Below are 56,101 nucleotides of genomic sequence, written 5' to 3'. Positions count from 1 at the left end.
GCTGCCTGTTTTTTGGGCAGTCGGCATGGCGCCTTCAGCTCTTCCAGCGCGCGCCAGCCCAGGCGCACCACAGCAGCCCGGCAAACGCCAGCGTGCCGCCCGCCGTGCCGATATGGCCGAGCGATCCATGCTGGATGACCTGGTTGCCCAGCAGCGCGCCGCCGCCAATGCCGATGTTGAAGATGCCCGAGAACATCGCCATACCCACGTCGGTGGCATCCGCAGCCTCGCGCAGCACCTGGGACTGCATGGCCAGGGCGAAGCAGATCATGGCGATGCCCCAGAACGAGACCACGGTGTAGAGCGCCAGCGCATGGGACGCCGCGGGCAGCAGCAGCCACAGGCTCAGCCCCAGCGCGGCGCACGCACCCAGCAGGAAGCCGCGCGGATGGCGCATGCCGAAGCGGCTGAAGAGCAGGCTGCCGATCAGCCCCATGCCGCCAAACAGCAGCAGCACCAGGGTGATGCTGTCGCTGCCCAGGCCCGCCACATGCTGCACGAAGGGCTCGATATAGCTGTAGCCCGTGAACTGCGCCGTGATCACCACCGCCAGCAGCACATACAGCCACATCAGCGAACGCCGGCGCAGCAGCAGCGGCACGCTGGAGAGCGTGCCGGCATTCTGGCTGGGCAGCAGGGGCAGCAACCGGAACAGGCTGAACATCGCGGCGGCGGCGACCGCACCGATGGCCAGGAAGGTGGTGCGCCAGCCCAGCAGCTCGCCCACCACGCGGCCCAGCGGAATGCCCAGCACCATCGCCACCGAGGTGCCGACGGCCAGCAGGCTCAACGCCTGCGCCTTCTTGCCCTGGGGCGCCAGGCGCACCGCGAGCGAGGCCGTGATCGCCCAGAAAACCGCATGCGCCAGCGCCACGCCCACGCGGCTGAGCAATAGCAATGCATAGCTGGTGGCAATGCCCGACAGAACGTGGCTCACGATGAACACCGCCAACACGCCCATCAGCAGGCGGCGGCGCTCGACATTGCGCGTCAGCAGCATGCACGGCAGCGAGGCCAGCGCGACGATCCAGGCATACACCGTGAGCATCAGCCCGACCTGCTCGACGCGCATGCCGAAGCTCGCGCCTATGCCGCTGAGCAGGCCTACCGGCACGAACTCGCTGGTGTTGAAGACAAAGGCCGCGATGGCCAGGGCGACCACCGCCAGCCAGGAGGTCGATTGTGGGGAATGGGAAGTGGACATGGGGAGCGCGCGGCGCGCGGTAAGGACGCAAAGGGCCGTGGGGACGACCTCACGGACGCCCCACGGCCCGCAGCATAGCGGCCCGGCTGTGCGCCACCCGCCGGCGCGGCAAGTGCCCTTGGCGCCCCTCCGGTCAACAGGTCCGGCCCGGGGCTGCGCGTTTCAGCCCAGCGACTTCACGCGCTGCAATTGCGCGACTGCCGACAGGCACGACTGCGCCACCTCCACGCCCTTCTTGACGAAATGCGCGCGGAAGAACTCGAGGTGATCGGCATGCTCGTGGAAATCGCGCGGCGTGAGCACCGCTGACAGCACCGGCACGTCGGTGTCGAGCTGCACGCGCATCAGGCCGTCGATCACGGCGCTGGAGACGAACTCGTGGCGGTAGATGCCGCCGTTCACCACCAGCGCGCAGCCGATGATGGCATCGAACTGGCCGGTCAGCGCCAGGCGTTTGGCCATCAGCGGGATCTCGAAGGCGCCGGGCACGTCGAAATGCGCGATCTGCGCTTCGGGCATGCCCTGGCTGGTCAGCTCGCCCACCAGTGCGTTGCGCGCCTGATGCACGACATCGGTGTGCCAGCTGGCGCAGATGACGGCCACGCGGATATTGCGCGCGACGGAACTCCAGGGGGCCTTGGCCACGGTGGAGGAAGTGGAGGAAACAATGGCAGTGGAAGTCTGATTCATGACAAGTAGTGACGTTGACAACATGAATCAGGGCGCGCGCGACGCTGCGCGGCCACAGGGCCGGAAACCGGGCGCACTGCGGCAGCGAAGGAATGCGCGATCTCTTTCATCCGGACTATGACCGTCGGCTCTGGCATCGCACCAGATCTGCTGACCCTGCGGCGGCGCGGGCTGCTGCAGGCGCTCGCGGGCTGCCAGGGCCCGAGCCGAGGATACCGCCGGTGGGGAATTGCACCCCGCCCTGAGAACGCTGGCCCCACGCGGGGACCGAGGTCGATTCTAGCGGTGCCCGGCATCCGGCGCGCGCAGCGGCTGCAATGCCATTTGAGATACATCCCGCAACAACCATGGCGTGCAGGCAAAGCTTTGTGCGACGGGGTGTTGGCCGTCAACCAAAGCCTGCAGCCACGCGTATAAAAGCCAGGCAGCGCGGTTGCAGCCGCTTCCTGGCCCCGGGCCATGCCCCCACGACGGAGACCCTATGCGCAATATTCCAATTCGCCTTCTGACCGCAGCGACGCTGACCACCCTGGTTGCAGGCTGTGTGGTTCCGCCCGAACCCTACTATGACGGACCGGGCCGGGTCTACGACAGCCCCGGCACGATCGTGTATGAGCAACCCACGACCATCTACCGCAGCGGCCCGGTCTACACCGTGCCCGACCGGCGCGACGAACGCGCCTGGCGCGAGCACCAGCTCCGGGAAATGGAGCGCATGCGCTGGGCGCGCGAACGCGAGCGCGACCGGGAACGCATGCAGCACGATCTGCGGCGCGCCCAGGAGGAGCGCCAACGCGACCAGCAGCGCGCCCAGGCCGAACGCATGCGCGATCAGCAACGCGCGCATGCCGAACGCGAACGCCAGCGCGACCAGGCCGAGCGCCAGCGGGACCAGCAGCGCGCCCAGGCCGAGCGTCAGCGCGATCAGCAGCGCGCCGAAGCCGAGCGCCAGCGCCAGCAGCAGCAGCGTGACCGTGGCGGGGACCGCCGCGGCGACGGCGGCCCGCGCGGTGATGATCGCCGTGGCGATGGTGGACCACGTGGCGAACGTTGATCCCAGGCGATGAAAGAAGCGCATCTGCCAGCCCGGCAATGCCATGCCCTGGGCCTGGCACTGGCCGCGCTGTGCGCATTGGCGGCGCCGGCCCAGGGCCAGGTGCTGCGCTGCACCGATGCGCGCACCGGGGCCGTCAGCTATACCGATGGCAGCTGTGAATCGGGCGGGAAGGTGGAGCAGGTGTTGCCCGCACGCAGCGCCGAGGCGCTGGCGCGCGAACGCGAGGAAGCCGCACAGGCCATTGCCCGCAAGGAGCAGCGTCTGCGCGAGGAGGCTGCCGCGGCGGCACTGAACCCGCCGCCGGCGCCCGCTGCCGCAGCGCCGGTGGAGCCGCCGCGCTGCGTCCAATCACGCCAGCAACTGCAGTCCCTGCTGGCGCGCCCCGGCCGCGATGCTTCGGCCTACAGCCAGCAACTGGCCGCCGCGCAGCAACAGGTGGAGCTAGATTGCCTGGGCGCGCAGGCCTACCGTGAACTGGAGCAGTCGCGTGCCCGCTCCGCCGTGCCCGCGGCGCCGCTCGTCGTGCTGCCGCCGCTGCGCCCGGTGCGGCCGCTGCCGCCGCCGATGCAGCCGCCGCGCCCGGAGATGCGCCATTGCAATGTGTTTCGCTGCTACGACCACCAGGGCAATGTCTACCCGCGCTAGCGCACCGGCAGTCCCTGCAGCCCCTGTGCCACATGCGGATAGCGCAGCGCCACGCGCAGCTCCTGCACGAGGCGCGTGGTGCGCAGCCGGCGCGACTCGCCCATGAAGCTCAGCAGCGTCACGGGCAGCTCGCCCTGGGCCTGGCTGCGCGAGACCCGCGCCGGGCGCGGCAGGCCATAGAGATCGGCGGCCAGGTCGAAATAATCCCCCATGCGCAGATCGCTGGCATCCGCCACGTTGTAGATGCGCTGCGCCCGGCCGCGCCACAGCGCCGCGATGCAGGCGCGCGCCAGGTCGTCGGCGTGGATGTGGTTGGTATAGACATCGTCCTCGGCGCGCAGCACCGGCGTGCCGCGCAGCAGGCGCGTGCGCGGCGTGCCGCCCGCGCGGTCCGGCGCATAGATGCCGGGAATGCGCAGGATGCTGGCGCGCAGGCCCTGGCGCCCGGCCCAGCGCAGCGTGCGCTCGGCATTGACGCGGCGCATGGCGCGCCCGGTGCGCGCCGCCGCCGGCCGGCTTTCGTCGACCCAGGCACCGCCGCAGTCGCCATAGACGCCGCTGGTCGAGCCATAGACCAGCGCCTGCGGCACAGTGCGCCGGCGCAGCGCCTGCACCAGCGCCGTGGTGCGCGGATCGAGCCACCACTGCGGCGCTTCCTCGGGCGTGGCCGGTGGCGGCGCCAGGTGCAGCACGCGCGTGCCCAGGCCGGCCAGGCGGCGCAGGCTGCGCGGGTCGTCCAGATCACCCAGCAGCGGTGTGATGCGCTGCGCGCGCAGCGCCACGCGGCGTTCGGGCGAGGAGGTCAGTGCCAGCAGCCGCACGCCGCGCACGGCACGCGCCACGCGCTGGCCGACATCGCCGCAGCCGACGATCAGCAGGCGCTGGCGGCGAAACCGCGCCGGACGCGCGCCTAGAGGGTTTTGGTTTGAAGGCAAAATTCACCCTGTTGTGCAGGCCGGCACAGCCATGCCGCCACGCCTGCAAAAGACCCAAGGATAACGACAACATGACCCTGATTGCAGCCCCCACCCACCAGATCACCGTACAGCCCAGCGGCCGCGCCTTTGCCAGCCAGGGCATTGAGACCATCCTGGCCGCGGCCATCCGCGCCGGCGTGGGCCTGCCCTACGGCTGCAAGGATGGCGCATGCGGCTCGTGCAAATGCAGGAAGCTCAGCGGCAGCGTGGTGCATGGCGAGCACCAGGCCAAGGCGCTGACGCCTGAGGAGGAAGCCGCGGGCTTCGTGCTCACCTGCTGCGCCACGCCTGCAAGCGACGTGGTGCTGGAGTCGCGCCAGGTCACCGACGAAAGCGCGTTCCCGGTCAAGAAGATGCCGGTGCGGGTGGCGGCGCTGGAGCAGCTCGCGCACGACGTCATGCGGGTGCGCCTGCAGCTGCCGGCGCTGGAGAAATTCCGCTACCACGCGGGCCAGTATGTCGAATTCATCCTGCGTGATGGCGCCCGCCGTGCCTATTCGATGGCCACGCCGCCGCACCTGCAGGAAAGCGCGCCAGGCATCGAGCTGCAGATCCGCCACATGCCCGGCGGCGTGTTCACCGAGCATGTGTTCGGCGGCATGAAGGAGCGCGAGATCCTGCGCATCGAGGGACCCTTCGGCAGCTTCCATCTGCGCGAGGACAGCGACAAGCCGATCATCCTGCTGGCTTCGGGCACCGGCTTCGCGCCGATCCAGGCGATGCTCCAGCACATGCAGCACAAGGGCATCACGCGCCCGACCACGCTGTACTGGGGCGGGCGCCGGCCGCAGGACCTGTACCTCGACGGCTGGCTGCGCGAACAGCTCGCGCAGATGCCCTTCCTGCGCTACGTGCCCGTCGTGTCGGATGCGCTGCCCGAGGATGCGTGGACCGGACGCACCGGCTACGTGCATCAGGCGGTGCTCGATGACGTTGCCGATCTGAGCGGCCACCAGGTCTATGCCTGCGGCGCACCCATCGTCGTGGATTCCGCGCGCGAGAGCTATATCCGCCAGGGCGGATTGCCAGAGGAGGAGTTCTATGCCGATGCCTTCACGTCGGAAGCCGACAAGCACGGCGCATGAAGCCTGATCCAGACCACGCCTGAGCGGCCTAAAAGATACAAAATTTACGATCTTGCACAGGAAATCTGCTTTGACGGGTTAGCCCTCAGGACAAAACGCAGCTTTTTTGCAAGAATCGACAGCCAATGAATCGCCGCAACAGCCTCCTATCGCTGCTCGCCGCCACCGCGGCCCTGGCAGCCCCCCTCGCCCAAGCCCAGGAACCCATCCGCCTGATCGTGCCCTACGCACCAGGCGGTCCGCTTGACATCACCTCGCGCGCGCTGGCCGAGCGCGTGCGCGACTCGCTGGGCGTGGTCATCATCGAGAACAAGGCCGGCGCCGGCGGCAACATCGGCGCCGATGCCATCGCCAAGGCCGCACCCGACGGTCTGACCATCGGCCTGGCGGCCACCGCCACGCATGCGGTCAACCCCTGGCTGTACTCGCGCATGCCCTTCGACGCGGCCAAGGACTTCGCCGGCATCACGCAGATGGTGCGCGTGCCCAATGTGCTGGTGGTGAACGCCGACTTCGCCGAGCGCCAGAAGATCGCCACCATCGCCGACCTGCTGGCCTATGCCAAGCGCAATCCCGGCAAGCTCAACTACGGCAGCGGCGGCAACGGCAGCGCGGGCCACCTGGCCGGCGAGATGCTCAAGCAGAAAGCCGGCATCTTCGCGCTGCACGTGCCCTACCGCGGCGCCAACCCGGCGCAGCTGGCGCTGCTGTCGGGCGAAGTCGACTTCAACATCGACAACCTGGCCGCGGCCGCGCCCAACATCCGCTCGGGCAAGCTCAAGGCCCTGGCCGTGACCTCGCTGGCGCCCTCCTCGCTGCTGCCCGGCGTGCCCGCGCTGTCGCAAACCTTCCCCGGCTTCTCCATCGACACCTGGTGGGGTCTGGTGGCACCGGCCGGCACGCCGCAGGCGGTGCTCGACAAGCTCCACAAGGCGTTCACCGATGCGCTCAAGGCACCGGAAACCAAGACCCGCTTCGAGCTGCTGATGGCCGAACCCGTGGCCTCGAGCCCGGCGCAGTTCGACCAGTTCATGGCGGCCGAGCGCAGGAAGTACCAACAGGTGGTGAAGGCTTCGGGGGCGAAGGTCGACTGACTTCTCGGGCTTCCATGAAGAAACCCCGCTGCAAATGGCTGTGGCGGGGTTTTTTATTGGGAGGTTGGCCTGGAGCGGAGGTGGCGGCGACTTGAGGCGGGGCCGTCCACCCTTCGACGGGCTCAGGGGGCCCCGCCTAGGGCGAACGGTTCAAATCCGCTCGTCGAGCTTGTCGAAGGGCGAACGGTTCAAACATCCGTTCGCCCTGAGCTTGTCGAAGGGTAACGGGCCTGTCCTCAAAACAGAGCCGCAGCCCCCGCCCACCCCGGCCCCTCGATCCTCTCGATCCGCTGATCTTCGACGGCCTCCAGTTGCGCCGACGTGACCCGATGCGGCGCAATCTCCGCCAACGGCAGCAACACAAACGCTCGCTCCCCCATCCGCGGATGCGGCAGCGTCAGGCGCTCGGTGGCCAGCGCAATATCGCCATAAATCAGCAGATCCAGATCCAGCGTGCGTGGCGCGTTGCGGTAGGGCCGCTCGCGCCCCGCGGCCTGCTCGATGGACTGCAGCGCATCGAGCAGCGCCAGCGGTTGCAGCCGCGTGGCGAGCTCCGCCACCGCGTTGAGATAGTCGGGCCCGCCCGCATTGATGGGCGCGCTGGCGTAGAGCCCGGAGACCTGCGCCAGCCGTGTACCAGGCAGTGCCGCAAGCGCCTGCACGGCGCCGGCCAGCGCCGCGCCGCGGTCGCCCAGGTTGGCGCCCAGACCGATCCAGGCCAGGACTTCGGGCGCTTCAGACCCCATGGCCGGCCTCAATACGGCGAAGCGTCATCGGTGGTGCCGCGGTGCAGGTCGATGCCGGCATCGCCTGCACTCTTGGGCTTGCGCCGGCGCCGGCGTTTCTTCGGCGCGGCGCCTTCGTCGGCCTCGGCCGGCGCGGCATGGGCCGAGGCAGCTTCCGCCGCTTCCGGCGCGGCAGCCGGGCCGGCCGCCTTCGCGCGGCGTGGCGCGGGCGCGGCCGCCTTCTGGCGCTGGCGCTGCTCCTCGCGCGCCTGCGCGATCAGGTCGTCGCGGCGCAGGTCGTCGGCCTGCTGGAATTCCTGCCACCAGTTCGCCAGCGCCTCCTCGACCTCGCCCACATCGGCGCGCAGGCGCAGGAAGTCGAAGCCCGCGCGAAAGCGCGCCTGCTCGACCAGGCCCAGCGGCGTGACGCCCGAGCGCTTCTCGAAGCGCGGCTGCATGACCCAGATCTCGCGCATGTCGGCGGCCAGCTTGCCGCGGCCCGAGACATCGCCGATGCGCTGCTGGAACACGTCGTCGATCGATTCCTGCAGCGCCGGGAAGGGATGGTAGCGCTGCTGCAGGCGCTGCTCCCAGCCCTGCTTGACGTCCTGCCACAGCACGCAGGCCAGCAGGAAGCTCGGCGCCACGGGCTTGCCTTCGCTGACACGGCGGTCGGTGTCGGCCAGCGCCGCCTTGACGAAGGGATGGTCCGCGCGCTCGACGACGACGTCCAGCAGCGGATAGATGCCGCGGTCCAGGCCCAGCTCGCGCAGGCGCGCGATCGAGGCCAGCGCATGGCCGGTCTGCAGCAGCTTGAGCATCTCGTCGAACAGCCGGCTTTGCGGCACTTCGGCCAGCAGGTGCTGGCTCGCGATCAGCGGCGCCGCGGTCTTGGGCTCGAGCTTGAAGCCCACGTCATGCAGCTTGGCGGCGAAGCGCACGGCACGGATGATGCGCACCGGGTCCTCGCGGTAGCGCGTGGCGGCATCGCCGATCATGCGCAGCACGCGCTTTTTCGCGTCCTGGATGCCCTTGTGGTAGTCGACGACGATCTGCGTGGCAGGGTCGTAGTACATGGCATTGATGGTGAAGTCGCGGCGCGTCGCGTCCTGGTCCTGCGGGCCCCAGACGTTGTCGCGCAGCACGCGGCCGCTGGCATCGACCGCATGCTTCATGCCCGCGAGCACCGCCTTGCTGGTGCGCTCGTTGCCCAGCACGCTCTCGGCCTGGCTGTTGTCGAGGAAGGCGCGGAAGGTCGAGACCTCGATGACCTCGTTCTCGCGCCCGCGGCCGTAGACCACGTGGACGATGCGAAAGCGCTTGCCGATGATGAACGCGCGCCGGAACAGGTTCTTGACCTGCTCGGGCGTGGCATCGGTGGCGACGTCGAAATCCTTGGGCCGCAGGCCCAGCAGCAGGTCGCGCACCGCGCCGCCCACGATATACGCCTCGAAGCCCGCATCCTGCAGCGTCTCGACCACGTCGAGGGCGCGCCGGTCGACGAGCTCGGGATCGATGCCATGCACCGAGGCGGGCACTTCCTCGCGCTTGCCAAAGCGCAGCTTCTGCGCACGCGCGCCGGCGCCGGGCTTGCCCAGCAGTTTGTCGATGATGGTTTTGATCATGGGTGTTCGTTAAACAGGTCCAGTATGCGCCAACCGCGCTCCAGGGCCAGGGCGCGCAGGCGCGCGTCGGGGTTGGTCGCGACCGGATGGTCGACTTTCTCCAGCAGGGGCACGTCGTTCATGGAGTCGCTGTAGAAGGTGGTCTCCACCGCGTCCCAGTCCAGGCCGCGCTGTGCCAGCCATTGCTGCATGCGCAGCACCTTGCCTTCGCGCATGGTCGGGTGGCCGTCGATGTCGCCGGTGATCCAGCCCGCGGCATCGCGCGCGAGCTGCACCGCCAGCAGTTCGCCCACGCCCAGCGCCTGCGCGATCGGGCGGGTGATGAACTCGTTGGTGGCGGTCACGATCACGATCTCGTCGCCGGCATCGCGGTGCGCCTGGATCAGCGCCAGCGCCGCCGGGTGGATCGCGGGCGTGATGACTTCCAGCATGAACCGTGCGTGCGCCTCCGCCGCAGCCTCGGCGCCGCGCGTGCGCACCGCCTCGGTGGCGAAGCGCACGTAGTCATGCACGTTCAGCGTTCCGGCCTGGTAATCGGCGTAGAAGGCATCGTTGCGGCGCCCGAATTCCACCGGATCGGTCCAGCCGATGCGGGTGGTGAAGACGCCCCACTCGTAGTCCGAGTCCAGGGGCAGCAGGGTGTGGTCCAGGTCGAACAGCGCCAGCCGCTTGCGGGCTTGGGGCGCGGGACTGGGCGCGGAAGGTGTTGGCATGGGGTTCCAGAAAATGAGGCCGGGCAGCAGCGGCTACTCGGTCTCCAACATCGTCTTGAGCAGTGGAATGGTGATGGCGCGCTTGTTGCGCAAGGCAAAGCCATCGAGCATGTCGAGCAACTGCATGAGGCTGCCCAGGTCGCGCGAGAAGCGCTTGAGCATGTAGTCCATCACGTCGTCGCCGAGGAACACGCCGCGCGAATCGGCCTCCTGGCGCAGCACCGCGCGGCGCGCGGGTTCGTCCAGCAGGTGCAGCTGGAACACATGGCCCCAGCCCAGGCGGCTGCGCAGGTCCTCGCGCAGCTTCAGGTCCGCCGGCGGCGTCTCGCCGGCCGCCAGCACCCAGCGCGGGATGCCTGTGGCGGGGCTGGTGGCATTGACGAACCAGTTGAAGGCGCGTGCCTGCTGCATCGGGGTGTACAGGTGCACATCGTCCATCAGCACCGCCGACCAGCGCTCGTCGAACTCAGGCGGATAACCGATGGTCGCATCCAGCCAGCCCACGATGGCCCCCTGCTCGCGCAGCGCTTCGCGCACCGATTTGAGCAGATGGGTCTTGCCCGAGCCCGATTCGCCCCACAGGTAGGTGGGCACCGGCGAGCGCGTCATGCCCGCGCGGCCCTCGCCGACCCACAGCCGCAGGTGCTGCAGCACCGCCGTGTTCGGGCCGGCAAAGAAGCGCGACAGCGAGGGACTCGTTGCCAGGCCGATATCCAGTGCCATCTGCTTCATGAACGGCATACGCGGCACGCCCTCCTACCTGGGACCAGGGGAGGCCGCGCGCAACAGGCTGGCAAGGGGAAGTTCGGCAACATCACAGACGACAGAGCAAAAGGCCCCTGGCGCAGTGCATGCGGCAGGGCTCGAAAGGCACTGCCGGGGCAGCGCCGCTGCAGATTTTAGTCTGCGCGCGCAACCAAAGCACGCAGCCGGGCTGCACAGACCCGGTGAAAAGCCCCTGAAACCCGGCCCAGGCCCCGCCGCGACCAGGGTCAAGGGCCGTAAAATCCCCCAGTTCCGCCCCTGCCGGGCCCACTGCACTGACCATCCATGAGCTCCTCTGCCACCCCCACTCCCATTTCCTACAAAGACGCTGGCGTCGACATCGTTGCCGGCGATGCCCTGGTCGAGCGCATCAAGCCGCTGGCCAAGAAAACCATGCGCGAAGGCGTCATGGCCGGCATTGGCGGTTTCGGCGCGCTGTTCGAGGTGCCCAAGCGCTACCAGGAACCCGTGCTGGTCTCGGGCACCGACGGCGTGGGCACCAAGCTGCGCCTGGCATTCGAGTGGAACATGCACGACACCGTGGGCATCGACCTGGTGGCCATGAGCGTCAACGACGTGCTGGTGCAGGGCGCCGAGCCGCTGTTCTTCCTGGACTACTTCGCCTGCGGCAAGCTGGACGTGGACACCGCCGCGGCCGTGGTCGGCGGCATCGCGCGCGGCTGCGAGCTCTCGGGCTGCGCGCTGATCGGCGGCGAAACCGCCGAAATGCCCGGCATGTACCCCGAAGGCGAATACGACCTCGCCGGCTTCGCGGTCGGCGCCGTCGAGAAGTCCAAGATCCTCACGGGCCAGAACGTGCAGGCCGGCGACGTGGTGCTGGGCCTGGCTTCGGCAGGCGTGCACTCCAACGGCTTCAGCCTCGTGCGCAAGTGCATCGAGCGCGCCGAAGCGGGCGGCACGCTGCCCGAAACGCTGGACGGCAAGCCCTTCAAGCAAGCGGTGATGGAGCCCACCCGCCTGTACGTCAAGAACGTGCTGCAGGCACTGGCCCTGCACCCGATCAAGGCGCTGGCCCACATCACCGGCGGCGGCCTGCTGGAAAATATCCCTCGCGTCCTGCCCGACGGCCTGGCCGCCCACCTCGACGCCGGCAGCTGGCCCCAGACCGAGCTGTTCGCCTGGCTGCAGGCCACGGCCGGCATCGATGCCGTGGAAATGAACCGCACCTTCAACAACGGCATCGGCATGGTCGTGGTGGTGCCCGCCGAGCAGGCCGAGGCCACGGCGGCCACCTTGCAGGGCCTGGGCGAAATGGTCTATACCATCGGACGTATCGCCGCGCGCGGTGACGGCGAACCCGTCGAAGTGCGCTGACCCAGCCTGACCCACCTGCGCCCAGATGTCCGATAACCTTCCTGTCCTCCGAGAAGAATTTTCCCAGACACCTTCGCGCAGCGTGATCAACGCCAGCTATCTGCTGATGGCCGGCACCCTGCTGCTGGTCATGTGGCAAGGCCTGTTGCCCGGCCTGCTGAGCGTCTGCGTGGGCTTCATGCTCACGCGCGCGCTGGCCCGGCTGCTGGCGCGTGCGCAGCGCCGCCGCGCCCCCGGCTACCTGCCGCACTGGGCGCAGGTGCTTGCGGCCACGCTGGTCGTGCTGGCGCCGCTGGCGCTGCTGAGCAGCGCCCTGCCCCATACCCGTGGCTACATCGTCGAGGCGCCGCAGCAGTACAAGGAACTGCTCGACTACCTGGCGCGCACCGTGCTCGAGCTGCGCCACAAGCTGCCGCCCGATATCGCCAGCCAGCTGCCCGACGGCGCGCGCGAGATCCAGGCCATGATCGCCTCCTACCTCGGCGCCAAGGCCGGGGTGCTGGCCCAGGCCGGCAGGGCCTGGCTGTCGGGGCTGCTGCATGCCTATGTCGGCCTGCTGATCGGCGCACTGGCCGCGGTGCGCCACATCCCGCTGCAGCGCCCGCCGCTGGTCGATGCGCTCTACCAGCGCATCATGCTGTTTGGCGAGGCCTTCGCGCAGATCGTTGCCGCCCAGTTCTGGATTGCGACCCTCAACGCCGTGTTGACGGCGATGTTCCTGCTGTTCGTGCTGCCCCACTGGGACCTGGCGCTGCCCTATACCCCGGCGCTGATCATGCTGACCTTCTTCGCCGGGCTGATCCCGATCGTCGGCAACCTGCTGTGCAACGCGGTCATCACGCTGGTCGGCCTGTCGGTGTCGCCGGTGGCCGCCGCCGCCTGCCTGGGCTTCCTGATCCTGATCCACAAGGCCGAGTACGTGATCAACGCCAAGGTCGTCGGCCGGCGCACGCACATGGGCGTGTGGGAGCTGCTGTCGGTGATGTTCGTGGCCGAGGCGGTGTTCGGCCCGGCGGGGCTGGTGGCGGCGCCGCTGTTCTATGCGTATCTGAAGAAAGAGCTCGAGGCGCGGCGGCTGGTGTAGGGGCCCTTTGTCTCACCGTTTTTCCAGAGCCGTCAAAGAGTAGCAGACACAATTAGACCAATGACCGTTTACCCTTCGACAGGCTCAGGGCGAACGGTTAAAACCTCCGTTCGTCCTGATCCTGAGCTTGTCGAAGGATCGAAGGATGGACGGCCAGTGCTCCAGTCTTGGCCCACTGGTACGGTATCGCCCCTACCCCCGCAACACCGCCAGCCGATTCGCAATCAACCCCGCATCGGGCCGGTCCCCCGCGTGCTCCAGGTAGGTTTCCCAGTCGGCCACCGCCTCGCGCGTGCGGCCCTGCTCGGCCAGCACCGCGCCGCGGTCGCGGTACTCGGCCCAGTCTTCGGGCAGCAGCACGATCAGCCGGTCGAGCGTGGCCGTGAGCAGCGCCCACTGGCTTTGCGCGAAGTAGATTTCCTTGAGATTGCGCAGCAGCCGCTCGAGGATGTCGCGCGGCGTGGCCGCCTGCAGGTGCAGGCCCAGGGGAATGCTGTCCTCGCGGCGCCCGCGCCCCAGGCCGAAGGGCTCGAGCCGCTGCGCCAGTTCCTGCGCGGAAAAGGAGGTGCCGGTCAGCGGATCCATGACCACCTGGCCCTCGGGCAGCCCCACCTTGAGCAGGAAATGGCCGGGAAAGGAAATGCCCGCGGCCTGCAGCCCCGCGGCCTGGGCCAGCTCCAGCCACACCAGCGCCAGGCTCACGGGAATGCCGCGCCGCGTGGCCAGCACCACCGGGATATAGCTGTTCTCGGGAGCGTAGTAGTTGTTGACGTTGCCGCCGAAGCCCATCTCGCCAAAGAAGAAATGGTTGACCACCTTGAGCCGCTGCAGCGGCGTGTGCACGCCCGCCAGGTGGCGCGTCAGGCGCATCTGCATCTGGTCGATATCGGCCAGCACGGCCTGGATGTCGAGCTCGGGGAATTCATCCTGCGCGATGCAGATCGCCGCCTCCATCAGCGGCAACTGCTCATCGCTTTGCACCAGGGTGGCAAAGTACTGCAGGGAAGAAGGCGCATCGAAACGCAGTGACATGCTGTCCTTGTACGACCAGGCGCCCAATGGCGCAAGTAGGATGGCGGCCCGTCCGGTTTTCAAACCGCGGGGGCTGCCTACCTTACAGCGAAAAACCGCGTAAGCAACTGCTACCGATGCAACAACTGCCGCAGCTTCAGGCCCGCCGCCCAGAGCGCGCCGAAATACACCAGCGCCGCAGCCACGATGGCCAGCGCCAGCCAGCCCATGCGCTGCAGGTCGTGCTGACGCAGGCCGGTCCAGTCCAGTGCCTGCGCGCTCCAGCCCAGCAAGCCGGACAGCAGCAGGCTGGCCGCCAGCACCTGCAGCAGCAGCCGGCCCCATCCGGGCCGCGGGCGGAAGGTGCCGCGGCGCAGCAGCACCACCAGCAGCCAGGCCGCGTTGACCAGCGCCGCCAGACCGATCGACAGCGCCAGCCCGGTATGCGCCAGCCAGGGCACGAGCGCCAGGTTCAGCAGCTGGGTGATCACCAACACCACCACCGCGATCATCACCGGCGTGCGGATGTCCTGGCTCGCGTAATACGCAGGCGCCAGCACCTTGATCGCCACCAGTCCCACGAGCCCGGCGCCGTAGCCGGCCAGCGCCAGCGCGATCTGGCCCACGTCGCGCTCCGTCAGCGCGCCGCGGTGGAACAGCGTGGCCACCAGCGGCTCGGCAAACACCAGCAGCGCCACGGCGCAGGGCACGGCCAGCACCAGCACCAGGCGCAGGCCCCAGTCCAGCATGGCCGAATAGCGCTCGCCATCCGCCGCCGCCCTGGCCGCGGCGAGCTGCGGGGTGAGCACCACGCCCAGCGCCACTCCCAGCAGCGCCGTGGGGAACTCCATCAGCCGGTCGGCATAGAACAGCCAGGACACGCTGCCCGGCGCCAGATAGGAGGCGATCTGCGTGTTGATCATCAGCGAGACCTGCGCCACGCCCACGCCCAGCAGCGCCGGCGCCATCAGCGACAGGATGCGGCGCACGCCCGCGTCCTGCCAGGCGGCGCGCACCGCGCTCCAGCGCAGGCCGATGCGCGGCAGCAGGCCCAGCCGGCGCAGCGCCGGCAGCTGCACGCCCAGCTGCAGCACGCCGCCGAGCATCACGCCGGCCGCCATCGCATAGATCGGCTCGATACCGCGCGCGGCGAACCAGGGCGCGCCGACCAGCGCCGCGCCGATCATGCTGAGGTTGAGCAGCACCGGCGTGGCCGCGGGCACCACGAAGCGCTTCCAGGTGTTGAGCACGCCGGCCGACAGCGCCACCAGCGACATGAAGCCGATATAGGGGAACATCCAGCGCGTCATCAGCACGGCGGCGTCATAACTGGCGCCCTGCTGCTGCAGCCCGCTGGCCAGCAGCCAGACCAGCAGCGGCGCCCCCAGCACGCCCAGCACGCAGGTCAGCACCAGTGCCCAGGTCAGTACCGTTGCCACGTTGGCGATGAGCTGGCGCGTCGCCTCCTCGCCCTCCTTCTCCTTGGTCGCGGCCAGCACCGGCACGAAGGCCTGGCTGAACGCCCCCTCGGCAAACAGCCGCCGGAACAGGTTGGGTATGCGGAAGGCGACGTTGAAGGCGTCGGTCAGCGCGTTGGCGCCGAACATGGAGGCCATGAGCAGGTCGCGCAGCAGCCCGGTGATCCGGGAAGCCAGCGTGAGCAGCGAGACGGTGGAGGCGGCTTTGAGCAATGACACCCAAGCAGTGTATGCGCTGCAAGGGCTTGGCGCCGTGCATCCGCGCACAACAGATGCTACAATCTTCGGCTTCGCTGACATCATCCTCAGACACTCAAGGAATTTGAATCATGGCATCTGCTAAACCCAAGAAAAAGAACCCCCGCCTGGCATCGGGCCGCAAGCGCGCCCGCCAGAACGTGGTCCTGAACGCTGCGAACACTTCGCTGCGCTCGAAGTACCGCACCGCCGTCAAGAACGTCGAAAAGGCCGTTCTGGCCGGCGACAAGACCAAGGCATCGGAACTGTTTGCCAAGGCACAGTCCGTGCTGGATACCATTGCCGACAAGGGTATCTTCCACAAGAACAAGGCAGCTCGCGACAAGAGCCGCCTGTCCGCCAAGGTCAAGGCCCTGGCACTGGCCGCTTAAAGCTCATTTAAGCAATCGCACGGATGGCGCAAGCCATCTGCCGTTTGTAACGGGTGCGCTGTCTGCGAACGATGAAACCGCCTTCGGGCGGTTTTTTCGTTGTAAGTCATGAATGGTGCTTCTTGCTTGAGGACAGGCCGTCCATCCTTCGACGGGCTCAGGACGAACGGTTTCAATGGTTGTTGCTTGAGGACAGGCCGTCCATGGTTCGATGGGGCCGCCCAGGCAAGCTCGCCACGAACGGTAAAGACGAAACCCGCCCAAATACCCCACCACCGTTCGCCCTGAGCCTGTCGAAGGGCGTTTTAGGGCACGGCTCACGCATAGCACTGCACTGCGCCGCTTACAAAAAAGCCGGCGCAAGGCCGGCTCGGTCGGGATGCAAAAGCAGCGTGCACTAGGCACCGCCGGCCGAGCCCTTTGGCGGCACATCCGGCAACAAACAAGCCTCCGCGATCTGCAGATCATTGTCCTTGGCGAAGTTGATCACGAAATCCCAGGCCATGGGCTCGTGCTCGCGCAGGTCGGCGTGCAGCACCACGCACTTGGTGCCGTTGAGCGTGGTGGGAATGCACCAGGGCGAATAGCTCAGATGGCTGCCGGGACGTGCCCCCCCAGGGCGGAACTGGCTCATGACGCCGGCCAGGCGTTCGGCCCAGTCGCTGGGCCTGAAGGTTTTTCCGTCCCGGGTCAGACCCTGGATGAACAGTTCTTGTGAGTTGGGGGAGACCATCGATATCGTTGTGCAAAGTGATGCGACCCGGGCGGGATCGCCGCCGGCAGGTCAATGGAAGATTCTAACTCTTATACAAGAGTTAGCCCAGGCTACCGGACACTCCATGGGCCCATCGCACGGCTGTAGTGCATATTCCTCAATTTTCATCCTGCCGCGTCCAACTAAAATTGTAGTTCGCTCAACCCGGGCCATGGATGCAATGTCCATGCCGCCCCCGCTTTCTTGGGAGATTTTTGCAATGACCGATTTCATTGAGGCTGCCTCGCCCCACGTGATGAACACCTATGGCCGCGTCCCGATCGCTCTGGAGCGAGGCCAGGGCTGCCGCGTCTGGGACGTGAATGGCAAGGAGTACCTCGATGCGCTCGGCGGCATTGCCGTGAACACGCTGGGCCACAACCACCCGCGGCTGGTGCCGGCGCTGCAGGAGCAGCTCACGCGGCTGATCCACACCTCGAACTACTACCATGTGCCCGGCCAGGAAACCCTCGCCAGGCTGCTGGTCGAACGCTCGTCGATGACCAACGTGTTCTTCTGCAGCACCGGCCTCGAAGCCAACGAAGCCGCGATCAAGATCGCGCGCAAGTACGGTGTCGACAAGGGCATTGCCCGCCCCGAGATCGTGGTCTATGACCATGCCTTCCACGGCCGCTCGATCGCCACCATGACCGCCACCGGCAACGCCAAGGTGCGCGACGGCTTCGGCCCGCTGCTCGACGGCTTCATCCGCGTGGCGCCCAACGACTATGAGGCGCTGCTGGCGGCCACCGAAGGCAATGACAACATCACGGCCGTGATGATGGAGCCGATCCAGGGTGAAGGCGGCCTGCACCCGATGCGCGCCGAATACCTGCAGCAGGTGCGCGCGCTGTGCGACGCGCGCGGCTGGCTGCTGATGCTCGACGAAGTGCAGGCCGGCATGGGCCGCACGGGCAAGTGGTTCGCCCACCAGTGGGCCGGCATCGTGCCCGACGTCATGACGCTGGCCAAGGGCCTGGGCTCGGGCGTGCCGGTCGGCGCCGTCGTGGCGCACGGCAAGGCCGCCGAGGTGCTCAAGCCCGGCAACCATGGCTCCACCTTTGGCGGCAACCCGTTGGCCATGCGCGCGGGCATCGAGACCATCCGCATCATGGAGGAAGACGGCCTGCTCGAGCAGGCGAGCCGCGTCGGCGAGCATCTCAAGGCCGCGCTGCGCGAGAAGCTCGGCCGCCTCGAGGGCGTGGTCGACATCCGCGGCCAGGGTCTGATGATCGGCATCGAGCTGTCCAAGCCCTGCGGCCAGCTGATCGGCCAGGCGGCAGAAGCCGGCCTGCTGCTGAGCGTGACCGCCGACACCGTGATCCGCCTGGTGCCGCCGCTGATCCTGACGACGCAGGAAGCGGACGAGATCGTGGACCGGTTGCTGCCGCTGGTGCAGGCCGTGCTCGCGGCCTGAACGGAAGGACTTTATGAAGCATTACCTGCAATTCAGCGATTTCACCGCCGAGGAATACGCCTACCTGTTCGAGCGCGCGGCGCTGATCAAGAAGAAATTCAAGGCTTACGAGAAGCACCACACGCTGGGCGACCGCACGCTGGCGATGATCTTCGAGAAGGCCAGCACGCGCACCCGCGTGAGCTTCGAGGCCGGCATGTACCAGCTCGGCGGCTCGGTGGTCCACCTGACCTCGACGGACAGCCAGCTGGGCCGCTCCGAGCCCATCGAGGACAGCGCGCGCGTCATCAGCCGCATGACCGACCTGGTGATGATCCGCACCTTCGGCCAGGAGCGCATCGAGCGCTTTGCCGAATACTCGCGCGTGCCGGTCATCAACGGGCTGACCAACGAATTCCACCCCTGCCAGATCCTGGCCGACATCTTCACCTTCATCGAGCACCGCGGCTCGATCCAGGGCAGGGTCGTGGCCTGGGTCGGCGACGGCAACAACATGGCCAACACCTGGCTGCAGGCCGCCGACCTGCTGGGCTTCAAGGTCCATCTGAGCACGCCCGGCGGCTATGAAGTGGACGAGCGCCTGGCCTTCAACGGCAAGGCCGCGAATCCCGGCAGCTATGCGGTCTTCAAGGACCCGCTCGAGGCCTGCGCCGGCGCCGACCTGGTCACGACCGATGTCTGGACCAGCATGGGCTTCGAGGCCGAGAACGAAGCGCGCAAGAAGGCCTTTGCCGACTGGTGCGTGGACGCCGAGATGATGGCCGCGGCGCGCCCCGACGCGCTGTTCATGCACTGCCTGCCGGCGCACCGCGGCGAGGAGGTCGAGGCCGAGGTCATCGACGGTCCGCAATCCGTGGTCTGGGAAGAAGCGGAGAATCGGATGCATGTGCAAAAAGCCTTGATGGAGTATCTGCTACTCGGCAAGCAGGTGGACTAGAGCGGCGTAGGCCGTCATCCTTCGACGGGCCCGGTGCGAACGGTTCCAACGTTCGCACCGGGCCCGTCGCACTGCATTTGGCGATGCGTATTTGCGCCTTGCCGCAGGCATCCTTTTTCCCCTGCCGCCAACGCGTGCAGAAAGATTCCGCCATGCCCTCCTTTGAAGAGATACAGCAACGCGAGACCGGGCTGCAGCAGCACCTGAGCGGCGCGCAGATCGTGATGATCGCGATTGGCGGCGCCATCGGCACGGGGCTGTTCATGGGCAGCGCGTTTGCCATCGGCTTCGCCGGCCCGAGCGTGCTGCTGAGCTATGCGATCGGCGCGCTGATCGCGCTGCTGCTGATGGGCTGCCTGGCCGAGATGACCGTGGCCCACCCCATCTCGGGCTCGTTCGGTGCCTATGCCGAGCACTACATCGCGCCCTGGGCCGGCTTTCTCGTGCGCTATGCCTACTGGGCCGCGGTGGTGCTGGCCGTGGGCATGGAGGTCACGGCCGTCGGGCTCTACATGGGCTACTGGTTTCCCGAATCGCCGCGCTGGCTCTGGGTGGCGGTCTTCTCGGCGGCGCTGATCGCGGTGAACGCCTCGAGCGTCAAGGCCTTCGGCCAGGTCGAGTACGTCTTCTCGATGGTCAAGATCGTGGCCATCGTCGCCTTCATCCTGATCGGCGCCTATGTGGTGTTCGGCGCGCAGCGCCCGGACATCGGCTTTCACCACTACACCGCGCAGGGCGGCTTCTTTCCCAACGGCCTGTGGGGCTGCTGGGTCGGCGTGATCGTCGCGATCTTCAGCTACCTGAGCCTGGAGGCGATTGCCGTGGCCGCGGGCGAGGCGCGCGATCCGCAGCAGGCGATCACCAGCGCCTTCCGCACGACGGTGCTGCGGCTGGTGCTGTTCTATCTGCTGACGCTGGCGCTGATGCTGGCCATCGTGCCCTGGCACCAGGCCGGCACCGACCGCAGCCCCTTCGTGCAGGTGATGGAGATCATCGGCATACCCGGCGCCGCGCATGTGCTCAATTTCGTGGTGCTGGTGGCGGCGCTGTCGGCGATGAACAGCCAGCTGTATGTGACCTCTCGCATGATGTTCAGCCTCTCGCGCGGCGGCTATGCGCCCAAGGCGCTGGGCCGCCTCAACGCGCGCGGCGTGCCCACGCGCGCCATTGCCGTGTCGTGCATGGGCATAGCCGTGGCCATGGTGCTCAATGTCTGGCAGCCCCAGAAGTCGCTGGTCTGGATGATGAGCATCGCGATGTTCGGCGCGATGTTCACCTGGTTCATGGTGTTCGTCACGCACCTGTTCTTCCGCGCGCGCTGGAAGGCCGAGGGCAGCCGCCCGCTGGCCTTTCGCATGTGGGGTTTCCCGGCGCTGACGCTGCTGGGCGCGGCGTTGATGCTGGGCGTGCTGGTCACGACCTATTTCACCGAGGAATTCCATCTCACGCTGCTGACCGGGGTGCCCTTCCTGGGCTTGCTGCTGCTGATCTACGCTTTCTGGTTTCGGCGCCGCGCAAGGCCTGGCCGCTGACAGACGGCGCGGGCCAGGGGGTTAGAGTCGTCAGCCATGACACAGCTTCTCTGGGACATCTCCCCGCCAATCCACGGCGCCAGCCCGGTGTTCCCCGGCGACACGCGCTACAGCCAGCAATGGTGCGCGACCATCACGCCGGATTGCCCGGTCAATGTCAGCGCCATCACCATGTCGCCGCATATCGGTGCGCATGCCGATGCGCCGCTGCACTACGACCCCGAGGGCGCGGCGATCGGCGCGGTCGATCTCGAACCCTTTCTCGGCCCATGCCGCGTGATCCACGCCATTGCGCGCGGGCCGCTGCTGCGCTGGCAGGACCTCGCGCATGCGATCACGCCCGATCTGCCGCCGCGGGTGCTGGTGCGCACCTATGAACGCGCACCCGCGGGCTGGGACGAGGATCTCGCCGCCTACGCGCCCGAAACCATCGAGCGCCTGGCCGATCTGGGCGTGCAGCTGATAGGCATCGACACCGCCAGCATCGATCCGGCCAGCAGCAAGGCGCTGGAGAGCCACCAGGCGATCCGCCGGCGCGGCCTGCGCGTGCTGGAGAACCTGGTGCTCGATACCGTGCCCGAGGGCGACTACGAGCTGATTGCGCTGCCGCTCAAGCTGACCCAGGCCGATGCTTCCCCCGTACGCGCAGTCCTGAGAGCCCTCCCATGACACCGACCCTGCAAGACTGCCGCGAGCGCGATGCCCTGGAGCCGCTGCGCCCGCTGCGCGACCTGTTCGCGCTGCCCGAAGGCCGCATCTACCTCGATGGCAATTCTCTGGGCGCGACGCCCAAGGCCACGGCCGCGCGCATGGCCGACGTGGTGCAGCGCGAATGGTCGCAGGAGCTGATCGCCTCGTGGAACCAGGCTGGTTGGGTCGATCTGCCGCAGCGCCTGGGCAACCAGTTCGCGCCCTGGCTGGGCGCGCGCCAGGGCGAGCTGGTGTTCACCGACACCACCTCGATCAACCTGTTCAAGGTGCTCAGCGCCGCGGCGCGCATTGCGGCCGAGGACGGCCCGGCGCGCAGGAAACTGCTGACCGAGCGCAGCAACTTTCCGACCGACCTGTATATCGCCGAGTCGGTCTGCGCGCAGCATGGGCTGGAGCTGGTGCTGCTCGAGCCGGAGCAAATCCTTGGCGCGCTCGATGACGAAACCGCCATCGTGCTGCTGACCCATGTGAACTACCGCACCGGCGCCATGCACGACATGGAAGGGCTCACGGCCGCTGCCCATGCGCGCGGCATTGTCTGCGTCTGGGACCTGTGCCACAGCGCGGGCGCGGTGCCCATCGACCTGCATGGGGCCGACGCCGATTTCGCCGTCGGCTGCGGCTACAAATACCTCAACGGCGGCCCGGGCGCGCCGGCCTTTGTCTGGGCCCATCCGCGCGTCGTGAACCGCTGCGCGCAGCCGCTGGCGGGCTGGTTCGGGCATGCGGCGCCCTTCCGGTTTACGCCCGGCTACGCCCCGGCCGAGGGCATTGACCGCTATCTGTGTGGCACTCCGCCTATCCTCGGCTTGTCGGCGCTGCAATGCGGGCTCGATGTGTTCAGCGCGGCCGAGCTGCTTGGCGGCATGGCGGCGCTGCGCGCCAAGTCGCTGGCGCTGACCGATCTGTTCATCGCGCTGGTCGAGCAGCGCTGCGCGGGCCATGGCTTGACGCTGGTGACGCCACGCGCGCATGACAGGCGCGGCTCGCAGGTCTGCTTCGCGCGCGATGGCGGCGGCGCCTGCGCCGTGGTCCAGGCGCTGATCGCACGCGGCGTGATCGGCGACTTCCGCGAGGGCGACGGCGGCCTGCACCAGGACATCCTGCGCTTTGGCTTCACGCCGCTGTATGTGGGTTTCGAGGAGGTCTGGCACGCGGTGGAGCAGCTGCGCCAGGTGCTGGAAAGCGGCGAATGGCGCGAAGCCCGTTTCCATCAGCGCCCGAAAGTCACCTGATTCAGGCGTTCATCGCCAGCATCGCCCACAGATGCGCCGCCACCAGCGCGCGCCAGGGCGCAAACGGCGCCAGCCAGGCTTGCGCACGCCGCTGGTCCACATCGGCCTGCAGCAACTGCGCAATGCCGCGGCGCACCGCCACGTCGCCATGCAGCGAGCCATCGAGCCAGCCGAAGCCGCGCAGCAGCGCATAGCTCACGGTCCACGGGCCGATGCCCTTGATGGCCAGCAGCGCGGCGTGGATCTCGGCCGCGGGCGGTTGCGGCAAAAGCGCCCAGGCGTCCAGCGGCAAGGCGCCGGATTGCACCGCCTCGGACACCGCCAGCAGGCTCTGGGCCTTGGATTGCGACAGCCCCGCCGCGCGCAGCCGCTCGCTGCCCAGCGCCAGCAGCTGCGCGGCTTGCGGATGACAGTACAGCCCGCTTTCATGGCGCAGGCCGGCGGCGAGAATCACCCGCCGGCGCAGCGAAAGCGCTGCCGCCACGCTGATCTGCTGGCCCATGATGGCCCAGGCCAGCGCCTCGAAGGGCGTGGCCGTGACCGGAACGCGCAGACCCGGCTGCCGCGCGATCAAGGGCCCGAGCTGTGGATGCGCGGCCCACCGCGCCTCGAAAGCCGCCACATCCTGCGCCAGGCCCAGCATGCGCTGCACCAGGGGCAGCACTTCCTGCGCGGCCGGCGTCCGTTGCCCTGGCGCCACCTGCCATTGCACCTGCGCCGCACCCGGCGTGAAGTCCATCTGCAGGCAGGCCGGCTGCCCGCGCCAGAGCAGGCCCTTGCACAGCGACGCCGGTCCGACCCGCTCGGCCAGCGCCTCGCGGTCACGTGCATGGAAGGCCAGGAAGTCCTGGGAGCGGAAATCCGTCGGCAAAGGCAGATGCCAACCCGTAGGCGTGGCGCAGGCAGGCGGCATGGATCGGTTCCAGAAAAGCAATGCCGGCCGCAAAGGCCGGTGGGTCCTTGGAGCCATTGTGCAGCAGGCACGCACCGCGCTCGGCCACAGCCACGCAGGGGCATGGGCAAACCGCCTGCGGCGCGGCCGGATTCCCGGCGTCGCCCACCCCGAAGAAATGGGCAGCACATTGACGCGGCACGGCGTGCTACGCCCGGGAAAAATCCGCTGTGCTGTAAGTCAATGGCGCGCTGATGACGGGTACCGGCACCTGAGTGGACGTGTACGTCGAGGGATTGTCGAACCGCAGCGTGACCGTCGCGTTCAATCTGGCTTTCTCGTTCATGTACACGAGGTCCCCGTTGATGATCAATGGCGCGGAATCTGCACTGTTCTGGTAGCGGTAATTCATGGTTACTTCTACAGACCCATTGGGCAGCGTATTGATGTCGAAGGACTGCGTTCCCTGCGACACCATCACCCCGGTTCCTGCCGGCCCCAGCGACTCGCGCTCGAGGTATTGCAGCATGGGTACGGCCATGCCCTGGTGCGCAAACCGGCTGATCCATTCGGCCGCCACGGGATTGTTGCCGCAGGCTTGCACGAAAGCGCTGCACGCCTGCTCCAGAGTGGACTGCTGGCCGTCCTGATGCACCGGAACGTTATCCTTCTTGCCGTAAGCGGGGTAGACAGTGCCATTGATGGCAATACCATTGCGGTTCCAGTCCTTCACGGCAGTGATGTTCACACCTGCGGGAATCGTGTGCTTGCCCTGGACGCCGGCCGGAGGAACGTAGGGCGCGAGCACGCCCTGCGCACTGCGCAAGCCGGGCTCCAACGTCACGAAATCCTTGTGCGCCGCCTCCAGATGGGCCCGCGGTGGATTCAGATCGATATGCGTTTCTGCGCCCCGGCGCTCGATGCCCAGATGGTCCGACTGTGCCCCCAGCTCCGACTTGACGGTGATGATGGCTGCCTGCGCCTGGACAAGGCTGTCGAGCAGTCTCAGGTGCTCATCGGACAGCTCGGGCAGCGCGCCGATGGTTTTCTTGAGCTGGGCCAGGGTCTCCTCCAGATGGGGGAATCCCTTTTCTTTCGACAGCTCTTTATGGGCGTCCGCACTCGCACCCGTCGACAACCCGAGCTTTTCTGCGCTCTTTATCACCTGCATGAATGGTTCGTGCACTGGCGTCTTCAAAAGGCCCTTGTGGACATGCTCCTTGCGGTTCACGCCCATGGCCCCCTCGAACCGGGTCTGGATGAAGCTCAGCGCATGCGCGATCTTGCGCCCCAGGGCCCGCCATCCGCTGGCAAGGCCCTGGCCCTGGTCGTCCACCCGCTGCGCACTGGTGGACACCTCGGGATATCCCGTGTGCTCGAACTTGAGGAACATTTCCTCCTTGCCGGGCGCGCCCTTCAGCTTGTCGAACAGCATGGCACCGTTCTGACCCGGCAGCCGCCGGTCATAGTCCTCGATGCCGCGCTGCTCCGGCCGCGAACCGATCATGCCGTCACTTGCCGAGCGCTCATGGAAATGGCTGGAGATGCGCGAATAGGCAAGCGGGCTGGATTGCAGGAATTTGTAGATCGCGTTGTTGGGGTCATTGAAGACGAAGGCCCCTTTGACCGTCAGGTTGCTAACCTCCTTGCCATTGACCATGGCGGCCGAACCCGTGGCCTGCTGGTTCACATCCTGCTGCGCTGCGCAGGCCGCTATATACCAGGAGATGCCGCGCGCCGTCTCCATGTTGGGCGTCAGCACCACGGGCGGATTCACCGTATTCACCACGACCTCCCCCAGCTGCCGCGCAAGCGCTGTAGCGGGCTGCTGGAGGGCATTCGCGGCGTGCTCGCCCAAGGCCACGTAGCCAGCGATCTCCTTGGGAGTCAGGTCCGTTCCAGCCGCTTTTGCATGGGCTTGCAGTTTCTCGAGGACTGCAGCGTTCGTCGCCAGGCCGCCAGGCTGGGGCGCATACAGCGATGACTTGGAGGGCAAAGGCTGCGGCTGCGCTGCGGCCCGCGTGAGGATTGCCTGCCTGGCCTGCGGCGTCTGCGGTACCTGCAACTGCACGCCCACGACTGCCGCCTGCACTGCGCGCGGCAACTGTTGAGAGGCTGCGGGCTGGGGTGGCGAACCGGAATCGCCCACACCGATCTGGTGCCCTTGCAATGCGCCCGTGCCGACCTTCGTCTCATGCACATTGCCGCGTTCGGCAACGGATGCCTTGTCAGCCCCGGTGGGCGTCTGGCGCAGGTTCGCTGCGAGAGGACTGCCGCTGGGCGCGCGGGTAATGGCATTCATGGTCGTCGTTCCTGACGCTGCTCACACCCGCATGGCGAACATCATCGAGGGCATTTGCATCGGCGCCTCCGGTGCCGCACCCTCGTCCGCCTCGAGATACTCCCTCCACGCCAGGCCCAGCTTGGCGAAATCCGCCAGCAAGACCGCCAGCATTTGCGCATCCAGCTTCTGCAAGGGCAGACGCAGGCACCAGGTCACCGTATCCCCCTCGGGCGAAAGACCCAGCGTGCCCCCGCCCGTGCCCACCCATAGATGGTTGGCTTGCAGCAGCGTGCGCGCCACCTGCGCGAACCGTGGCTGCGGCAGTTCGCCCAGCACCGTGCACAGCAACACATCGGGCGCCTCTTCCTCACCGCTTTGCTGCACAAAGATGCTCAGCGCATCGATGCGCAGTTCCTGCTCGGCCAGCAGGCTTGGCGGATCCACACCGATGTGCTGGGCCAGATCCGTCAAAAGATTTTGGTAGGGATGGGTCATGGAGCGCCAGTGGCAGGAGCGACAAAGGTCAGGGCACACCTTGAGTAACGGCGGTGGCATAGTGGTTCCCTCGAGTCGCGGCCTGCCTCGGAGCACGCAGCGGGCGCTATCCGAGAGCGCATGTCAACTCACAGATGAGCCCAGCGCCTGGCAGGGGCTCCGGGTCAGGCGTGGGGCAAATCCGGGCCATCCGGCGGTGGGGCGGCACGGCGCTCGATCCCCGGATAGACCGGCTGCGTACCCTGCGGCCCCAGAGCGGCGGCAAGTGCCGCCTGGGTCTGGACGAGATGGTCGAGAAGGCTCAGATGCGGGGCGCAGTGCTCGGGCAGCGTGAGAATTTCCTTCTTGAGCCAGGCCAGCGTGGTATCGATGTAAGGCAGGCCTTCGATCTGCAACTGCTTTTCATGGGCATCGAGGCTCATGCCGGTGGCCAACCCGAGGTTTTGCGCGGTCCGCACCACCAGCATGAACGATTCATGCACCGGGGACTGCCGAACGCTCTGGCAAACCCTATCCGCCGCCAGTCCGCGGACATTCCCTTCAATGGGCAGGACAAGCTCGGCAAGAGCTGGCGGGTAGGGGCGCGCCATGGAGCAACGATTCCTTCCTTTGAAAAGAGCCAAGCCTGAGGTGAGTAACCTGGCCCACCCCAGGGTTCCCATGCGTTGCGGTACAACCGCGGATGGCAGCGATCCGGCACCCATGCCGCGCGCCGGCGCCGGCACGCGCCTATGATGGATCTGCCCACTGCCTGCCGCGCCGCCATGAGCTTCCAGTCCCCCCCGTCCGACCCTGAGTCCAGCGTGCAGCAGGAGCACGCCCGGCTCGACTTCAGCCAGCGCATGAGCTATGGCGACTATCTGCAGCTCGACCAGTTGCTCTCGGCGCAAAAGCCGCTGTCGCCGAACCACGACGAGATGCTGTTCATAGTCCAGCATCAGACCAGCGAACTGTGGATGAAACTGATGCTGCACGAGCTGCACGCCGCCATCGCGCATGTCGCGGGCGACGAGCTGCCCAAGGCATTCAAGATGCTGGCGCGCGTGTCGCGGATCATGGAGCAGCTGGTCCACGCCTGGGATGTGCTGGCCACGATGACACCCCCGGAGTACAGCGCCATCCGCCCCTATCTCGCGCAGTCGAGCGGCTTCCAGAGCTACCAGTACCGCCGCATCGAGTTCGCGCTGGGCAACAAGAATGCCGCAATGCTCGGACCCCATGCCCATCGGCCCGATCTGCTGGCGATGGTCGATGCCGCGCTGCGCGCCCCCTCGCTGTACGACGAAGCGCTGCGCCTGCTGGCGCGCCGCGGCCTTGCCGTGCCCGAAAGCCATTGCACGCGCGACTGGAGCCAACCCTACCGCGCCGATCCTGGCGTGGAGCAGGCCTGGCTCACGGTCTACCGCGATCCCGCGACCCATTGGGACCTGTACCAGCTGGGCGAGGAACTCACCGACCTCGAGGCCGCGTTCAGGCTCTGGCGCTTCCGCCATGTGAGCACCGTGGAGCGCGTCATCGGTTTCAAGCGCGGCACGGGCGGCACCAGCGGCGTGGGCTATCTGCGCAGGATGCTGGACGTGGTGCTGTTTCCCGAGATCTGGAGCCTGCGCTCGGCGCTGTAGGCGCGCGATTCGGGGTTACCCCGAGCCCGAGGCGACAGCGGATGCCGCCGGTTGCGGCTAGGCTCGAGGCATGAGGACCACCCCGAACCCGACGCCCGCGCGCGACGCGTGCAGCAGCGCCGCCCCCGCACTTTCCAGGCACACGGCATGGGCCATGCTGCTCGTGCTGCTCAGCGGCTTTGCCCTGAGCCAGGCCTATCGCACCGTCACGGCAATGATTGCCGCTGCACTGCAGTCCGACTTCGGCCTGTCGCCCTCTTCGCTGGGCCTGTTCGCCAGCCTGTTTGCGCTGACTTTCGGCGCCGTGCAGCTGTTCATGGGCGTGGGCATCGACCTCTATGGCCTGCGCCGCACGGTGCTGATGACCGCGCCGCTGAGCATCCTGGGCGCAGCCCTCTCCGCCTGGTCGCCCGGCTATGGCTGGCTGCTGGCCGGCCAGGCGCTGATCGGGCTGGGCTGCGCGCCGGCCTTTCTGGCGTGCACGGTGTTCATCGCGCGCCATTTCCCGGCCGCGCAATTCGCCGCCGTGTCCGGCATCGGCATGGGGCTGGGCGGCATCGGCATGCTGTTCACCGGCTCGCCGCTGGCCTGGCTGGTCGAGCAGCATGGCTGGCGCGCGGCCTTCGCGGCACTGGGGCTGCTGTCGCTGCTGTCCTGGCTGCTGATCGCCTGGAAGGTGCACGAGCCGGTGCAGAGCGCACGCCCCGGCCCGCGCCAGAGCCCGCTGGCGGCCACGCGCGAATTCGGCGCGCTGCTGGCCCAGCCGCACAGCTGGGGCATCCTGGCCATGGGGCTCGTGACCTACGCCTCGTTCCTGACGCTGCGCGGGCTCTGGCTCGGCCCGCTGCTGATGGAGCGCCACGGCTGGACGCTGGTGGCCAGCGGCCACCTGGCGCTGACGGTGTCCCTGATCTCGCTGGTCAGCCCCGGCCTGTTCGGGCGCATGGACCCGGGGCCGCTGCGGCGCCGACGGCTGCTCGTGGGCGCGGTGTCCGCGGTGGCGCTGATGTTCGCGGCGCTCGGGCTGCTGCATGCCGCCTGGCTCAATGTCGCGCTGATCATCCTGATCGTCATCGTTTCGGGCTGCTCGATACTGCAGTACGCCCATGTGCGCTCCTCCTACCCCCCTGAGGCCACGGGACGCGCGATGGCGCTGCTGACCATGGCGATGTTCCTGGGGGCGGCTTTGATGCAGTGGCTCACCGGGGTGTTCGCGGCGGTGGCTGTGCGGTATGGGGTTGATCCATTCGGGGCGGTGATGGTGGGGATTGCAGGGATGCTTTGCCTGGGGGCGGCGGCTTTTCAGACATTGCCGCAGTCTGAGAGCTTGAAGCAGGGCTGAAGAATTTGCGTGCTTGGTGCTTTGGGGCTTGGTGCTTACTGCATGCTCCTGCCCTCGGCACAGGCGTGCTGCTGAATCCGTCAAAGTGAGCCGGCTGCCGGGCCGGGACCCGGCCTCTGCCGAAAGCTCCTACAGCGAACTTGCCCTGGACCCATCCCCCTGATAAAGCCAAGGCAGATCCATGATCCGCGCCCCCAGCAACTTCAATGCGGTATCCCGGCCCCAACGCACGGGTCCGGTGGCATGGAAGATCCTTCCATTACGCCGCGACCGGGCCTGCACCCGCGCATTGCGCTGCCACCGGTTGAGCGCATAACGCCTCAATCGCAGTTCCATCTCGAGATCATGCATGGACAGCGCCCGCTGCAGCTCGGCCGCATCCTCGATCGCCATGCCTGCGCCCTGCGCAAGATAGGGCCGCATGGGATGGGCCGCGTCGCCCAGCAGCGCCACCAGCCCACGGGCCATTTCGCCCGCGGAGCGCAGCGGCGGACGGTCTGCCAGGGGCCACAGGCGCCATTCGGCGCCCACGTCGGTAACGCCGTGCACCAAGTCCTGCAACGCGCTGCAGGTGCCGGCCAGCGCAGATTCCAGGTCCGCGGCGTTGGCCGCGTGGTCCCAGCGTTCCATGTCCGCGGGCGCCGGGCCCTGGACGATCACCACCAGGTTCTGCAGTTCGCCGCGGCGCACCGGATACTGGACCACATGCAGCCGGGGGCCGAGCCACGCCGTCACTTCGCTGGTGCGCAGCTGCTGCGGCAGATCGGCCTGGCGCACCATGGCGCGGTAGGCCAGATGGCCGGTCGGGCGCGGTGGACCGTCGCCCAGCAGCTGCGTGCGCAGGCGGCTGTGCACGCCGTCGGCGCAGACCAGCGCGTCGCCTTCGACCAGCTTGCCATCGGCGCCACGCAAGGTCACCACCCCGTCGGACTCGCGCAAGCTCTCCATGGCCTGCCCCAGGTTCAGATGCACGTCGGCATGGCGGCGCAGTGCCTCCAGCAGCAATTGATGCAGATCGGCACGGTGGATCGTCAAGTAGGCGGCGCCATAGCGCTGCACCGCGGCGCTGCCCAGCGGCAGGCGTGCCAGCGCGTGGCCGCCGAGCGCGCTGCGCGCCTGCAGGGCCTCGGGAACCGCCGCCACCGATTGCAGGCTCCCTTGCAACCCCCAGGCCTGCAACCCGCGCACCACGTTCGGCCCCAGCTGTATGCCGGCGCCGACTTCCCTGAATTCCCGCGCGCGTTCAAACAGCCGCACATCGCAACCAGCGCATGTCGCCCCAATACCCGCAGCCAATCCGCCAATTCCGCCGCCGGCAATCAACACCTGCTTTTTCATGCCTGCATTGTGCCCGTGCTTTTGCATAAAGCACGGTGCCGGGTCCGGCGTGTAGGACCCATCCAGGCTTTTATGTGCGCGGTGCTTCGAATCGATGCGATTTCGTGCCGGTTTTGCCGCTATTGACGTAGGGACCATGCACCGTGCGCAAGTTCGATAATATCGAACAGATCGCAGACCAAGGTTGTACGGCCAAAATCCATTCAGTTAGATAGTAACTTTTACATCTTGATGCCGAAAATTAAAAAGGCCTGCAATGCAGGCCCTTGGTTAATTGCAAGCAATTAAATGGCGAACTTCTCGCGCTCTTCGTTCTGAATCCACTTGGGTGCCTTGCCACGGCCGGTCCAGGTCTGGCCGGTATTGGGATCGCGGTACTTGGGAGCAACCTTGGCACCAGTGCCCGTACTGCGGGCGGCACGCGCAGGAGGGAAAACGTCTTCAGCCGTCATTTCATATTCGGCGACCAGCGAGCGGACGCGCGAGATGGCTTCGGACAACTCGCGGCTGCGCGCCTCATGAATCTGCTGTTCCAGCGCTTCTTTTTGCTTGAGCAATTCTTTGTAGGAATTCATGGTATCAGGGTCTTCAGAAGAAGTAAAAAGTGATTGGATATTATAGAAAAATAAAAAACCACTCCAGCATACGTACTTCCCTCATCATTTAACCGGTGATTTTCAACCCGATCACTCGGATTCCTTCAGTTTCTCTGCCAGTACCTTGTCAATGCGCTTGCCATCCAGATCGACGATTTCAAAGATCCAGCCTGCACAGGCGATTCTTTCGCCAACTGCAGGCAAGCGCCCGGTTTCAGCCAGCAAAAGACCGGCAATGGTGTTATAGCGGCCCCGCTCCTCTTCAGGAAGGTCGCGTATATCCAGCCGCGCCTTGAGTTCCGAGATGGGCATGACGCCGTCCAGCAGCCAGGAGCCATCTTCGCGCGGCGTGGCCCAGGCATCCGCATGGGCGCCGGGCTTGAGTTCACCGGTAATGGCTTCGAGCAGATCGCGCGGTGTCATGATGCCCTGCACCACGCCGTATTCATCGACGACGAACACCATGCGCCCCGAACGGGCGCGCAACTGGTCGAGCAATTCCATTCCAGTGAGGGTTTCGGGCAGAAACGCTGCGGGCAAGGCATGCATGCCCAAATTGCCTTGCGCACCCGCACCCAGCGCCAACATGCGCGCCACACTGATGACGCCCACCACCTCATCGAGCGATCCGCGGCATACCGGATACCAGGAATGGCTGCCCTTTTCCTGGCCATCGGCCGAAAGACGCAAACCTTCGGCCACCGACAAATCGGCATCGAGCCATTGCACGTCCGAGCGCGGCACCATCAGCGAAGTCAAGGAGCGGTCATCGAGACGGAATACGTTCTGCACCATCTGGTGCTCGTGAAATTCAATGACGCCGGCATCGCGGCCTTCTTCCAGGCTGGCGACGATTTCCTCCTCGGTCACCGCGCGGCTGGCCGAATCATTGATGCGCAGCAGCGTCAATACGGTCTGCGTCGATGCCGAGAGCAGGCGCACGAAAGGCTTGGCAATGCTGGCCACCCATGTCATGGGGCGCGCAATCAGCCGCGCCACGGTTTCCGGATATAGCTGGCCGATGCGCTTGGGCACGAGTTCGCCGAAAACAATGGTGATGAAGGTGATTACCGCCACCACGATGGCCGTGGCGGTCACGCCCGATGCGCCTTCGGGCATGCCTATATTGCGCAGCCAATGGGCCAGGTCATCGCTGAATGCGGCTTCGCCGATGATGCCGTTGAGCATGCCGATGGAGGTAATGCCCACCTGCACCGACGACAGGAACTGGGTTGGATTTTCCAGCAGCACCAAAGCCGCTTCCGCCCCTTTGTCGCCGTCTTCGGCCATGCCTGCAAGGCGGGCCCTGCGGCTCGATGCCAGCGCCAATTCCGACATCGCAAACACACCATTGAGCAGGGTCAAGAGCGCAATCAGCAGAAAATCCATGAATCTATAAACAGAAAGAACATCATGTCAATGTACTGTATCGGCGACATCCAGGGTTGCGACGAAGCCCTTGGCCGCCTGATCGAGGAAGTGGATTTCTCGCCCAGCCGCGATACCCTCTATCTGCTGGGCGATCTGGTCAACCGCGGCCCGCAATCACTGCAGGTGCTGCGCCGCTGCATCGCGCTGGGCGATGCGGTGCGCCCGCTGCTGGGCAACCATGACCTGCACCTGCTGGCCGCCGCCCATGGGGTGCGCCCGCCGGGCAAGCGCGACACCCTGCAAGGCATCCTCCAGGCCCCGGACCGCGCCGCGCTGCTGGACTGGCTGCGCCGCCAGCCGCTGGCGCGCCTGCACACCACGGCCGCCGGCGAGCGGCTGCTGATGGTGCATGCGGGCGTGCTGCCGGCATGGGATGTGGACCAGACCCTGGCGCTGGCCAGCGAGGTCGAGGCGGCGTTGCGCAGCGACGACCTGCCCTCCTTCCTCGCGACGATGTACGGCAATGCCCCCGCGGCCTGGAGCGATGGCCTGGAGGGCGCCGACCGCCTGCGCGTCATCGTCAATGCGCTCACGCGCATGCGCTTTTGCACGCCCGAAGGGCGCATGGATTTCGACAGCAGCGACAGCGCCAGCGAGGCATCCGCGGGCCTGCTGCCCTGGTACGACCTGCAGGGGCGGCGTACCGCAGACACGCCGATTGCCTTCGGCCATTGGTCCACGCAGGGGCTGGTGGCACGGCACGACCTGATCGGGCTGGACACCGGTTGCGTCTGGGGCGGGTGCCTGAGCGCGATGCGCTTTGGCGATTCTCTGGCCGAGCGCGAACTCATCCAGGTGCATTGCGAGCAGCAACAGCCGACCAAATAGACAAGCATAAAAAAACCGGGCCAGGGCCCGGTGCAAAGAGAAGCTGGTTGAAACGCGGGCTGGATCAGGCCAGCGTGTAGGCGGTCTTCACGGTCGTGTAGAACTCCTGCGCATAGCGGCCCTGCTCGCGCGGGCCGTAGCTCGAGCCCTTGCGGCCGCCGAAGGGCACGTGGTAGTCGACCCCCGCCGTGGGCAGGTTGACCATGACCATGCCGGCTTGGCTGTGGCGCTTGAAATGCGTGGCGTGCTTGAGGCTGGTGGTGGCAATGCCGGCGGCCAGGCCGAAGGGCGTGTCGTTGGCCACGGCCAGCGCCTCTTCATAGTCGCGCACGCGGATCACGCTGGCCACGGGGCCGAACACTTCCTCGCGGTTGATGCGCATGCCGGCCGTCGAATCCACGAACAGCGCCGGCTGCATGAAATAGCCGTCCTTGGCGCTGCCGGTGTGGCAGGCGATGCGCGCGCCGCCGGCGGCCAGCACCGCGCCTTCGGCCTTGGCGATCTCCACATAGCTCAGATCCTGCTCGAGCTGCGCCTGGCTGACCACAGGGCCGATGTCGGTGCCCGCGGCGCGCGCATCGCCGACCTTGATCTTTGCCATGCGCGCCTGCAGCGCCTCGATGAAAGCCGGGTAGATCTTGTCCGTGACGATCAGGCGGCTCGAGGCCGTGCAGCGCTGGCCGGTGGAGTAGAAGCAGCTTTGCGCCGACAGCTCGACGGCCTGGTTCAGATCGGCGTCATCGAGCACCACCTGCGGGTTCTTGCCGCCCATCTCGAGCTGCACCTTCTTGCCGCTGGCCACGCAGGCCGCGGCAATGCCCTTGCCCACGCCCACCGAGCCGGTGAAGCTGATGGCCGCCACATCCTCGTGGTTGACCAGCGCCTCGCCGATCACGCGCCCGCGCCCCATGACCAGGTTGAACACGCCGGCGGGGATGCCGCTGCGGTGGATGATGTCGGCCAGCGCCCAGGCGCTGCCCGGCACCAGGTCGGCGGGCTTGAGCACCACGCAGTTGCCGAAGGCCAGGGCCGGCGCGATCTTCCAGGCGGGAATGGCAATGGGGAAGTTCCAGGGCGTGATCAGGCCGACGACACCGATGGGCTCGCGCGTGATCTCGACGCCGATGCCCGGGCGCACCGAAGGCAGCGTCTCGCCGGCCAGGCGCAGGCATTCGCCGGCAAAGAACTTGAAGATCTGGCCCGCGCGGCCGACTTCGCCGATGGCTTCGGGGCGGGTCTTGCCTTCCTCGCGTGCCAGCAGGTCGCCCAGCTCTTCCTTGCGCGCCAGGATCTCGTTGCCGATCTTGTCGAGCGCATCATGGCGCGCCTGGATGCCCGAGGTGCTCCAGGCCGGGAAGGCGGCGGCGGCGGCGGCCACTGCGGCATTGACGTCGGAGGCATCGCCCTGGGCGTACTCGCCCACCACGTCGGACAGGTCGCTGGGGTTGGTGTTGGGGCTGTAGCTCTTGCCGGCAGTCCACTGGCCGTTGATGAGATTGTCGAATTGGGTCATTTCTAAGGTTCCTCGAAAAAAAGGGATTCATGCCGCGCCATGGGCTTCGACATACAAGGCGTACAGCGAATGGCTGCTGGCCATATAGAGGCGGTTGCGCTTGGGGCCGCCGAATTCCAGATTGGCGCAGCGCTCGGGCAGGCGGATGAAGCCGATCGGCTTGCCCTGAGGGTTGAAGACTTTCACGCCGTCCATCTCCTCGGACTTGCCCAGCGGCAGATGGGCGCGCATGCCGCCGCCGATGTCGCTCGCCTCGGGGCTGAAGGCGCCGCTGAAGCCCCATCCGCACCACAGATTGCCATCGCGGTCGACGCGCAGGCCATCGAACGCGCCCGGGCCATCGGCATCGATCAGCCGGGTCTTGTTCGACAGGCTGGTGCCATCGGCCGAAACGTCGAAGCTCCATACGCCGCGGTTGGGATTGCCCTTCCACTCGACCACATACAGCTTCTTCTCGTCGGGAGAGAACGCCAGGCCGTTGGGGTTGACCAGATCGGTCACCACGGCGCTGATCTGGCCGTCCCTGCCGATGCGGTAGACATAGGTGCCGGCCTGCTCGGGCGTGGCGCGCGCGCCTTCCCATTCGCCATTGATGCCGAACAGCGGATCGGTGAACCAGATGCTGTCGTCCGACTTCACCACCACGTCATTGGGCGCATTCAGGCGCTTGCCCTGGTAGCTGTCGGCCAGCACCGTGGTGCTGCCGTCGCGCTCGGTGCGCACCACGCGGCGCGTCACCGAATGCTCGCAGGTGATCAGCCGGCCCTGGCGGTCGCGCGCGTTGCCGTTGGCGTAGTTGGCATTTTCCTTGTGCACGGAAAACCGGCCGGTCTTCTCCTCGTACTTCATCAGCCGGTTGTTGGGGATGTCGCTCAGGATCAGCGTGCCGGTTTCCGGGAAGTACGCCGGGCCCTCGGCCCAGCGCATGCCCGTGCCGAGCTGCTCGACGGTGCTGCTGTAGATGCGGTACTTGGCAAAGCTCGGATCGAGAATGAAGACCGACGGATCGGGGTAGCGCTGCTGCGGCACGAAGCCGAAGGACTGGGCTCCTGCGGCGGCGCCCCAGGCACCCAGGGCGGTGGCGCTGAAGGTTTTCAACAGCTTGCGGCGGTTCATGGCAATCTCCTGAGGTCTAGTGAAATGGCGCGGGCGCAGCGCACCGGCACTGCAGTCGCCGCGGGACAGGCGCTCAGCGCGCCGCGGACCAGGGCACTTCCACCGCCGGGCGGCCGGTGGCAATGAATTGCTGCAGATTTTCCAGCACCAGATCGGCCATCGCGCGGCGGGTCTCGTGCGTGCCGCTGGCCACATGCGGCGCCAGCACGGCGTTTTCCAGCGCCAGCAGATCGGCGTGCGGCCGGGGTTCGTCCTCGAACACATCCAGGCCCGCGCCCGCGATGCGGCCGCTTTGCAGCGCTTCGACCAGCGCCGCCTCGTCGACCACGCTGCCGCGCGCCACATTGACCAGGAAGCCCTGCGGGCCCAGCGCATCGAGCACTTCATCGTTTACCAGATGGCGCGTGTTTTCGCCACCGGCCGCGGTGATGACCAGGAAGTCGCTCCAGCGCGCGAGCTCCAGCAGCGATTCCTGGTACAGATGGGGCGAGCCTTCGACCGGGCGGCGATTGTGATACGCGACTTCCATGTCGAAGCCCGCGCCGCGGCGCGCCACGGCGCTGCCGATGCGGCCCATGCCGAAGATGCCCAGGCGCTTGCCCGATACACGGGTGGTGATGCCGAAGCGCCGCTGGCTCCATTCGCCGCGGCGCACGAAACGGTCCGCGGCGCTGAGCCCGCGCGCGCTGTCCAGCAGCAGCGCCCAGGCCATGTCGGCCACGCAGTCGTCGAGCACGCCGGGCGTGTAGCCCACGCGCGCGCCGCGGCGCAGCAGCGCGTCCTTGTCCAGCGCATCGAAGCCCACGCCAAAACTGCTGACGAACTTCAGGTTCGGCAGCGCATCGACCACGCGCGCCGGCAGGCCCATGGCGGCCGTCGTCACCAGGTACTCGAACTGCGCGCCCTGCTCCGCGAGGAAGCGCCCGGGATCGGCTTGCTCGGAGAGGATCTGCACTTCATAGGCCTGCGCCAGATCGGCATCGAGCTGGGGCAGCGGCATCTTGCCGTACTGGAGAACGCGGGGTCGGGAAGATGCCATGCCGAAAAATCCTGGGAATCTGGATGAAAAAAGAGCCGGGCGCCCGCAGGAGCTTCCTGCAGGCGTTCCGGCCACCGGGGCCATTTCAGCCCCGTCGGGAAGAGCTTACTGCTCGACCTTCTTGATCAGCGCGGCCAGCGCTTCGATCTCGTCGGCCTTGAGTTCGGGCAGCGGTGCGCGCACCGGGCCTGCATCGTGGCCGACGATCTTCGCACCCGCCTTGACGATCGACACCGCGTAGCCGGCGCTGCGGTTGCGGATCTCCAGGTAGGGCATGAAGAAGGACTTGAGCAGCTCGTGCTGCGTGGCGTGGTCGTCGGTGCGCACCGCTTCATAGAAGCGGATGGCGGTCTTGGGGATGAAGTTGAACACGGCCGACGAGTACACCGGAGTGCCCAGCGCCTTGTAGGCTGCCGCGTAGACTTCGGCCGTGGGCAGGCCGCCCAGATAGGCCAGGCGGTCGCCCATGGTCAGGTACATGGAGGACATGGCTTCGATGTCGCCCACGCCGTCCTTGAAACCCACCAGGTTCGGGTTGCGCTCGCACAGCTTGGCCACGGTTTCGGGCGTGAAACGGCTCTGGCCGCGGTTGTAGATGATCACGCCGAACTTGACGCTCTTGCACACCGCCTCGACGTGGGCGGCCAGGCCTTCCTGGCTGGCTTCGGTCAGGTAATGGGGCAGCAGCAGGATGCCATGGGCGCCGGCCCGCTCGGCTTCCTGGGCGCACTGGATCGCAAAACGCGTCGGGCCGCCGGCGCCGGCAATGATCGGCACCTTGCCCTTGCAGGTATCCACCGCGGTCTTGATGATCTGGGGATACTCGTCAGCCGTCAGCGAGAAGAACTCACCGGTGCCGCCGGCCGCGAACAGCGCGCTGGCGCCGTAGGGCGCGAGCCATTCGAGGCGCTCGGCATAGCCTTTGGGGTTGAAGTCGCCCTGGCTGTCGAAGTCGGTCACAGGGAACGACAACAGACCGGAACTCATCACGCTTTTGACTTCTTGGGGGCTCATGGCAATCCTTAGGGAGAAAACAGTATCGAAAGAAATGGACGTCAGTCCAGCTGCAGATTGGAGGTCTGCACCACGGTGCGCCAGCGCGCGCGCTCGGCGTTGAAGAACTTGTCGGTTTCGGCGGGCGTCATCGTCACCAGCTCGGCGCCCTGGGCCGTGAGGCGGGCACGCACGTCGGGCGAGCGGATGGCGCTCACCAGCGCCTTGTTCACGCGCTGGACGATGGCCTCGGGCGTCTTCGCCGGCACCACCACGCCCTGCCAGGTGCCCGAGGCAAAGCCCTTGGCGCCCTGCTCGGCCAGCGTCGGCACGTCGGCGATCAGCGGCATGCGCGTTTCCTTGGAGATGCCCAGCAGCTTGAGCTTGCCGCTCTGCACGTGCGGGTAGGTGGCCAGCATGCCGTTCATCAGCACCTGGGTCTGGCCGGCCACGGTGTCCTGCACCGACTGCACGCCGCCCTTGTAGGGCACGTAGACCCACTTGGCACCCGTGACGCGGGCCAGCTCGACACCGGCCAGGTGGGGCGCGCTGCCGGTGGCCGTGACGGCGAAATTCAGATCTTCCTTCTTCGACAGCTCGACCAGTTCCTTCAGGTTGCTGGCCTTCACGCCGGGGTGCACCACCAGCATGTGGGGCGAATAGGCCAGCATGGCCGCGCCGCGCAGGTCCTTGGAGGGATCGAAACTCAGCTTGGTGTAGACGGAGGGCGAGATGGCCAGCGCACCCAGGTCGGCCAGCATCCAGGTGTAGCCGTCGGGCTGGGCACGGGCCACGAATTCCGCGCCCAGGTTGCCGTTGGCGCCGGGCTTGTTCTCGATCACGACGGTCTGCTTGAGCTCCTGCGAGATCAGCTGGCCGATGGAGCGGGCAATGATGTCGGAGCTGCCACCTGGAGGGTAGGGAACCACCAGGCGGATGGGTTTGCTGGGCCAGGCATCATTCGCCAACGCGGGGGCGGAAACCAGGGTGGCGCCAGCCAGGGCCAGCGCGGTGCACAGAAAACGTGAGCGGGAAAGCATTTGAAGTGTCTCCGTATAGTGATCAGTCATCATACAACTAGACCTGTCAAAAATCACTTGCAAATTTCTAGGGGTAAACGCGAGGTCGATGGGGCCCTGCCCCGGGCGCGGCAAATGTTCCTGCTATGCCGACGTGGCGGACCCGGAAGGCAGGCTCAGACGCTGCGCCAGGCGCAGGCGTTCGCGCGAGTTGGTCAGGTGCAGGCGCATGGCGGCACGCGCGGAATCCGCGTCCTGGCGCTCGATCGCCGCATAGATCTCCTCGTGCTCGCGGTTGACGCGGCGCAGGTAGTCCGGGTCGCGCGCCGGCGCGTGGATCGAGGCGATGCGGTTGCGCGGGATCAGCATGGTGCCGAAATGCTGCAGGATTTCCTGGAAGTAGCGGTTGCCCGTGGCCTGCGCAATGCTCAGATGGAATGCCAGGTCCTGGCTCACGGTCTCGTTGCCGAGCGCGAAATGGTGCTCGAAGGCCTGCAGCGCCTCGCGCATGGTCTGCAGGTGCCGTGCCTCGCGGCGCAGCGCCGCCAGGCCGGCGGCTTCGGTCTCCAGGCTGATGCGCAGCTCCAGCACGGCCAGCACATCCACCGACTCGCTGAGCTCGTGCGCATCGAGCAGCAGGCCCGGGCCAGGACGCGTGGGCAGCACGAAGGTGCCGATGCCGTGGCGTGTCTCGACCAGGCCCGCGGCCTGCAGCTTGGACAGCGCCTCGCGCACCACGGTGCGGCTGACGTCGTAGCTGCGCACCAGTTCCGATTCGGTCGGCAGCTTGTCTCCCTCGTGCAAGAGGCCCTGGCGGATCTTTTGATCGAATTCTTCCGACAACAGATTGGCCAGGCTGCGGCTGCCGCGGCTGGCCTTGCTGCGCAGTGCAGGCCCGTCCGCGGGCAACAAAGATGCGGCGGATTGGGGTAATTCCGATGTCGGCGTACTCATGGTCTGATGATAATGGTTTTAGGTTGTACGACAACATATCACTTATAAGCGCATTGTGTGAGATGGTTTTCCTGCCCTCCAGGGCGGAATTCAGCGATACGCAATGGGCCCTGCGGCGGTTGGCTGCCTTGATCCGGCGCCCCGCCCTGTCCCGATGGAAGATGGAAAGCAGACGATGAGCAGTCCCCTCTATATCCGCATGCATGCGGCCGACAATGTTGCCATCGTGGCCAACGATGGCGGCCTGCCCGCCGGTACGGAATTCGCCGATGGCCTGCGCCTGGTGCAGAACGTCCCGCAGGGCCACAAGGTCGCACTGGAAGACCTGGCGCAAGGCGATGCCGTGCGGCGCTACAACGTGGTCATCGGCTATGCGCTGCAGGCGCTGCCGCGCGGCAGCTGGGTGAACGAGCGCGTGCTGCGCATGCCCGGCGCGCCAGAGCTCGAGGGCCTGCCCATGGCCACCGTGAAGCCGCCCGCGCTGGCACCGCTCGAAGGCTATACCTTCGAGGGCTACTGCAATGCCGACGGCTCGGTGGGCACGCGCAACATCCTGGCTATCACCACCACCGTCCAATGCGTGGCTGGCGTCGTCGACACCGCGGTGCAGCGCATCAAGCAGGAACTGCTGCCGCGCTATCCCAACGTCGACGACGTCGTGGGCCTGGAGCACGCCTACGGCTGCGGCGTGGCCATCGACGCGCCGGATGCGATCATTCCCATCCGCACGCTGCGCAACATCAGCCGCAACCCCAACTTCGGCAACGAGGTCATGGTCGTGAGCCTGGGCTGCGAGAAGCTGCAGCCCGAGCGCCTGCTGCCGCCCGAGGCCCCACTGCTGCCGATGCAGCGGCTGGCCGGCGCCCCTGCCCTGCCCGCATCCGATGCCCCGCTCGACGTGGTCTGCCTGCAGGCCGAGGAGCATGTGGGCTTCATGAGCATGATCGACTCCATCGTGCGCCAGGCCGACGTGCACCTGCAGCGCCTGAACCAGCGCCGCCGCGAGACCGTGCCGGTCAGCGAGCTGGTGGTTGGTGTGCAGTGCGGCGGCAGCGATGCCTTCAGCGGTGTCACGGCCAACCCGGCGGTGGGCTTCGCCACCGACCTGCTGGTGCGCGCCGGCGCCAGCGTCATGTTCTCCGAAGTCACCGAAGTGCGCGATGGCATCGACCAGCTGACCTCGCGCGCCAGCACGCCCGAAGTCGCGCAGGCCATGATCGACCAGATGGCCTGGTACGACAGCTACCTCGCGCGCGGCCGCGCCGACCGCAGCGCCAACACTACGCCGGGCAACAAGAAGGGCGGGCTGTCCAACATCGTCGAGAAGGCCATGGGCTCGATCGTCAAGTCGGGTTCCGCACCGATCACCGGCGTGCTGGCCCCGGGCGAGAAGCTGCAGCAAAAGGGCCTGACCTACGCCGCCACGCCGGCCTCCGACTTCATCTGCGGCACGCTGCAGCTGGCGGCCGGCATGAACCTGCACGTCTTCACCACCGGGCGCGGCACGCCCTACGGCCTGGCCGCGTGCCCCGTGATCAAGGTGGCGACGCGCAGCGATCTGGCGCGCCGCTGGCACGACCTGATGGATGTGAACGCCGGGCGCATCGCCGACGGCGAGGCGACGATCGAGGAGACGGGCTGGGAGCTGTTCCGCCTGATGCTCGAGGTGGCCAGCGGCCGCCGCAAGACCTGGGCCGAGCAGTGGAAGCTGCACAACGCGCTGGTTCTTTTCAATCCCGCGCCTGTGACCTGAATACCGGAAGTTTTCAAACCCCGCACGCCTGGATTCACAGGCGGCATTCATTACCCAGGAGACAAGAAACATGCAACGCCGACAACTACTCAAGGCCGCGGTCGCACCCGTGGCCCTCGCCTGCCTGCCCGCTGCGGTGCTGGCGCAGAGCAACTGGCCCAAAGGCAAGGTCATCACGTACATGGTGCCCTTTGCCGCCGGCGGCACCACCGACCAGCTGGGCCGTCTGATCGCCCAGCAACTGGGACCCGCGCTGGGCACGACGGTGGTCGTTGACAACAAGGCCGGCGCCGGCGGCAGCGTGGGCTCGGAGCTCGCGGCGCGCGCCCAGCCCGATGGCTTCACCATCCTGGGCGGCACGATCAGCTCGCATGCGATCAACATCAGCCTCTATCCGAAGCTGGGCTATGACCCGACCAAGTCCTTCACGCCGATCACGCTGATCGGCACCAACCCGCTGGTACTGGTCGTGCCGGCCAACAGCCCCTACAAGTCGCTCAAGGACGTGATCGAGGCCTCGCAGGCGAAGAACGGCGGCCTGTCCTCGGCCTCGGCCGGCGCGGGCACCTCGCAGCATCTGGCGCTGGAGATGCTGGCCTGGAAGTCGGGCGTCAAGTTCACCCACGTGCCCTACAAGGGCAGCGGCCCGGCGATCCAGGACGTGATGGGCGGCCAGGTCGACATGATGTTCGACACCACCGTGGTGGCCGCGCCCCACATCACCAGCGGCAAGCTGCGCGCGCTGGCCGTGACCTCCAGGCAGCGCCTCGATTCGCTCAAGGACGTGCCCACCGTGGCGGAGTCCGGCCTCAAGGGCCTGGGCGATTTCGAGGTCACCTCCTGGCAGGCGATCTTCGCGCCCACGGGCACGCCCGACGCAATCGTGCAGCGCCTGCACCAGGAAATCGCCAAGGTCCTGGCCACGCCCGACATGCAGGGCCGCCTGAAGACCATGGGCATGGAGCCATCCACCCTGTCCACGGCTCAGGTCGCGGCCTTCCAGAAGGCGGAAGTGGCGAAGTGGGCCACGGTGATCAAAGAAGCAAATGTGAAGGTGGATGGTTGAACATCTCACACAAACGAAAAAAGCGCCGCAAGGCGCTTTTTTTATCCGTTCGTGGTGAGCTTGCCTGGGCGGGCCCGTCGAACCATGGACGGCCTGTTCTCAGAACTGAGCACAGGCCCTTCATCCTTCGACAAGCTCAGGACGAACGGATCGGAAACATCAAGACTGCGCCATCTCCGGCGCCCGGAACAGCGCTGCCAGCTTGCGCTTGGGCTTGATCGAAGGCGTGCGCGCGGCGGGCTGGCGGGCGTCGTCCCAGGTGGCGGCGGCGTTGGCCTTGGGCTCGTAGGGGCGGTCGAAGAAGGGATCGGCCGCTGGACGCGGCGCGGGACGCGCGGAGCGCGGCGACGGCGCGAAGCGGCCCACGACGCCGCGCGCCGCATCGTCGCCCTCGCCGCGCCAGGCGCGGCGGCCGTCGTTCATGCGGCCGCGCGGGCGTGCGTCGTCGAGCTGCAGTGCCTCGACGTCGATCTTCTTCTTGATCAGCTTCTCGATCTCGCCGACCTGGCGTGCGTCGCGCGAGGACACCAGCGTGACCGCCAGGCCCGAGGCGCCGGCGCGGCCGGTGCGGCCGATGCGGTGCACGTAGTCCTCGGCGTTGAAGGGCACGTCGTAGTTAAACACGGCCGGCACGTCCTTGATATCCAGGCCGCGCGCCGCGACGTCGGTGCACACCAGCAGGTCGACGGCGCCCGCCTTGAAGGCCTCGAGCGCCTTCAGGCGTTCGTCCTGGCTCTTGTCGCCATGCAGCGCGGTGGCGCGCAGGCCGTCGCGCTCGAGCGCGCGCGTGAGCCGGGCGCAGCCGAGCTTGCTGTTGGAGAAGATGAAGGCCTGGCGGATGCCGCGCTCCTTGAGCAGCTTGTGGATGGCCAGGCGCTTCTCGTCATCGTCGGCGGCGCTGAAGAAGCGCTGCTCCACGGTGGAGGCGGTCTCGTTGGGCCGCGCGACCTCGATGGTGATCGGGTCTTGCAGGTAGCTGCCGGCCAGGCGCTTGATCTCGGGCGAGAAGGTCGCGCTGAAGAGCAAGGTGGTGCGGGTCTTGGGCAGATAGGACAGGATGCGCTGCAGGTCGGGCAGGAAGCCGATGTCCAGCATGCGGTCGGCTTCGTCCAGCACCACGTATTCGACCTGGTTGAGGACCGCGTTCTTGGCCTCGATATGGTCGAGCAGACGGCCGGGCGTGGCCACCAGCACTTCGACGCCCTTCTTGAGCTCGATGGTCTGGGGCTTCATGTCCATGCCGCCGAACACCACGGTGCTGCGCAGCTTGGTGTGCTTGGCGTACAGCGCGATCTGCTGGGCCACCTGGTCGGCCAGCTCGCGTGTGGGCAGCAGCACCAGGGCGCGCACCGGATGGCGCGCGGGCGAGGTCGAACTGTTTTCGTGCTTGAGCAGGCGCTGCAGCAGCGGCAGCGAGAAAGCGGCGGTCTTGCCGGTGCCGGTCTGGGCGGCGCCCATCACGTCCTTGCCGGTCAAGACAACGGGAATGGCCTGCGCCTGGATGGGCGTCATCGACTCATAGCCCATCTCGGCAACAGCACGGGCCAGGGGTTCCGACAGGGAGAGATTGGAAAAAGAACTTGTCATTTAGCCTGCTATTGTCGCACCGAGCGGGAAACACACCTATTTGTCCCCTGATTCCAGGGGTTCATGCGATGGTTCCGCGCGACAGAATGCCGCGCCCGGTGCGGCGCAGGCCTCAGAGCTGGCGCGCGCTGAAGGTGTCGCAGGCGCGCAGTTCGCCGCGCTGCAGGCCGGTCTGGAACCAGCGCTGGCGCTGGGCGCTGGTGCCATGCGTGAAGCTGTCGGGCACCACGGCGCCGCCCGAGGCGCGCTGCAGCGCATCGTCGCCGATGCGGGCCGCGGCGTTCATCGCCTCCTCCACATCCCCCTGCTCCAGGATCTGGCGCGCGTCTTGCGCGTGGTGGGCCCAGACGCCTGCCAGGCAGTCGGCCTGCAGCTCCAGGCGCACCGACAGCTGGTTGTACTCGGCGCGGCTGACGCGCCCGCGCATGCTGTCCACCTTCTCGTTGATGCCCAGCAAATGTTGCACATGGTGGCCGACCTCGTGCGCGATCACATAGGCCTGGGCGAAGTCGCCCGGCGCGCCCAGCTGGTTCTTCAGCGTCTGGTAGAAGGCCAGGTCGATATAGACCTTCTGGTCCGCAGGGCAGTAGAAGGGGCCCATTGCGGACTGGCCCGTGCCGCAGGCGGTGGGTGTGGCGCCGCGGAACAGCACCAGCCGCGGCTGCTGGTAGCTGCCGCCGTTCTGGCGGAACACCTGCGCCCACACGTCCTCGGTATCGGCCAGCACCGTGGAGACGAAGCGCGCCATGGTGTCGTCGGCCGGGGGCTTGCCGACGTGGGCCGGCTGCTGCACCGCCACCGGGCTGCCGCCACCGCCGCTGAGCATTCCCAGCAGCGTCAGCGGATTGATGCCCAGCACCCAGCCGCCGACCAGCGCCACCACGATGGTGCCGATGCCGATGGTGCGGCCGCCGAAGATCGGGGAGCCGCCTTCGCCACCGCGCCGATCCTCGATGTTTTCCGATTCCCGATTGCCTTCCCAGCGCATAAGAGCTCCTTGGCGCCGGACCGCGCGGCGCATGGACGGCATATTACGTTGCACAAGACCGCTGCGCGGCCAACCGCAGCAAAAATGCGTCGCGGAGGCCCACGCTCCTACAAGCATGTCGGTCTCGTCCTGTGTACATTCTGCCCATGCCCTCTTGCTACGCCTGCCGCACAGCGCTGCCATGGATATCCCTGCATCGACGGGCCCCGGCCGGGGCCCGCCGGGCATGCGCGCCCGTGGCCGGAGTCCGTGCATGACACCCCGGCCGCCCATCCCGCCCGTGCCCGCGCGCCGTCCCTGGAGCCTGCGCACGCAGATCGCCGTGGTCTTCGGCAGCCTGGTGTCGGTGGTCGCGCTCCTGCTGTCGCTGGCCTTCGGCGAGCTGCTCAAGCTGCGCGCGCAGCACGAGGCGGCTGCCGCGCTGCACATGGTGGGCCACAACGCGGCCAAGGTGATGGCGGAGGAACTGTTCGAGCGCAGCCGGCTGGTGCAGGTGCTGGCCTCGTCGCAGGATCTGTGGGACAAGGGCCTGGGCGCGCAGGACCTGCTTCCGCTGCTGCAGCGCATGCACACCAGCCGGCCCTACAGCCGCTGGATCGGCGTGGCCGATGTGCACGGCATCGTCCAGACCGATTCCAACCACATGTTCAGCGGCCAGGATGTGAGCGCCGCCCCCTGGTTCCAGGCCGGCATCAAGGATCCGTACGTCGGCGACGTCCACGAGCTCCCGGCGCTGGCCGAACGCATCGCGCCCAGCCCCAGCGGCGAGGCGCAGCGTTTCCTCGACTTTGCCGCGCCCATCGAGCGCAATGGCGAAACCGTGGGCGTGCTGGGCCTGCATCTGAGCTGGGACTGGGCGCGCGATACGCTCGAAGGACTGCGCCCGACCTATGCCGACCATGCGCAGATCGAGCTGTTCGTGTTCAATCGCGAGGGGCGGATGATCTACGCGCCCGGCGGCCGCATCGCGCCCTTCGTCGCGCTCGACCAGCGCCTGCCCGAGACCGAGCCGCCGCCGGCCCTCGGGCGCGACAGCCTCACGGTTCCAGGCCTGGCGGGCCTGGCGCACTGGGCCGATGCGCAGCCACAGTTCCTCACGGCCGTGACGCGCCTGCCGGCGCGCAATCTGGCCAGCGATCTGGGCTGGTACGTGGTGGTGCGCCAGCCCACGGCCACGGCGTTTGCCGGGGCGGACAGCATCGTGTCCAGGGCATTGGCCGGCGGCCTGGTGGCCGCGCTGCTCTCCGCCCTGATCGCCTCGCTGGCCGCGCGCCGGCTCAGCGAAGACCTCAACAGCCTGTCGCGCGCGGCGCTGCACATCGAGGCCGGCACACCGGGCGCCGTCGTGCCGCTGACCCACAGCACGCGCGAGGTGCAGCGCCTGTCCAGCACGCTGGGCCACATGACGCGCCGCCTGCTGGAGATGAACGAGGCCATGGAGGAGGTGGTGCGCCAGCGCACGCTGGAGCTGCGATATGCCAACCAGGAGCTCGAACGGCTGGCCAGCAGCGACCCGCTCACCGGCCTGCTCAACCGCCGCGGCTTCGATGCGCGGCTGGCGCAGGCCCTGGCGCTGGCGCAGCGCAGCAGTCTCCCGATGAGCGTGATCACCATCGACGTGGACCATTTCAAGCAGGTCAACGATACCCATGGCCACGAGATCGGCGACCAGGTGCTGCGCAGCCTGGCGCAGCAGCTCAGGAGCCGGCTGCGCGCCTCGGACGTGGTGGCGCGCCTGGGGGGCGAGGAATTCATCGTGCTGCTGCCCGAGACCACGCTGGCGCAGGCGCAGCAGCTGGCGGAAGAACTCGTGCGCGCGGTACGGGATCAGCCGCAGGATCCGGTGGGAAGCGTCACGGTGAGTGCCGGGTTGTCGGCATTGCGGCCTGGCGATGCCGATGCCTGTGCGATGCTGCGCCGCAGCGACGAGGCGCTCTACGCGGCCAAGACCGCGGGCCGCAACCGTGCGCTGGCGCAGCCTTGAGGCCGGCGCGGGCGCTTCAGTGGGTCTCTATGCTGCAGGCGCAAGGAGGGTGATCGAAATAGGCGCTCAGGCGCGCGCTCAGCGCACGCAGCTTGGGGCAGCCGATGGCGATGGCGGTGGCGAGCTGCTGGCGCGCGTAGCCGATATCGCCCAGCATCATCGCCGAGTTCACCGCGTGGCCGTGCCCGGCCATCTGCAGCATGAAGGAATCGAGCTCGTGTTGCGGCCAATAGGCGCTGTGGCGGCTATCGAGGCGCCAGGGATTTTCCGCGGCGCGTGCTGGCACGTGGCTTTCGGCCACCGGCACAGATGCCGTTGCCGTGCCCAGGGCCATCCTCAACATCGCAAACATAGAACCTCCAGATCATGCAGGCGCAGCCACCTGTCTGCCGCCTTGACCTGGATGGTATCCGGCCGTCCGATCGCCCATGGAGGGAGAAAAACGCTCGCTGCTGTCAGATTTCTTCCAACCGCCGCGGTTTGCAAGGGCGCCGGCTCAGGCCCTGGGCAGGGTCACTCCGCTCTGGCCCTGGTACTTGCCGCCGCGGTCCTTGTAGCTGACCTCGCACACTTCGTCGCTCTCGAAGAACAGCACCTGCGCGCAGCCCTCGCCGGCATAGATGCGCGCCGGCAGCGGCGTGGTGTTGGAGAACTCCAGCGTCACGTAACCCTCCCACTCGGGCTCGAAGGGGGTGACGTTGACGATGATGCCGCAGCGCGCATACGTGCTCTTGCCCAGGCAGATCGTCAGCACGTTGCGCGGGATGCGGAAATATTCCACGGTGCGCGCCAGCGCGAAGCTGTTGGGCGGGATGATGCAGCTGTCGCCCTCGAAATCGACGAAGCTCTTCTCGTCGAAGTTCTTCGGGTCGACCACGGTGCTGTGGATGTTGGTGAAGACCTTGAATTCAGGCGCGCAGCGGATGTCGTAGCCATAGCTGCTGGTGCCGTAGCTGATGATCCTGCGGCCATCGGCCTCGCGGACCTGGCCGGGCTCGAAGGGCTCGATCATGCCGTGATTCTCGGCCATGCGACGAATCCATTTGTCGCTCTTGATGCTCATGGGAACTCCTGCCAATACCTGTTTCTTTGATAGCAACGGGGCCCGCCCGGCAGGCCCCGCGCGCTTGGAGATCCAAGCGCAAACGGGCTATTTTGCTTGAGAAATCACGGTCTGCTCGATCAGCCGGTCATCGCCCAGCACGATCATCGCGAACAGCAGTTCGTCGAGATTGCGCGCGGCCTGCGTTTTGCGCGCGAGCAGTGGCGTGGCGGCCGGGTCGAGCACCACGAAATCGGCCTCGCAGCCCGGCAGCAGATTGCCGACCACGCCGCCCAGGCCCATGGCGGCTGCTGCGCCGCCCGTGTGCTGCCACCACAGGTCGGCGGGCGCCAGGCTCAGGCCGCGCTTGGTCTGGCCCTCGCGCCCCACGGTGTAGGCGGCCAGCATGGTGTGGAACGGCGAGAAGCTCGTGCCCGCGCCCACGTCGCTGGCCAGGCCGTAGGCAAAGCCGGCTTCCCGCGCGCTGGCATAGTCGAAGAAGCCGCTGCCCAGGAACAGGTTGCTGGTCGGGCTGATGGCCGCGGCCGCGCCGCGCGCGCGCATCAACGCGCGGTCCGCGTCATCGAGGTGGATGCAGTGCGCGTACACCGCGCGTTCGCGCAGCAGGCCGAAATCGTCATACACCGACAGGTAGCTGCGCGCCTGCGGAAACAGCTCGCGCACCCAGCGGATCTCGTCGAGGTTTTCCGCCACATGCGACTGCACCCAGACATCGGGATGGCGCGCGGCCAGCTCCCCTGCGCCGCGCAGCTGGGCCTCGGAGCTGGTGGGCGCGAAGCGCGGCGTGATGGCGTAGCCCAGCCGGTCCACGCCATGCCAGCGCTGGATCAATGCCTCGGTGTCCAGCAGGCTCTGCTCGGTGGCATCGCGCACGCCGTCCGGCGAATGCCGGTCCTGCAGCACCTTGCCGGTGACCAGGCGCATCTGCGCCCTTTGCGCGGCGCCCATCAGCGCATCGACCGAGGCCGGATGGCTGGTGGCAAAGGCGAGTGCCGTCGTCACGCCGTTGCGCAGCAGCTCGGCAATGAAGAAGTCGGCGACTTCGGCGGCGTACTGCGCATCGGCAAAACGCTGCTCGTGCGGGAAGGTGTAGTTCTCGAGCCAGGGCAGCAGGCCGTCGGCCGGCGCGCCGATCACATCGGTCTGCGGGTAATGGATATGCAGGTCCACGAAGCCCGGCGCGATCAGCCGCCCCGGCCAATGCTGCACCGGCAGGCCCGCATAGGCCGGCGACAGCGCGGCCCAGCTGCCTGCGGCCTGCACGCGCGCGCGGCCGTCGGGCGTGCGCGCCACGGCCAGCAGGCCGTCTTCTTCATACAGGGGCTGCCCTTCGGGCGTGAAGCGCAACAGGGCGCTGCGGTAGATCTGCATATCGTGAAGCCTAATGGAGTCGATCCGGATCAATGTTTGATGTTGCCCTGGACGCCTTCGACCAGCCAGTTCATGCCCAGGATCTGCGCATCATTGAGCTGTGTACCCTTGGCAATCACGACGCGGCCGGAGTTGTCGCGCACATCGCCCTGCCCTGCGGCAAAGGGCTGCAGGCGGCCCTGGGCCATGGCCTGCTGCTGCGCCAGCACTTCCTTTTGCACGGCCGCGGGGACCTTGCGGCCAAAGGCCTCGAGGCGGATCATGCCTTCGCGCACGCCGCCCCAGACATCGCCGCTGGTCCAGGTGCCGTCCCGCACGGCGCGCGCGCGCCGTGTGTAGTAGTCGCCCCACTGGTGCGTCACGGCCAGGATCTGCGCATCGGGCGCCACCGCACGCATGTCGGAGTGGTAGGCCACGGCGAACTTGCCGCGCTCCTGCGCCGCGACCATCACCGCGTTGGTCGCCGAATGGAAGGCCAGCACATCGGCGCCCTGGTTCATCAGCGTCATGGCGGCATCGCGCTCCCTGGCGGGATCGAACCAGGTGTCGAGCCAGACCACCTTGACCTGGGCCGAAGGGTTGACCGAACGCATGCCCAGCGTGAACGCGTTGATGCCCTGCAGCACTTCGGGAATGGGAAAGCCCGCGACGTAGCCGGCCACGCCGCTCTTGCTCATGCGCGCCGCGGCAATGCCCGACAGGTAGCGGCCCTCGTAGTAGCGCGCATTGGCGGTGGCGACGTTGTCGGCACGCTTGTAGCCGGTGATCGACTCGAACTTCACGCCGGGAAAGTCGCGCGCCACGCGCATCGTCGGCTCCATGTAGCCGAAGCTGGTGGTGAAGATCAGCTGGTGGCCGCTGCGTGCGAGATCGCGCAGCACGCGCTCGGCATCGGGGCCTTCGGGCACATCGGCCACCACCGTGGTCTGCAGCTGTTTGCCGAGTGCGGCCTCGGCGGCCTTGCGTCCGGCATCGTGCTGGTGCGTCCAGCCGGCTTCGAGCACCGGCGTGACATAGACGAATGCCGCCGACAGCGGCTTGCCGGCATCTGGTTGGGCCTTCGCGGGCTGGGAAAAGACGGGGGCGAAAAAACAGGCGGCCGCAAGCGCGGCTGCGAGGTTTTTGTACATGGTGTTCCTCTACATGACCCGAAAAAAAGCCCCACGCTTTTCACTGCGTGCAAGGCGTACCGGAAGGCAAAGCCCCCGGTTGTCCTTCAGCGCCAGTCGACCCGGCGCTGAAAACAAAAGCCCGTCCCAGCGGGCACTGGAACAGGCGGTGCGGATTCTAGCGCGGACCGCGGCTTGGTGCGGCCGCGGGGTTTACGGCAGGATGGGCGCCCCCTCGCTGGTGTCGATCGCATCCTGGAAGCCATGCCGCACGAAGCAGTCATCGAGCTGCTCCCTCCATGCATGCTTGCGCGACTCGCCGACGAAGCTGGCCTGCAGGCTGTTGCGCGCCAGCCGGTAGGCCTGCGCCGGGCCCATTCCGGTCACGGCAAACAATTGCTCGAAGTTGTCGTTGATGTAGCCGCCGAAATAGGCCGGGTCGTCGGAATTCACCGTGACCCTCAGCCCCGCCTCGAGCATCCGGGGCAGGTTGTGCTGGGACAGGTCCGGGAAGACCTGCAGCTTCTGGTTCGACAGCGGGCACACGGTGAGCGCGATGCGCTCGCGCGCCAGCCGCTGCATCAGCGCCGCGTCGTGCTGGGCCTGCACGCCATGGTCGATGCGCTCCACCTGCAGGGTGTCGAGCGCGCTCCAGATATAGGCCGCGGGGCCCTCCTCGCCCGCGTGGGCGACGAGATGCAGGCCCAGCTCGCGGCAGTGCGCGAACACGCGCGCGAACTTCTCGGGCGGGTGGCCCAGCTCGCTGCTGTCGAGGCCGACGCCGATGAAGCGGTCGCGCAGCGGCATGGCCTGGGCCAGCGTCTGGAAGGCGTCCTCCTCGCTCAGGTGGCGCAGGAAGCACAGGATCAGCGCGCAGGAGATGCCCCAGTCACGCTCGGCGTCGCGGCAGGCGCGGTACAGGCCGTTGATGACCGAGGCCATCGGCACGCCGCGCGCGGTGTGGGTCTGCGGGTCGAAGAAGATCTCGGCATGCACCACCCGGTCGCGCACCGCGCGCGCCAGGTAGGCGCGCGCCATGTCGTAGAAGTCCTGCTCGTGCAGCAGCACGCTGGCGCCCGCGTAGTAGATGTCGAGAAAGCTCTGCAGGTCGGTGAAGGCATAGGCGCGGCGCAGCGCCTCGACATCGGCATAGGGCAGCTCGATCTGGTTGCGTTCGGCCAGCGCGAAGATCAGTTCGGGCTCGAGCGTGCCTTCGATATGCACGTGCAGCTCGGCTTTGGGCATGTCGCGCAGCAGGGCCAGCAAGGTCGTGTCGGTCAATGCGGGGGTCATCGGCAGACTCCAAAGGAAATGCCGCGCGCCTTGAGGTAGCGGCGGTAGGCGGACGACAGCCGGTCGGCCGCGCTGTGCAACTCGGCGCGCGGGTCGAGCGGCAGGCATTTGGGCTGCTGCGACTCGAGCACCGGCTGGTCCTGGGTGAAGATGGTGTGCTGGAAGGCCTGCAATTGCGCGTCGGGGGTGTCGAAGTCGGCCACCGCCAGGCGGAACCAGACGCGGCTGGTCTCGGGCGTGAGCGGGCAGATGAACAGGCCTATGGATTCATGCCAGCCTTCCCGGCTCGTGCCCGCCTCGGGCAGCTTGTACAGCAGCGCGGTGTAGGGATCGGTCACCTCGTAGGTGTAATGCACGTCGGCGGCGGCCGTCGAGTGCAGGTTCGACTGCGGCTGACGCGCCTTGCAGTTCGTCGCGCGCACGCCGGTCGGCGTGTCTTCGACGTCGTAGCGCTCCATGGCCGTGGCGTCGCGCGAACCCAGCCAGCCTTCGTGCACGAAACCGAAGTGCGACATGTCGAGGAAGTTCTCGATGATGCGCGGCGCGCTGGCGGCCACATCGTAGGGCCCGCAATTGAGCTTGCGCAGCCGGTCGTCGCCTTCGGCGGGAAATTGCGGCGCAGCCACGTCCGCGGCCTCGAGCTGCACCCAGACCAGGCCGTAGAGTTCCTGCACGGCGAAGCTGCGCACGCAATGCGCGGGCGGGGGAACGAAATCGGGCACGGCCGGTACATGTTCGCAGTGGCCGTCGGCCGCGAACTGCCAGCCGTGATAGGGGCATTCAAGCCGGTCGGCCTCGACGCGGCCCAGCGAGAGCCGGGCGCCGCGGTGCGGGCAGCGGTCCACGAAGGCGTGGACCTGGCCGGCCTGGTCGCGCCACAGCACCAGGTCCTGTTGCAAGAGTTGCACGGCCAGTGGCGCATGCACGACGGCCTCGGCGAGCGCCACCGGATGCCAGAGTGTTTTTTCCATCGCGGGAGTGTATGCGCCAGCGAAAAGGGCTGCCCATGGCAGCCCTTTCGACCTACGGCTCAGACAAGCCCCACGGGTAAGCCCCACGGGTCGCCACGCCCTGGCGGGCGCGGTGCATGCTTCAGATCGCGCGCGAGCACAGGGCCTGTGCGTCCTCGTCGTCCCGTTCGACCACCAGCGTGTTGCGGGAAATGGGGTGCAGGATGGCGCCATCATTCGGGCGGCCGGCAGGAGAGGCCTCCACGATGCCCGGCAAATCGACCAGCGTTCCCGCCGCCGAGCGGAACTGGTTATAGGTCAGGTTCTCGGTAGCCTGGTAGCCGTTCGGGCTCTCCTCGGCAATCCTGACGGTGCCGCCGGCAATGGTGATGCTGGAGCTCCAGCTGCTCTGGAACGCATTCTTGCACTTGAAGCTGCCATCGAGGTCGCCCGACTTCAGGGCCACGGCGCTGCTGGCATATGCCACGCCGGTGCGCAGCACGCCCTCCTCGTTGCGTCCGATGCGGTCATGGATCAGCGTATAGCCGCCCAGGCCGTTGAGCTGGAAGGTCATGACGCCCTGGTCGCCGCCGGTGCTGTCCTTCACGCGGATCAGGCCGGTCGCCGGGTCGCTGACCAGGTTGAAGCTTCCTTCCGAGACTTCCTGATTGGGCTCGACCGCACTGCATTTGCCTTGCGCGTTGAACAGGCCGTTGGCGCACAGCTGGTAGCTCTTGCCGTCGTCCGCCACACGCAGCTGGCCGGCATAGCTCCAGGGGAAGGCGCCATTGCCCGCATTGCGCATGGCGCCGCTCACGAAATAGGTGCCCTTGAAGCGGCTGAGATCGGCGGGCGCCGCATAGCTGGTGCCATTGACCTGGGCAATGACCGGCTTGCCGCCGATGACGATGGGCTGGCCCGCGAAACCGCGCACTCCGCCGGTCACCGACTGGGTGTTGGCGTCGACCAGCAGTTCCCAGTCGCCGTTGGCCGCGCCCAATTCGCCATCGGCTCCCACCGCGTAGAAGCCGGTGTGCACTGCGCCGTTGCTCAGCTGGCCGGCAGCAAATGCGGTCTGGACCACGGTCAGCGTATAGGTCTTGGCCGCTGGATCGAGCACCAGGCGCCAGGTGTCGCCAATGGACAGCGCCAGGTTGTAGGCGTTGGCGGTGCTGGTCAGGCCGGCCTTTTGCTGCTCCAGGATCTGGCCGGCCGACAGTTCGGGGGCGGGAGCGGGGCTGACGGCGCCGCCGTTGTTGCCACCGGTATTGCTGCCGGTATCGTTGCTGTCGCCATTGCCGCCGCCGCCGCAGGCGGCCAGCAGGGTGGTGCAGGCCATGGCAATGGCGAGCTTGCTGAAACGGGAGGAAAGGGATGTCTGCATGTTTTTCTGCTTTTCACGCTGGTTATGGATCAGGATCCAGCACTGCAGACATTCACGCTGCGCAAGGCAGCATGGAAGCCGGCGGCCGGGGAAATTCGCCCCGGGCAAGGCTTCTGCGGGGCAAGCAGCCGCACAGTGTCTCCCATGGGTATGATTTATTTTGTTACGAATATACCTGTCGCCGGAATCGAATTCCCATTACCTCGCAGGATTTTTTTGCCAGGGTGGCATCCTGTGGCGGCATTGCATCGCGCCGCTTTTTCCAGGCGAAAAAAAGCCCCGCGATGGCGGGGCTTGGCTGGCGCAGCAGACCTGATGTGAATCAGGGCCAGGCCGCAGCGGCGCTTACTTCTTGTCGCCGCCAGGCACGTTGCCTTCGACGCCCTTGATGTAGAAATTCACGCCCGACAGGAACTTGTCGTCGGCCGCGGTGCCTGCAGCCAGCAGTTCCTTGCCGTCCTGGCCGGCGATCGGGCCCTTCCAGATCGTGAAGCTGCCGTTCTTGAGGCCGGCCTTGACCTGTTCGACCTTGGCCTTGATCTCGGCCGGCACGTCGTCGGCAATCGACACCAGGTCGATGGTGCCCTCCTTCACGCCCCACCAGCTCGAGCCGGTGGTCCAGTTGCCGGCCAGCGCTTCGTTGACCGCCTTGCTGTAGTAGGGCTGCCAGTTGATGATGGCCGAGCCCAGGTGGGCCTTGGGGCCGTAGGCGGTCATGTCCGAATCCCAGCCGAAGGCGCGCTTGCCCTTTTCCTGCGCGGTCTTGAGCACGGCGGGCGAGTCGGTGTTCTGGAACAGCACGTCGGCGCCGCCGTTGATCAGCGAGGTCGCGGCTTCGGTTTCCTTCGGCGGGCTGAACCATTCGTTGACCCAGACCACCTTGGTCTTGATGTTCGGGTTCACCGACTGCGCGCCCAGCGTGAAGCTGTTGATGTTGCGCAGCACTTCGGGGATCGGCACCGAACCGACCACGCCCAGCGTGTTGCTCTTGGTCATCGCGCCGGCAATGATGCCCGCCAGGTAGGCGCCTTCATAGGTGCGGCTGTCGTAGGTGCGCACGTTGGCGGCGGTCTTGTAGCCGGTGGCGTGCTCGAACTTCACGTCGGCGAAGTCGGGAGCGATCTTCTGGATCGCCTCCATGTAGCCGAAGGTGGTGCCGAAGATCAGCTTGTTGCCCTGGCCGGCCATGTCGCGCAGCACGCGTTCGGCGTCGGGGCCCTCGGGCACGCTTTCGACGTAGCTGGTCTGGATCCTGTCGCCGAATTCCTGCTCCAGCTTCTTGCGCGCCTGGTCGTGGGCAAACGACCAGCCGCCGTCGCCCACGGGGCCGACATAGGCAAAGGCAATCTTCAGCGGCTCGGCCTTGGCGGGTGCCGCGGCTTCGGGAG

At 67.1% G+C, this 56,101-nt stretch carries 51 protein-coding genes and 1 riboswitch (1 of these 52 running past the window's edge); of the genes, 18 read left to right on the top strand and 33 right to left on the bottom strand.

The window, feature by feature from the left end; genetic code table 11:
* Positions 1–34: 34 nt before the first annotated feature.
* The gene (locus M9799_RS12765) at positions 35–1,204 is read right to left on the bottom strand and encodes a sugar transporter (RefSeq protein ID WP_231042050.1); all 1,170 of its coding nucleotides are present in this window, start codon (positions 1,202–1,204) and stop codon (positions 35–37) included.
* 162 nt (positions 1,205–1,366) lie between these two features.
* On the bottom strand, positions 1,367–1,894 hold the full coding sequence (locus M9799_RS12760; RefSeq protein WP_231042049.1) for a 6,7-dimethyl-8-ribityllumazine synthase: 528 nt from the start codon (positions 1,892–1,894) through the stop codon (positions 1,367–1,369).
* 94 nt (positions 1,895–1,988) lie between these two features.
* A riboswitch (FMN riboswitch) is annotated at positions 1,989–2,147 on the bottom strand.
* Positions 2,148–2,375: 228 nt separating this feature from the next.
* Between M9799_RS12760 and M9799_RS12755 the strand changes: the two genes are divergently transcribed.
* Both M9799_RS12755 and M9799_RS12750 read left to right on the top strand, forming a co-directional pair.
* A complete protein-coding gene (locus M9799_RS12755) occupies positions 2,376–2,948 on the top strand; it encodes a hypothetical protein (protein WP_231042048.1) in 573 nt (190 codons plus the stop codon).
* A 9-nt stretch (positions 2,949–2,957) separates the two neighbouring features.
* A complete protein-coding gene (locus M9799_RS12750) occupies positions 2,958–3,596 on the top strand; it encodes a DUF4124 domain-containing protein (protein ID WP_231042047.1) in 639 nt (212 codons plus the stop codon).
* On the opposite strand, the gene M9799_RS12745 is transcribed toward M9799_RS12750, so the two are convergent.
* A complete protein-coding gene (locus M9799_RS12745) occupies positions 3,593–4,531 on the bottom strand; it encodes an NAD-dependent epimerase/dehydratase family protein (protein ID WP_231042046.1) in 939 nt (312 codons plus the stop codon). The two genes, M9799_RS12750 and M9799_RS12745, sit on opposite strands and share 4 nt — an antisense overlap.
* Before the next feature lie 71 nt (positions 4,532–4,602).
* Between M9799_RS12745 and M9799_RS12740 the strand changes: the two genes are divergently transcribed.
* Positions 4,603–5,658, top strand: a complete 1,056-nt coding sequence (locus M9799_RS12740; RefSeq protein WP_231042045.1) for a CDP-6-deoxy-delta-3,4-glucoseen reductase — start codon at positions 4,603–4,605, stop codon at positions 5,656–5,658.
* Between the two features lie 125 nt (positions 5,659–5,783).
* Positions 5,784–6,752, top strand: coding sequence for a Bug family tripartite tricarboxylate transporter substrate binding protein (locus M9799_RS12735; protein WP_231042044.1), 969 nt, complete (start codon positions 5,784–5,786; stop codon positions 6,750–6,752).
* Positions 6,753–6,988: 236 nt separating this feature from the next.
* On the opposite strand, the gene folK is transcribed toward M9799_RS12735, so the two are convergent.
* Genes folK through hda form a run of 4 tightly spaced genes read right to left on the bottom strand, consistent with a single transcriptional unit; the run spans position 6,989 to position 10,547 of the window.
* Positions 6,989–7,498, bottom strand: a complete 510-nt coding sequence (folK, locus tag M9799_RS12730) for a 2-amino-4-hydroxy-6-hydroxymethyldihydropteridine diphosphokinase (protein ID WP_231042043.1) — start codon at positions 7,496–7,498, stop codon at positions 6,989–6,991.
* Positions 7,499–7,506: 8 nt separating this feature from the next.
* Positions 7,507–9,102 (bottom strand): polynucleotide adenylyltransferase PcnB, encoded by a 1,596-nt coding sequence (pcnB, locus tag M9799_RS12725; RefSeq protein WP_231042042.1) that lies wholly within the window; start codon positions 9,100–9,102, stop codon positions 7,507–7,509.
* Positions 9,099–9,815, bottom strand: coding sequence for an HAD family hydrolase (locus M9799_RS12720; RefSeq protein ID WP_231042041.1), 717 nt, complete (start codon positions 9,813–9,815; stop codon positions 9,099–9,101). Before M9799_RS12720 ends, pcnB begins: the two co-directional genes overlap by 4 nt.
* A gap of 33 nt (positions 9,816–9,848) precedes the next feature.
* A complete protein-coding gene (gene hda, locus M9799_RS12715) occupies positions 9,849–10,547 on the bottom strand; it encodes a DnaA regulatory inactivator Hda (protein WP_231042176.1) in 699 nt (232 codons plus the stop codon).
* Positions 10,548–10,865: 318 nt separating this feature from the next.
* On the opposite strand from hda, the gene purM reads away from it, so the two are divergent.
* Together purM and M9799_RS12705 are read left to right on the top strand one after the other, a co-directional pair.
* A complete protein-coding gene (gene purM, locus M9799_RS12710) occupies positions 10,866–11,915 on the top strand; it encodes a phosphoribosylformylglycinamidine cyclo-ligase (protein ID WP_231042040.1) in 1,050 nt (349 codons plus the stop codon).
* 25 nt (positions 11,916–11,940) lie between these two features.
* The gene (locus M9799_RS12705) at positions 11,941–12,999 is read left to right on the top strand and encodes an AI-2E family transporter (protein WP_231042039.1); all 1,059 of its coding nucleotides are present in this window, start codon (positions 11,941–11,943) and stop codon (positions 12,997–12,999) included.
* Between the two features lie 192 nt (positions 13,000–13,191).
* Here the strand turns inward: M9799_RS12705 and M9799_RS12700 are convergent, their stop codons facing one another.
* Both M9799_RS12700 and murJ read right to left on the bottom strand, forming a co-directional pair.
* Positions 13,192–14,031 (bottom strand): SirB1 family protein, encoded by an 840-nt coding sequence (locus tag M9799_RS12700; protein ID WP_231042038.1) that lies wholly within the window; start codon positions 14,029–14,031, stop codon positions 13,192–13,194.
* 110 nt (positions 14,032–14,141) lie between these two features.
* On the bottom strand, positions 14,142–15,707 hold the full coding sequence (murJ, locus tag M9799_RS12695; protein WP_231042037.1) for a murein biosynthesis integral membrane protein MurJ: 1,566 nt from the start codon (positions 15,705–15,707) through the stop codon (positions 14,142–14,144).
* A 110-nt stretch (positions 15,708–15,817) separates the two neighbouring features.
* Here murJ and rpsT point away from each other — a divergent pair, with 110 nt between their 5' ends.
* A complete protein-coding gene (gene rpsT, locus M9799_RS12690) occupies positions 15,818–16,117 on the top strand; it encodes a 30S ribosomal protein S20 (RefSeq protein WP_159917413.1) in 300 nt (99 codons plus the stop codon).
* A 397-nt stretch (positions 16,118–16,514) separates the two neighbouring features.
* Here rpsT and M9799_RS12685 read toward each other — a convergent pair whose 3' ends face one another.
* Positions 16,515–16,850, bottom strand: a complete 336-nt coding sequence (locus M9799_RS12685) for a DUF3579 domain-containing protein (protein ID WP_231042036.1) — start codon at positions 16,848–16,850, stop codon at positions 16,515–16,517.
* Positions 16,851–17,091: 241 nt separating this feature from the next.
* Between M9799_RS12685 and M9799_RS12680 the strand changes: the two genes are divergently transcribed.
* From M9799_RS12680 to kynU, 5 genes are all read left to right on the top strand, one after another.
* On the top strand, positions 17,092–18,288 hold the full coding sequence (locus M9799_RS12680; RefSeq protein ID WP_231042035.1) for an aspartate aminotransferase family protein: 1,197 nt from the start codon (positions 17,092–17,094) through the stop codon (positions 18,286–18,288).
* A gap of 13 nt (positions 18,289–18,301) precedes the next feature.
* A complete protein-coding gene (argF, locus tag M9799_RS12675) occupies positions 18,302–19,225 on the top strand; it encodes an ornithine carbamoyltransferase (protein WP_231042034.1) in 924 nt (307 codons plus the stop codon).
* A gap of 152 nt (positions 19,226–19,377) precedes the next feature.
* Positions 19,378–20,757, top strand: a complete 1,380-nt coding sequence (locus tag M9799_RS12670; protein WP_231042033.1) for an amino acid permease — start codon at positions 19,378–19,380, stop codon at positions 20,755–20,757.
* 36 nt (positions 20,758–20,793) lie between these two features.
* On the top strand, positions 20,794–21,426 hold the full coding sequence (kynB, locus tag M9799_RS12665) for an arylformamidase (protein ID WP_231042032.1): 633 nt from the start codon (positions 20,794–20,796) through the stop codon (positions 21,424–21,426).
* Entirely contained in the window at positions 21,423–22,703 is a 1,281-nt protein-coding gene (kynU, locus tag M9799_RS12660) for a kynureninase (RefSeq protein ID WP_231042031.1), read from the top strand. The genes kynB and kynU overlap by 4 nt, the downstream gene beginning before the upstream one ends.
* A gap of 1 nt (position 22,704) precedes the next feature.
* Here the strand turns inward: kynU and M9799_RS12655 are convergent, their stop codons facing one another.
* The 4 genes from M9799_RS12655 to M9799_RS12640 all read right to left on the bottom strand — a co-directional run bounded on the left by M9799_RS12655 (position 22,705) and on the right by M9799_RS12640 (position 26,964).
* Positions 22,705–23,616, bottom strand: a complete 912-nt coding sequence (locus tag M9799_RS12655; RefSeq protein ID WP_231042030.1) for a DNA-3-methyladenine glycosylase family protein — start codon at positions 23,614–23,616, stop codon at positions 22,705–22,707.
* A 187-nt stretch (positions 23,617–23,803) separates the two neighbouring features.
* Positions 23,804–25,897: a hypothetical protein gene (locus M9799_RS12650; RefSeq protein WP_231042029.1), complete on the bottom strand. Its 2,094-nt coding sequence runs from the start codon at positions 25,895–25,897 to the stop codon at positions 23,804–23,806.
* A 21-nt stretch (positions 25,898–25,918) separates the two neighbouring features.
* Entirely contained in the window at positions 25,919–26,374 is a 456-nt protein-coding gene (locus tag M9799_RS12645) for a CesT family type III secretion system chaperone (protein WP_231042028.1), read from the bottom strand.
* Positions 26,375–26,538: 164 nt separating this feature from the next.
* The gene (locus M9799_RS12640; RefSeq protein ID WP_231042027.1) at positions 26,539–26,964 is read right to left on the bottom strand and encodes a hypothetical protein; all 426 of its coding nucleotides are present in this window, start codon (positions 26,962–26,964) and stop codon (positions 26,539–26,541) included.
* Positions 26,965–27,138: 174 nt separating this feature from the next.
* Here M9799_RS12640 and kynA point away from each other — a divergent pair, with 174 nt between their 5' ends.
* Both kynA and M9799_RS12630 read left to right on the top strand, forming a co-directional pair.
* Complete coding sequence (gene kynA, locus M9799_RS12635) at positions 27,139–27,996, top strand: tryptophan 2,3-dioxygenase (RefSeq protein ID WP_231042175.1); 858 nt, start codon at positions 27,139–27,141, stop codon at positions 27,994–27,996.
* A gap of 70 nt (positions 27,997–28,066) precedes the next feature.
* Positions 28,067–29,338 carry an MFS transporter gene (locus M9799_RS12630; protein ID WP_318530282.1) on the top strand — a complete coding sequence of 424 codons (1,272 nt, stop codon included), beginning with the start codon at positions 28,067–28,069 and terminating at the stop codon, positions 29,336–29,338.
* 129 nt (positions 29,339–29,467) lie between these two features.
* On the opposite strand, the gene M9799_RS12625 is transcribed toward M9799_RS12630, so the two are convergent.
* From M9799_RS12625 to M9799_RS12615, 3 genes are all read right to left on the bottom strand, one after another.
* The gene (locus M9799_RS12625) at positions 29,468–30,676 is read right to left on the bottom strand and encodes an FAD-dependent monooxygenase (protein ID WP_231042026.1); all 1,209 of its coding nucleotides are present in this window, start codon (positions 30,674–30,676) and stop codon (positions 29,468–29,470) included.
* Positions 30,677–30,960: 284 nt separating this feature from the next.
* A complete protein-coding gene (locus tag M9799_RS12620) occupies positions 30,961–31,251 on the bottom strand; it encodes an H-NS histone family protein (RefSeq protein WP_231042025.1) in 291 nt (96 codons plus the stop codon).
* A 111-nt stretch (positions 31,252–31,362) separates the two neighbouring features.
* Positions 31,363–32,661 carry a hemolysin family protein gene (locus M9799_RS12615; protein WP_231042024.1) on the bottom strand — a complete coding sequence of 433 codons (1,299 nt, stop codon included), beginning with the start codon at positions 32,659–32,661 and terminating at the stop codon, positions 31,363–31,365.
* A 24-nt stretch (positions 32,662–32,685) separates the two neighbouring features.
* Between M9799_RS12615 and M9799_RS12610 the strand changes: the two genes are divergently transcribed.
* Positions 32,686–33,531: a symmetrical bis(5'-nucleosyl)-tetraphosphatase gene (locus M9799_RS12610; protein ID WP_231042023.1), complete on the top strand. Its 846-nt coding sequence runs from the start codon at positions 32,686–32,688 to the stop codon at positions 33,529–33,531.
* Positions 33,532–33,595: 64 nt separating this feature from the next.
* Here the strand turns inward: M9799_RS12610 and M9799_RS12605 are convergent, their stop codons facing one another.
* The 6 genes from M9799_RS12605 to M9799_RS12580 form a co-directional block, all read right to left on the bottom strand.
* Complete coding sequence (locus M9799_RS12605; protein WP_231042022.1) at positions 33,596–35,044, bottom strand: aldehyde dehydrogenase family protein; 1,449 nt, start codon at positions 35,042–35,044, stop codon at positions 33,596–33,598.
* A gap of 27 nt (positions 35,045–35,071) precedes the next feature.
* Entirely contained in the window at positions 35,072–36,160 is a 1,089-nt protein-coding gene (locus tag M9799_RS12600) for an SMP-30/gluconolactonase/LRE family protein (protein WP_231042021.1), read from the bottom strand.
* A 73-nt stretch (positions 36,161–36,233) separates the two neighbouring features.
* A complete protein-coding gene (locus tag M9799_RS12595) occupies positions 36,234–37,199 on the bottom strand; it encodes a 2-hydroxyacid dehydrogenase (RefSeq protein WP_231042020.1) in 966 nt (321 codons plus the stop codon).
* A 105-nt stretch (positions 37,200–37,304) separates the two neighbouring features.
* Positions 37,305–38,213, bottom strand: a complete 909-nt coding sequence (gene kdgD / locus M9799_RS12590; RefSeq protein ID WP_231042019.1) for a 5-dehydro-4-deoxyglucarate dehydratase — start codon at positions 38,211–38,213, stop codon at positions 37,305–37,307.
* Between the two features lie 41 nt (positions 38,214–38,254).
* On the bottom strand, positions 38,255–39,232 hold the full coding sequence (locus tag M9799_RS12585) for a Bug family tripartite tricarboxylate transporter substrate binding protein (RefSeq protein ID WP_231042018.1): 978 nt from the start codon (positions 39,230–39,232) through the stop codon (positions 38,255–38,257).
* Between the two features lie 123 nt (positions 39,233–39,355).
* Complete coding sequence (locus tag M9799_RS12580; RefSeq protein WP_231042017.1) at positions 39,356–40,165, bottom strand: FadR/GntR family transcriptional regulator; 810 nt, start codon at positions 40,163–40,165, stop codon at positions 39,356–39,358.
* Between the two features lie 175 nt (positions 40,166–40,340).
* Here M9799_RS12580 and garD point away from each other — a divergent pair, with 175 nt between their 5' ends.
* Positions 40,341–41,918: a galactarate dehydratase gene (garD, locus tag M9799_RS12575; RefSeq protein ID WP_231042016.1), complete on the top strand. Its 1,578-nt coding sequence runs from the start codon at positions 40,341–40,343 to the stop codon at positions 41,916–41,918.
* A gap of 70 nt (positions 41,919–41,988) precedes the next feature.
* Complete coding sequence (locus M9799_RS12570; protein ID WP_231042015.1) at positions 41,989–42,984, top strand: Bug family tripartite tricarboxylate transporter substrate binding protein; 996 nt, start codon at positions 41,989–41,991, stop codon at positions 42,982–42,984.
* A 159-nt stretch (positions 42,985–43,143) separates the two neighbouring features.
* Here M9799_RS12570 and M9799_RS12565 read toward each other — a convergent pair whose 3' ends face one another.
* Positions 43,144–44,571 carry a DEAD/DEAH box helicase gene (locus M9799_RS12565; RefSeq protein WP_231042014.1) on the bottom strand — a complete coding sequence of 476 codons (1,428 nt, stop codon included), beginning with the start codon at positions 44,569–44,571 and terminating at the stop codon, positions 43,144–43,146.
* Positions 44,572–44,683: 112 nt separating this feature from the next.
* Positions 44,684–45,559: a KPN_02809 family neutral zinc metallopeptidase gene (ypfJ, locus tag M9799_RS12560; protein ID WP_231042013.1), complete on the bottom strand. Its 876-nt coding sequence runs from the start codon at positions 45,557–45,559 to the stop codon at positions 44,684–44,686.
* A 253-nt stretch (positions 45,560–45,812) separates the two neighbouring features.
* Between ypfJ and M9799_RS12555 the strand changes: the two genes are divergently transcribed.
* Positions 45,813–47,543, top strand: coding sequence for a sensor domain-containing diguanylate cyclase (locus M9799_RS12555; RefSeq protein WP_231042012.1), 1,731 nt, complete (start codon positions 45,813–45,815; stop codon positions 47,541–47,543).
* Between the two features lie 16 nt (positions 47,544–47,559).
* Here M9799_RS12555 and M9799_RS12550 read toward each other — a convergent pair whose 3' ends face one another.
* The 8 genes from M9799_RS12550 to M9799_RS12515 form a co-directional block, all read right to left on the bottom strand.
* Positions 47,560–47,895, bottom strand: coding sequence for a hypothetical protein (locus M9799_RS12550; protein ID WP_231042011.1), 336 nt, complete (start codon positions 47,893–47,895; stop codon positions 47,560–47,562).
* A 144-nt stretch (positions 47,896–48,039) separates the two neighbouring features.
* Positions 48,040–48,606: a dCTP deaminase gene (gene dcd / locus M9799_RS12545; protein WP_231042010.1), complete on the bottom strand. Its 567-nt coding sequence runs from the start codon at positions 48,604–48,606 to the stop codon at positions 48,040–48,042.
* Between the two features lie 87 nt (positions 48,607–48,693).
* Positions 48,694–49,977, bottom strand: a complete 1,284-nt coding sequence (gene guaD / locus M9799_RS12540) for a guanine deaminase (protein ID WP_231042009.1) — start codon at positions 49,975–49,977, stop codon at positions 48,694–48,696.
* Positions 49,978–50,006: 29 nt separating this feature from the next.
* Positions 50,007–51,107 carry a BMP family ABC transporter substrate-binding protein gene (locus M9799_RS12535; protein WP_231042008.1) on the bottom strand — a complete coding sequence of 367 codons (1,101 nt, stop codon included), beginning with the start codon at positions 51,105–51,107 and terminating at the stop codon, positions 50,007–50,009.
* Between the two features lie 192 nt (positions 51,108–51,299).
* Positions 51,300–52,379 carry an adenosine deaminase gene (locus M9799_RS12530; RefSeq protein ID WP_231042007.1) on the bottom strand — a complete coding sequence of 360 codons (1,080 nt, stop codon included), beginning with the start codon at positions 52,377–52,379 and terminating at the stop codon, positions 51,300–51,302.
* On the bottom strand, positions 52,376–53,350 hold the full coding sequence (locus M9799_RS12525; protein ID WP_231042006.1) for an aromatic ring-hydroxylating dioxygenase subunit alpha: 975 nt from the start codon (positions 53,348–53,350) through the stop codon (positions 52,376–52,378). Before M9799_RS12525 ends, M9799_RS12530 begins: the two co-directional genes overlap by 4 nt.
* Before the next feature lie 121 nt (positions 53,351–53,471).
* Positions 53,472–54,713 (bottom strand): hypothetical protein, encoded by a 1,242-nt coding sequence (locus M9799_RS12520; protein ID WP_231042005.1) that lies wholly within the window; start codon positions 54,711–54,713, stop codon positions 53,472–53,474.
* A 345-nt stretch (positions 54,714–55,058) separates the two neighbouring features.
* A protein-coding gene (locus tag M9799_RS12515) for a BMP family ABC transporter substrate-binding protein (protein WP_231042004.1) crosses the window boundary here: on the bottom strand, positions 55,059–56,101 show its 3' portion. 115 nt of this gene lie beyond the right edge of the window; the window shows 1,043 of its 1,158 coding nt (coding positions 116–1,158); its start codon lies off the right edge, out of view — the gene reads right to left on this strand; it ends in the stop codon at positions 55,059–55,061.

Origin of the sequence: Comamonas endophytica (assembly GCF_023634805.2) — a bacterium.
GTDB classification, from domain to species: domain Bacteria; phylum Pseudomonadota; class Gammaproteobacteria; order Burkholderiales; family Burkholderiaceae_C; genus Comamonas; species Comamonas endophytica.
The sequence above is the reverse complement of the archived record's forward strand: the minus strand, read 5'-3'. Positions and strand labels throughout refer to the sequence as shown.

Excerpts from the sequence above, each read along its gene's own strand:
- ypfJ (WP_231042013.1), bottom strand. The coding sequence starts at position 45,559 with ATGCGCTGGGAAGGCAATCGGGAATCGGAAAACATCGAGGATCGGCGC.
- M9799_RS12525 (WP_231042006.1), bottom strand. The coding sequence starts at position 53,350 with ATGGAAAAAACACTCTGGCATCCGGTGGCGCTCGCCGAGGCCGTCGTG.
- M9799_RS12685 (WP_231042036.1), bottom strand. The coding sequence starts at position 16,850 with ATGGTCTCCCCCAACTCACAAGAACTGTTCATCCAGGGTCTGACCCGG.
- M9799_RS12625 (WP_231042026.1), bottom strand. The coding sequence starts at position 30,676 with ATGAAAAAGCAGGTGTTGATTGCCGGCGGCGGAATTGGCGGATTGGCT.
- M9799_RS12720 (WP_231042041.1), bottom strand. The coding sequence starts at position 9,815 with ATGCCAACACCTTCCGCGCCCAGTCCCGCGCCCCAAGCCCGCAAGCGG.
- M9799_RS12550 (WP_231042011.1), bottom strand. The coding sequence starts at position 47,895 with ATGTTTGCGATGTTGAGGATGGCCCTGGGCACGGCAACGGCATCTGTG.
- M9799_RS12530 (WP_231042007.1), bottom strand. The coding sequence starts at position 52,379 with ATGACCCCCGCATTGACCGACACGACCTTGCTGGCCCTGCTGCGCGAC.
- M9799_RS12705 (WP_231042039.1), top strand. The coding sequence starts at position 11,941 with ATGTCCGATAACCTTCCTGTCCTCCGAGAAGAATTTTCCCAGACACCT.
- M9799_RS12740 (WP_231042045.1), top strand. The coding sequence starts at position 4,603 with ATGACCCTGATTGCAGCCCCCACCCACCAGATCACCGTACAGCCCAGC.
- M9799_RS12750 (WP_231042047.1), top strand. The coding sequence starts at position 2,958 with ATGAAAGAAGCGCATCTGCCAGCCCGGCAATGCCATGCCCTGGGCCTG.
- M9799_RS12520 (WP_231042005.1), bottom strand. The coding sequence starts at position 54,713 with ATGCAGACATCCCTTTCCTCCCGTTTCAGCAAGCTCGCCATTGCCATG.
- hda (WP_231042176.1), bottom strand. The coding sequence starts at position 10,547 with ATGAAGCAGATGGCACTGGATATCGGCCTGGCAACGAGTCCCTCGCTG.
- M9799_RS12765 (WP_231042050.1), bottom strand. The coding sequence starts at position 1,204 with ATGTCCACTTCCCATTCCCCACAATCGACCTCCTGGCTGGCGGTGGTC.
- M9799_RS12655 (WP_231042030.1), bottom strand. The coding sequence starts at position 23,616 with ATGCCGCCTGCCTGCGCCACGCCTACGGGTTGGCATCTGCCTTTGCCG.
- M9799_RS12610 (WP_231042023.1), top strand. The coding sequence starts at position 32,686 with ATGTCAATGTACTGTATCGGCGACATCCAGGGTTGCGACGAAGCCCTT.
- M9799_RS12640 (WP_231042027.1), bottom strand. The coding sequence starts at position 26,964 with ATGGCGCGCCCCTACCCGCCAGCTCTTGCCGAGCTTGTCCTGCCCATT.
- M9799_RS12755 (WP_231042048.1), top strand. The coding sequence starts at position 2,376 with ATGCGCAATATTCCAATTCGCCTTCTGACCGCAGCGACGCTGACCACC.
- folK (WP_231042043.1), bottom strand. The coding sequence starts at position 7,498 with ATGGGGTCTGAAGCGCCCGAAGTCCTGGCCTGGATCGGTCTGGGCGCC.
- kdgD (WP_231042019.1), bottom strand. The coding sequence starts at position 38,213 with ATGAGCCCCCAAGAAGTCAAAAGCGTGATGAGTTCCGGTCTGTTGTCG.
- garD (WP_231042016.1), top strand. The coding sequence starts at position 40,341 with ATGAGCAGTCCCCTCTATATCCGCATGCATGCGGCCGACAATGTTGCC.
- M9799_RS12700 (WP_231042038.1), bottom strand. The coding sequence starts at position 14,031 with ATGTCACTGCGTTTCGATGCGCCTTCTTCCCTGCAGTACTTTGCCACC.
- M9799_RS12645 (WP_231042028.1), bottom strand. The coding sequence starts at position 26,374 with ATGACCCATCCCTACCAAAATCTTTTGACGGATCTGGCCCAGCACATC.
- dcd (WP_231042010.1), bottom strand. The coding sequence starts at position 48,606 with ATGAGCATCAAGAGCGACAAATGGATTCGTCGCATGGCCGAGAATCAC.
- pcnB (WP_231042042.1), bottom strand. The coding sequence starts at position 9,102 with ATGATCAAAACCATCATCGACAAACTGCTGGGCAAGCCCGGCGCCGGC.
- M9799_RS12535 (WP_231042008.1), bottom strand. The coding sequence starts at position 51,107 with ATGTACAAAAACCTCGCAGCCGCGCTTGCGGCCGCCTGTTTTTTCGCC.
- M9799_RS12620 (WP_231042025.1), bottom strand. The coding sequence starts at position 31,251 with ATGAATTCCTACAAAGAATTGCTCAAGCAAAAAGAAGCGCTGGAACAG.
- argF (WP_231042034.1), top strand. The coding sequence starts at position 18,302 with ATGAAGCATTACCTGCAATTCAGCGATTTCACCGCCGAGGAATACGCC.
- M9799_RS12555 (WP_231042012.1), top strand. The coding sequence starts at position 45,813 with ATGACACCCCGGCCGCCCATCCCGCCCGTGCCCGCGCGCCGTCCCTGG.
- M9799_RS12605 (WP_231042022.1), bottom strand. The coding sequence starts at position 35,044 with ATGACCCAATTCGACAATCTCATCAACGGCCAGTGGACTGCCGGCAAG.
- M9799_RS12630 (WP_318530282.1), top strand. The coding sequence starts at position 28,067 with ATGAGGACCACCCCGAACCCGACGCCCGCGCGCGACGCGTGCAGCAGC.
- M9799_RS12580 (WP_231042017.1), bottom strand. The coding sequence starts at position 40,165 with ATGAGTACGCCGACATCGGAATTACCCCAATCCGCCGCATCTTTGTTG.
- M9799_RS12570 (WP_231042015.1), top strand. The coding sequence starts at position 41,989 with ATGCAACGCCGACAACTACTCAAGGCCGCGGTCGCACCCGTGGCCCTC.
- guaD (WP_231042009.1), bottom strand. The coding sequence starts at position 49,977 with ATGCAGATCTACCGCAGCGCCCTGTTGCGCTTCACGCCCGAAGGGCAG.
- M9799_RS12760 (WP_231042049.1), bottom strand. The coding sequence starts at position 1,894 with ATGAATCAGACTTCCACTGCCATTGTTTCCTCCACTTCCTCCACCGTG.
- M9799_RS12650 (WP_231042029.1), bottom strand. The coding sequence starts at position 25,897 with ATGAATGCCATTACCCGCGCGCCCAGCGGCAGTCCTCTCGCAGCGAAC.
- kynA (WP_231042175.1), top strand. The coding sequence starts at position 27,139 with ATGAGCTTCCAGTCCCCCCCGTCCGACCCTGAGTCCAGCGTGCAGCAG.
- M9799_RS12565 (WP_231042014.1), bottom strand. The coding sequence starts at position 44,571 with ATGACAAGTTCTTTTTCCAATCTCTCCCTGTCGGAACCCCTGGCCCGT.
- M9799_RS12615 (WP_231042024.1), bottom strand. The coding sequence starts at position 32,661 with ATGGATTTTCTGCTGATTGCGCTCTTGACCCTGCTCAATGGTGTGTTT.
- kynB (WP_231042032.1), top strand. The coding sequence starts at position 20,794 with ATGACACAGCTTCTCTGGGACATCTCCCCGCCAATCCACGGCGCCAGC.
- M9799_RS12600 (WP_231042021.1), bottom strand. The coding sequence starts at position 36,160 with ATGAACCGCCGCAAGCTGTTGAAAACCTTCAGCGCCACCGCCCTGGGT.
- purM (WP_231042040.1), top strand. The coding sequence starts at position 10,866 with ATGAGCTCCTCTGCCACCCCCACTCCCATTTCCTACAAAGACGCTGGC.
- M9799_RS12670 (WP_231042033.1), top strand. The coding sequence starts at position 19,378 with ATGCCCTCCTTTGAAGAGATACAGCAACGCGAGACCGGGCTGCAGCAG.
- M9799_RS12680 (WP_231042035.1), top strand. The coding sequence starts at position 17,092 with ATGACCGATTTCATTGAGGCTGCCTCGCCCCACGTGATGAACACCTAT.
- M9799_RS12595 (WP_231042020.1), bottom strand. The coding sequence starts at position 37,199 with ATGGCATCTTCCCGACCCCGCGTTCTCCAGTACGGCAAGATGCCGCTG.
- rpsT (WP_159917413.1), top strand. The coding sequence starts at position 15,818 with ATGGCATCTGCTAAACCCAAGAAAAAGAACCCCCGCCTGGCATCGGGC.
- M9799_RS12735 (WP_231042044.1), top strand. The coding sequence starts at position 5,784 with ATGAATCGCCGCAACAGCCTCCTATCGCTGCTCGCCGCCACCGCGGCC.
- kynU (WP_231042031.1), top strand. The coding sequence starts at position 21,423 with ATGACACCGACCCTGCAAGACTGCCGCGAGCGCGATGCCCTGGAGCCG.
- M9799_RS12585 (WP_231042018.1), bottom strand. The coding sequence starts at position 39,232 with ATGCTTTCCCGCTCACGTTTTCTGTGCACCGCGCTGGCCCTGGCTGGC.